General features: G+C 39.4%; 45 protein-coding genes and 1 pseudogene (1 of these 46 running past the window's edge). 29 read left to right on the top strand and 17 right to left on the bottom strand.

What is annotated here, in order from left to right:
• The first annotated feature begins 757 nt into the window (after positions 1–757).
• From HT728_RS08420 to HT728_RS08405, 4 genes are all read left to right on the top strand, one after another.
• A complete protein-coding gene (locus HT728_RS08420) occupies positions 758–1,015 on the top strand; it encodes a hypothetical protein (protein ID WP_065427688.1) in 258 nt (85 codons plus the stop codon).
• A 347-nt stretch (positions 1,016–1,362) separates the two neighbouring features.
• Positions 1,363–2,292, top strand: a complete 930-nt coding sequence (locus tag HT728_RS08415) for a sugar ABC transporter permease (RefSeq protein WP_007284784.1) — start codon at positions 1,363–1,365, stop codon at positions 2,290–2,292.
• Between the two features lie 12 nt (positions 2,293–2,304).
• Positions 2,305–3,228, top strand: a complete 924-nt coding sequence (locus HT728_RS08410) for a carbohydrate ABC transporter permease (RefSeq protein ID WP_000818350.1) — start codon at positions 2,305–2,307, stop codon at positions 3,226–3,228.
• A 103-nt stretch (positions 3,229–3,331) separates the two neighbouring features.
• On the top strand, positions 3,332–4,810 hold the full coding sequence (locus HT728_RS08405; RefSeq protein ID WP_173234743.1) for an ABC transporter substrate-binding protein: 1,479 nt from the start codon (positions 3,332–3,334) through the stop codon (positions 4,808–4,810).
• A gap of 145 nt (positions 4,811–4,955) precedes the next feature.
• Here the strand turns inward: HT728_RS08405 and HT728_RS10690 are convergent, their stop codons facing one another.
• Positions 4,956–5,342 carry a hypothetical protein gene (locus HT728_RS10690; RefSeq protein WP_240156598.1) on the bottom strand — a complete coding sequence of 129 codons (387 nt, stop codon included), beginning with the start codon at positions 5,340–5,342 and terminating at the stop codon, positions 4,956–4,958.
• Between the two features lie 183 nt (positions 5,343–5,525).
• Between HT728_RS10690 and HT728_RS08395 the strand changes: the two genes are divergently transcribed.
• The 3 genes from HT728_RS08395 to HT728_RS08385 are packed head-to-tail and all read left to right on the top strand — an operon-like array spanning position 5,526 to position 7,957.
• Positions 5,526–5,873 (top strand): LytTR family DNA-binding domain-containing protein, encoded by a 348-nt coding sequence (locus HT728_RS08395; RefSeq protein WP_112444768.1) that lies wholly within the window; start codon positions 5,526–5,528, stop codon positions 5,871–5,873.
• Positions 5,870–6,619: a response regulator transcription factor gene (locus HT728_RS08390; protein ID WP_173234740.1), complete on the top strand. Its 750-nt coding sequence runs from the start codon at positions 5,870–5,872 to the stop codon at positions 6,617–6,619. The genes HT728_RS08395 and HT728_RS08390 overlap by 4 nt, the downstream gene beginning before the upstream one ends.
• Positions 6,620–6,622: 3 nt before the next feature.
• Positions 6,623–7,957 (top strand): GHKL domain-containing protein, encoded by a 1,335-nt coding sequence (locus HT728_RS08385; RefSeq protein ID WP_173234738.1) that lies wholly within the window; start codon positions 6,623–6,625, stop codon positions 7,955–7,957.
• A gap of 106 nt (positions 7,958–8,063) precedes the next feature.
• Here the strand turns inward: HT728_RS08385 and blpC are convergent, their stop codons facing one another.
• The 3 genes from blpC to blpA are packed head-to-tail and all read right to left on the bottom strand — an operon-like array spanning position 8,064 to position 11,786.
• Positions 8,064–8,204: a quorum-sensing system pheromone BlpC gene (blpC, locus tag HT728_RS08380; RefSeq protein ID WP_112444774.1), complete on the bottom strand. Its 141-nt coding sequence runs from the start codon at positions 8,202–8,204 to the stop codon at positions 8,064–8,066.
• A gap of 56 nt (positions 8,205–8,260) precedes the next feature.
• Entirely contained in the window at positions 8,261–9,622 is a 1,362-nt protein-coding gene (locus HT728_RS08375; protein WP_173234736.1) for a bacteriocin secretion accessory protein, read from the bottom strand.
• 10 nt (positions 9,623–9,632) lie between these two features.
• Complete coding sequence (gene blpA / locus HT728_RS08370; protein ID WP_173234734.1) at positions 9,633–11,786, bottom strand: peptide cleavage/export ABC transporter BlpA; 2,154 nt, start codon at positions 11,784–11,786, stop codon at positions 9,633–9,635.
• A 309-nt stretch (positions 11,787–12,095) separates the two neighbouring features.
• On the opposite strand from blpA, the gene HT728_RS08365 reads away from it, so the two are divergent.
• From HT728_RS08365 to HT728_RS08335, 7 genes are all read left to right on the top strand, one after another.
• A complete protein-coding gene (locus HT728_RS08365) occupies positions 12,096–12,323 on the top strand; it encodes a Blp family class II bacteriocin (RefSeq protein WP_173220077.1) in 228 nt (75 codons plus the stop codon).
• A gap of 51 nt (positions 12,324–12,374) precedes the next feature.
• On the top strand, positions 12,375–12,749 hold the full coding sequence (locus tag HT728_RS08360) for an immunity protein (RefSeq protein ID WP_173220074.1): 375 nt from the start codon (positions 12,375–12,377) through the stop codon (positions 12,747–12,749).
• A 5-nt stretch (positions 12,750–12,754) separates the two neighbouring features.
• Entirely contained in the window at positions 12,755–12,973 is a 219-nt protein-coding gene (locus tag HT728_RS08355; RefSeq protein WP_173213201.1) for a hypothetical protein, read from the top strand.
• A gap of 79 nt (positions 12,974–13,052) precedes the next feature.
• Positions 13,053–13,301 carry an immunity protein BlpZ gene (gene blpZ, locus HT728_RS08350; RefSeq protein ID WP_173220071.1) on the top strand — a complete coding sequence of 83 codons (249 nt, stop codon included), beginning with the start codon at positions 13,053–13,055 and terminating at the stop codon, positions 13,299–13,301.
• A 538-nt stretch (positions 13,302–13,839) separates the two neighbouring features.
• Positions 13,840–15,033 carry an OFA family MFS transporter gene (locus HT728_RS08345; protein WP_173220068.1) on the top strand — a complete coding sequence of 398 codons (1,194 nt, stop codon included), beginning with the start codon at positions 13,840–13,842 and terminating at the stop codon, positions 15,031–15,033.
• A 195-nt stretch (positions 15,034–15,228) separates the two neighbouring features.
• Positions 15,229–16,215: a rhodanese-related sulfurtransferase gene (locus HT728_RS08340; protein ID WP_173220065.1), complete on the top strand. Its 987-nt coding sequence runs from the start codon at positions 15,229–15,231 to the stop codon at positions 16,213–16,215.
• A gap of 121 nt (positions 16,216–16,336) precedes the next feature.
• Entirely contained in the window at positions 16,337–17,197 is an 861-nt protein-coding gene (locus HT728_RS08335) for a DUF4299 family protein (RefSeq protein WP_173220062.1), read from the top strand.
• Between the two features lie 165 nt (positions 17,198–17,362).
• Here the strand turns inward: HT728_RS08335 and HT728_RS08330 are convergent, their stop codons facing one another.
• From HT728_RS08330 to HT728_RS08310, 5 genes are all read right to left on the bottom strand, one after another.
• On the bottom strand, positions 17,363–18,427 hold the full coding sequence (locus HT728_RS08330; RefSeq protein WP_173219416.1) for a DUF6574 domain-containing protein: 1,065 nt from the start codon (positions 18,425–18,427) through the stop codon (positions 17,363–17,365).
• A gap of 62 nt (positions 18,428–18,489) precedes the next feature.
• Positions 18,490–19,401, bottom strand: a complete 912-nt coding sequence (locus tag HT728_RS08325) for a DUF4097 domain-containing protein (protein WP_173219419.1) — start codon at positions 19,399–19,401, stop codon at positions 18,490–18,492.
• Entirely contained in the window at positions 19,394–19,987 is a 594-nt protein-coding gene (locus HT728_RS08320; RefSeq protein WP_023941404.1) for a DUF1700 domain-containing protein, read from the bottom strand. Before HT728_RS08320 ends, HT728_RS08325 begins: the two co-directional genes overlap by 8 nt.
• A complete protein-coding gene (locus HT728_RS08315; protein WP_000273855.1) occupies positions 19,974–20,300 on the bottom strand; it encodes a PadR family transcriptional regulator in 327 nt (108 codons plus the stop codon). The genes HT728_RS08320 and HT728_RS08315 overlap by 14 nt, the downstream gene beginning before the upstream one ends.
• 139 nt (positions 20,301–20,439) lie before the next feature.
• Positions 20,440–21,606 carry an MFS transporter gene (locus HT728_RS08310; RefSeq protein WP_173219422.1) on the bottom strand — a complete coding sequence of 389 codons (1,167 nt, stop codon included), beginning with the start codon at positions 21,604–21,606 and terminating at the stop codon, positions 20,440–20,442.
• Positions 21,607–21,663: 57 nt separating this feature from the next.
• On the opposite strand from HT728_RS08310, the pseudogene HT728_RS10790 reads away from it, so the two are divergent.
• The 3 genes and pseudogenes from HT728_RS10790 to HT728_RS08300 all read left to right on the top strand — a co-directional run.
• Positions 21,664–21,811 (top strand): annotated as a pseudogene (locus HT728_RS10790) (glycosyltransferase family 2 protein); the annotation flags it as partial.
• On the top strand, positions 21,791–22,591 hold the full coding sequence (locus tag HT728_RS08305) for a glycosyltransferase (RefSeq protein WP_188109850.1): 801 nt from the start codon (positions 21,791–21,793) through the stop codon (positions 22,589–22,591). The pseudogene HT728_RS10790 and the gene HT728_RS08305, both read left to right, overlap by 21 nt.
• Before the next feature lie 85 nt (positions 22,592–22,676).
• The gene (locus HT728_RS08300; protein WP_173219427.1) at positions 22,677–24,527 is read left to right on the top strand and encodes a nucleoside-diphosphate sugar epimerase/dehydratase; all 1,851 of its coding nucleotides are present in this window, start codon (positions 22,677–22,679) and stop codon (positions 24,525–24,527) included.
• Between the two features lie 113 nt (positions 24,528–24,640).
• Here HT728_RS08300 and HT728_RS08295 read toward each other — a convergent pair whose 3' ends face one another.
• The 3 genes from HT728_RS08295 to sdaAB are packed head-to-tail and all read right to left on the bottom strand — an operon-like array spanning position 24,641 to position 26,847.
• Positions 24,641–25,273, bottom strand: coding sequence for an HAD family hydrolase (locus HT728_RS08295; RefSeq protein ID WP_112444490.1), 633 nt, complete (start codon positions 25,271–25,273; stop codon positions 24,641–24,643).
• Positions 25,274–25,294: 21 nt separating this feature from the next.
• Positions 25,295–26,167, bottom strand: coding sequence for an L-serine ammonia-lyase, iron-sulfur-dependent, subunit alpha (sdaAA, locus tag HT728_RS08290; protein ID WP_112444492.1), 873 nt, complete (start codon positions 26,165–26,167; stop codon positions 25,295–25,297).
• Positions 26,168–26,175: 8 nt separating this feature from the next.
• Positions 26,176–26,847: an L-serine ammonia-lyase, iron-sulfur-dependent subunit beta gene (sdaAB, locus tag HT728_RS08285; RefSeq protein WP_000838912.1), complete on the bottom strand. Its 672-nt coding sequence runs from the start codon at positions 26,845–26,847 to the stop codon at positions 26,176–26,178.
• Between the two features lie 241 nt (positions 26,848–27,088).
• On the opposite strand from sdaAB, the gene HT728_RS08280 reads away from it, so the two are divergent.
• A complete protein-coding gene (locus HT728_RS08280) occupies positions 27,089–27,709 on the top strand; it encodes a LysM domain-containing protein (RefSeq protein ID WP_173219430.1) in 621 nt (206 codons plus the stop codon).
• A gap of 36 nt (positions 27,710–27,745) precedes the next feature.
• Here HT728_RS08280 and HT728_RS08275 read toward each other — a convergent pair whose 3' ends face one another.
• Positions 27,746–28,597, bottom strand: a complete 852-nt coding sequence (locus tag HT728_RS08275; RefSeq protein ID WP_173219433.1) for a helix-turn-helix transcriptional regulator — start codon at positions 28,595–28,597, stop codon at positions 27,746–27,748.
• A gap of 926 nt (positions 28,598–29,523) precedes the next feature.
• Here HT728_RS08275 and HT728_RS08270 point away from each other — a divergent pair.
• The 9 genes from HT728_RS08270 (at position 29,524) to mnmG (ending at position 40,589) form a co-directional block, all read left to right on the top strand.
• Positions 29,524–30,111, top strand: a complete 588-nt coding sequence (locus tag HT728_RS08270) for a hypothetical protein (RefSeq protein WP_112444496.1) — start codon at positions 29,524–29,526, stop codon at positions 30,109–30,111.
• Between the two features lie 285 nt (positions 30,112–30,396).
• Positions 30,397–32,505 carry a bacteriocin-associated integral membrane family protein gene (locus HT728_RS08265; RefSeq protein WP_173219436.1) on the top strand — a complete coding sequence of 703 codons (2,109 nt, stop codon included), beginning with the start codon at positions 30,397–30,399 and terminating at the stop codon, positions 32,503–32,505.
• A complete protein-coding gene (locus HT728_RS08260) occupies positions 32,502–33,143 on the top strand; it encodes an ABC transporter ATP-binding protein (RefSeq protein WP_173219439.1) in 642 nt (213 codons plus the stop codon). The genes HT728_RS08265 and HT728_RS08260 overlap by 4 nt, the downstream gene beginning before the upstream one ends.
• A 206-nt stretch (positions 33,144–33,349) precedes the next feature.
• Positions 33,350–34,156 (top strand): ABC transporter substrate-binding protein, encoded by an 807-nt coding sequence (locus HT728_RS08255; RefSeq protein WP_001038474.1) that lies wholly within the window; start codon positions 33,350–33,352, stop codon positions 34,154–34,156.
• A 16-nt stretch (positions 34,157–34,172) separates the two neighbouring features.
• Entirely contained in the window at positions 34,173–35,369 is a 1,197-nt protein-coding gene (locus tag HT728_RS08250; RefSeq protein WP_173219442.1) for an argininosuccinate synthase, read from the top strand.
• A 28-nt stretch (positions 35,370–35,397) separates the two neighbouring features.
• Complete coding sequence (gene argH / locus HT728_RS08245; RefSeq protein WP_173219445.1) at positions 35,398–36,792, top strand: argininosuccinate lyase; 1,395 nt, start codon at positions 35,398–35,400, stop codon at positions 36,790–36,792.
• Between the two features lie 155 nt (positions 36,793–36,947).
• Positions 36,948–38,069 (top strand): tRNA 2-thiouridine(34) synthase MnmA, encoded by a 1,122-nt coding sequence (gene mnmA, locus HT728_RS08240; protein WP_164226297.1) that lies wholly within the window; start codon positions 36,948–36,950, stop codon positions 38,067–38,069.
• Positions 38,070–38,210: 141 nt separating this feature from the next.
• Positions 38,211–38,666, top strand: a complete 456-nt coding sequence (locus HT728_RS08235) for an NUDIX hydrolase (protein ID WP_112444506.1) — start codon at positions 38,211–38,213, stop codon at positions 38,664–38,666.
• Positions 38,667–38,675: 9 nt separating this feature from the next.
• A complete protein-coding gene (gene mnmG, locus HT728_RS08230; protein ID WP_173219451.1) occupies positions 38,676–40,589 on the top strand; it encodes a tRNA uridine-5-carboxymethylaminomethyl(34) synthesis enzyme MnmG in 1,914 nt (637 codons plus the stop codon).
• 201 nt (positions 40,590–40,790) lie between these two features.
• On the opposite strand, the gene HT728_RS08225 is transcribed toward mnmG, so the two are convergent.
• Both HT728_RS08225 and HT728_RS08220 read right to left on the bottom strand, forming a co-directional pair.
• Entirely contained in the window at positions 40,791–42,470 is a 1,680-nt protein-coding gene (locus HT728_RS08225; protein ID WP_050205233.1) for a ribonuclease J, read from the bottom strand.
• Between the two features lies 1 nt (position 42,471).
• Positions 42,472–42,705: a DNA-dependent RNA polymerase subunit epsilon gene (locus HT728_RS08220; RefSeq protein WP_000639572.1), complete on the bottom strand. Its 234-nt coding sequence runs from the start codon at positions 42,703–42,705 to the stop codon at positions 42,472–42,474.
• Between the two features lie 280 nt (positions 42,706–42,985).
• On the opposite strand from HT728_RS08220, the gene HT728_RS08215 reads away from it, so the two are divergent.
• Positions 42,986–43,201 carry a hypothetical protein gene (locus HT728_RS08215; RefSeq protein WP_173219454.1) on the top strand — a complete coding sequence of 72 codons (216 nt, stop codon included), beginning with the start codon at positions 42,986–42,988 and terminating at the stop codon, positions 43,199–43,201.
• A gap of 323 nt (positions 43,202–43,524) precedes the next feature.
• Here the strand turns inward: HT728_RS08215 and cibB are convergent, their stop codons facing one another.
• Positions 43,525–43,677: a fratricide two-peptide bacteriocin subunit CibB gene (cibB, locus tag HT728_RS08210; RefSeq protein WP_000974044.1), complete on the bottom strand. Its 153-nt coding sequence runs from the start codon at positions 43,675–43,677 to the stop codon at positions 43,525–43,527.
• A gap of 1 nt (position 43,678) precedes the next feature.
• Positions 43,679–43,864 (bottom strand): fratricide two-peptide bacteriocin subunit CibA, encoded by a 186-nt coding sequence (cibA, locus tag HT728_RS08205; protein ID WP_173219457.1) that lies wholly within the window; start codon positions 43,862–43,864, stop codon positions 43,679–43,681.
• Positions 43,865–44,041: 177 nt separating this feature from the next.
• Here cibA and tsaB point away from each other — a divergent pair, with 177 nt between their 5' ends.
• On the top strand, positions 44,042–44,653 hold the 5' portion of the coding sequence (tsaB, locus tag HT728_RS08200; protein ID WP_173219460.1) for a tRNA (adenosine(37)-N6)-threonylcarbamoyltransferase complex dimerization subunit type 1 TsaB. Its footprint extends 72 nt past the window's final position; 612 of the gene's 684 nt are visible here — the first part of the coding sequence; the start codon lies at positions 44,042–44,044; its stop codon lies off the right edge, out of view.

Below are 44,653 nucleotides of genomic sequence, written 5' to 3'. Positions count from 1 at the left end.
AAGTCAAGGTGAAAAAGACGCAGCTAAGGAAGACGCGAAAGCGAAAGCCAAAGCGCAGACAGATGCCATCGATAAACAGCCAGCCAATGCGAATACACCAGATGAAGCAGAGGCAGCTCAAAATGCGGTTAATGCTGCTCTAGCGAGAGCAATTGATGAAATCAATCGTATCAATCCTATTCCATCTCCTCGTCACCTCCTAACGTCTAGTGCTAAAGATGGAAATTCTGACAATGTGAACACTACAGAACCGACAAGTCCATCAGATAGTGGACAAGCAAATTCTGTAGCAGATGCCCCAGATTCTGACAGTGGCTCAACAACCACAGCTCGTTCGTCTGTAGCTCCAGTGACAACTACGGAACCTAGTGTAAATAATGTGAACAGAGAAAATGGTACTGTTTGTTCAGCAACTCAGGGTCAAGGAACTTTAGATAAGTCAGAACTAAGTAAGCAGACTCAAACCTTAGAAAATCTTTTGAGAACATTGACAGGTGTATCAAGTCCTATTACAGATTCAGCACGTCTGGTTCTGGCAGAAGCTCAGAAAGCTCTTGCAGATGACAGTTTGACAGAGCAAGGTTTACGCCATATCTTGCAAACAGTCAAAGATGCCATTGCTTCCCTAGAGTCCATTAAGGAAAGCCAGTCAGCAACGAAGGCTGGGGAACAAAAAGTTTCTGAGTCAGCACCAGAAGCAGATAAGCCTGCAGCCCAAACTCAAGTCCCAGTAGGGATTATTGCAGCAAGTATCCTAGTGCTTTTAGGTCTCCTCTTCTTCCTCCTAGCTCGTCGCAACAAAGAATCAGAACTCGAGAAATTAGCCAAGGAATTAAGTAAACTTCTTAAAGACTCAAACCTTGAAACAGTAGATAAGGATGTCCTTGAAAACTCTCAAGAAGAACTTCAAAAAGCAGTTTCCTTCTTGGCAGATGAAAAAGGCTCTGAGCATACTGAAGCAGAGTTGATTGATAATCTTAAAGAGGTTATTGCTAAGTTGAAAGCAAACGCCTAATAACATATTAAAAATCTCCAGATTAGGAACTATCCGTGAGTTCTCTAGTCTGGAGATTTTTCAATATACTTCGTTATTGGACGGTTACAAATTTAGTTTGAGAGACTAGCACAGGGTAACAGAGTGACGCTATCACTAGCCTAATAGAGATAAAATAAACAATTGATTTAGGACATTTGTTTGATAGTGGTGATAAAGTTTTAAATCTGCTACATAATTTGTAGAGTTTTTTCTATAATTAGGAGTTTAACCTAATCTGTAAATAGGAGTATACTAATAATGTAATCGTTATCAAAAGTCTAAAAAGGAATTTTTAGATGGATATTAAAATAAAAAGGGAGGAAATTATGAATAAGTTTTCAAAAACCTTGAGAGACAACTGGATCTTTCTCTTGATGGTTTTGCCAGGGGCACTCTGGTTGATTCTATTCTTTTACATTCCAGTATTTGGAAACGTGGTTGCCTTCAAAGACTACCACATGACCAGTAATGGTTTCATAGATAGTATCATAAATAGTAAATGGGTCGGACTCGATAATTTCAGATTCTTATTTAGTTCAAGAGACGCCTTTATTATCACACGAAATACGGTCCTCTACAATCTTGGTTTTATCTTTCTAGGTTTAGTTGTATCTGTAGGGATTGCCATTATCCTCAGTGAACTCCGTTCTAAGAGAATGGTGAAGATTTTCCAAACTTCTATGTTGTTCCCTTACTTCTTGTCTTGGGTTATCATCAGTTTCTTTACAGATGCCTTCCTAAATATTGATAAAGGGGTGTTCAATCATTTATTGGAAAGTCTTGGTCTAAAAGAAGTCAACTTCTACGCTGATTTGGGAATTTGGCCTTATCTCCTACTTTTCCTAGGTATTTGGAAAGGTTTTGGATATAGCAGTGTCATGTACTATGCGACGATTATGGGAATTGATCCAACCTACTATGAAGCAGCGACAGTGGACGGAGCCAGCAAATGGCAGCGCATTCGCAATGTAACCATTCCGCAGTTGACACCATTGGTAACTGTATTGACCATCCTTGCAGTCGGAAATATCTTCCGTGCAGACTTCGGTCTTTTCTACCAAATCCCTCACAATGCTGGTCAGCTTTATAACGTAACCAACGTCTTGGACGTATATGTATATAATGGATTGACCCAGACAGCAGATATCGGGATGGCTTCAGCAGCAGGTCTCTACCAATCAGTAGTCGGCTTGATTCTGGTGGTTCTATCAAACTTACTGGCAAGACGAGTTGATCCAAACTCAGCCTTGTTCTAAAAGGAGGAGAATATGGCAGAAAAGAAAATTAAAAAAGAAAAAATTGATAATGTCGGCATTCACTCCTTCAGTAAGAAAGCAGATATCTTCTTCAGTACCATTTCGGGTTTGATTGCCCTCTCTTGTATCCTACCCTTCGTATTCGTTATCATTATTTCAGTGACGGACGAGAAAAGCCTCCTCCAATACGGCTACAGCTTCTTCCCATCCCAATTTGGATTAGACGGTTTTGAGTTTTTGGCACAGTTTAAGGATAAAATCTTACAGGCCCTCTTCATTTCTGTCTTTGTAACCGTAGTTGGGACATTTACAAATGTCTTTATCACAACAACCTATGCCTACGCTATTTCACGGACAACCTTTAAGTATCGTAGATTCTTTACCATCTTCGTTCTGCTCAGTATGTTGTTCAACGCTGGTTTGGTACCAGGTTATATCATGGTGACTCGTGTGCTTCAGCTTGGGGATACTGTTTGGGCCTTGATTGTGCCAATGCTTCTCTCACCCTTTAACATCATCTTGATGCGTTCCTTCTTCAAGAAGACCATTCCAGAAGCCATTCTCGAATCGGCTCGTATCGATGGTGCCAGTGAGGCTCGGATTTTCTTCCAAATCTGTTTGCCATTGTCACTACCAGGTATCGCAACCATCACGCTTTTGACAGCTCTTGGTTTCTGGAATGACTGGTTCAACGCCCTTCTTTACATCAAGAGTGACAACTTGTATCCATTACAATATTTGCTGATGCAAATCCAACAAAATATGGACTACATCGCCAAAGCGGTCGGCTTGACTGGTCAACTGGGAGTTGCTCTACCGAAAGAAACAGGTCGTATGGCCATGGTTGTGGTTGCAACCCTTCCAATCGCGATTTTGTATCCATTCTTCCAACGCTACTTTGTAAAAGGTTTGACTATCGGTGGTGTGAAAGAATAGTGCTTATTGAGAAAAAACATTTCTCGTTTCCAAACTTCCCTTGAGTGAAGTTAAGATCATTACATTGTTTATAAGTTTAAAAATAAAAAAAGGAGTTTTTATCATGAAAAACTGGAAAAAATATGCTTTTGCATCTGCTAGTGTAGTCGCTTTGGCTGCAGGTCTTGCTGCTTGTGGAAATTTGACAGGTAACAGCAAAAAAGCTGCTGATTCAGGTGACAAACCTGTTATCAAAATGTACCAAATCGGTGACAAACCAGACAACTTGGATGAATTGTTAGCAAATGCCAACAAAATCATCGAAGAAAAAGTTGGTGCCAAATTGGATATCCAATACCTTGGCTGGGGTGACTATGGTAAGAAAATGTCAGTTATCACATCATCTGGTGAAAACTATGACATCGCCTTTGCAGATAACTATATTGTAAATGCTCAAAAAGGTGCTTATGCTGACTTGACAGAATTGTACAAAAAAGAAGGTAAAGACCTTTACAAGGCACTTGACCCAGCCTACATCAAGGGTAATACTGTAAATGGTAAAATTTACGCTGTTCCAGTTGCGGCCAACGTTGCATCATCTCAAAACTTTGCCTTCAACGGAACTCTCCTTGCCAAATATGGTATCGATATTTCAGGTGTTACTTCTTACGAAACTCTTGAGCCAGTCTTGAAACAAATCAAAGAAAAAGCTCCAGACGTAGTACCATTTGCAGCTACTAAGAACTTCATCCCTTCTGAGAACTTTGACTATCCAGTAGCAAACGGGCTTCCATTCGTTATTGACCTTGAAGGTGATACTACTAAAGTTGTAAACCGTTACGAAGTGCCTCGTTTCAAAGAACACTTAAAGACTCTTCACAAATTCTATGAAGCTGGCTACATTCCAAAAGACGTCGCAACAAGTGACACTACATTTGACCTTCAACAAGATACTTGGTTCGTTCGTGAAGAGACAGTAGGACCAGCTGACTACGGTAACAGCTTGCTCTCACGCGTTGCTAACAAAGACATCCAAATCAAACCAATCACAAACTTTATTAAGAAAAACCAAACAACACAAGTTGCTAACTTTGTCATCTCAAACAACTCTAAGAACAAAGAAAAATCAATGGAAATCTTGAACCTCTTGAATACGAACCCAGAACTTTTGAACGGCCTTGTTTACGGTCCAGAAGGCAAGAACTGGGAAAAACTTGCAGGTAAAGAAAACCGTGTTAAAGTCCTTGATGGCTACAAAGGAAACACTCACATGGGTGGATGGAACACTGGTAATAACTGGATTCTTTACATCAATGAAAACGTTACAGACCAACAAATTGAAGATTCTAAGAAACAATTGGCTGAAGCTAAAGAATCTCCAGCACTTGGATTCATCTTTAACACTGACAATGTGAAATCTGAAATCTCAGCAATCTCTAACACAATGCAACAATTCGATACAGCTATCAACACTGGTACTGTAGACCCAGATAAAGCGATTCCAGAATTGATGGAAAAATTGAAATCTGAAGGTGCCTACGAAAAAGTATTGAACGAAATGCAAAAACAATACGACGAATTCTTGAAAAATAAAAAATCATAAGATCAATTGATTTCGTGTATTCATTCCTAACTCCTAAACTAAAAATCACTGTTTTCCTCAGGCTTATCTGGGGGAGGCAGTGATTTTTTGAAAGTTTTTGAAGCCATGTATGCTGAGGAAATGTATAAAGACTACCAAACCTAATTTATTTCAGGTTGTTATAAATATCATCTAAATATGAGTGAATTTCTTGTCGTATAGATTGTAAAGAATGATTTCTAGCTGTATCAATGACACCGAATATTCTGTAATGACTACGGAAAAGTTTATCATAATCAATGTAACTTCCTATGATGATAATGTTGGCAAATTCAGAACGGAGTCGTATATCTTCTATATAAGAATACATTGTATCTGAAGATAAAAACATTGATTTTATGATAAAATAGGTAGTAGTGTTATAGGAATAGATGATACGCCTAGAAACTATAATTCTCGTTTTTGTTGATAAGTTTTCTTTAATATAAGAATTGATGTCACTTGTGATGATATATCCTAATAATGAAAAATGTAGAATTTGAATTGTATCCATATTTCTCCTCTGGCTCTATCATATCAAAAACATCCGATAGAAGATGTCGAAATCTTAGATTGTATAACTGTTAGCATGAAATGTTGAAAAATAACCATTTATGATAACTCAGATACCTTTTAAGATTTTTTCCATCATAGGATACTAGTTTTGATATGATATAGGAGAGTAAGGAGGAAAAATATGCAAGAATATATTTTAAGCCAAGGCAGAGCAGTTGTTAAAGTGCCTCATTCTAAGGTTTACTATGTGACAACACATCCTACGAAGGCACATGCTGTTATTTTTATTACAGCTGATGGAGTATTTGAGAAGTATATGAGCCTAGCTAGAGTTGAGGAAATGAGTCTGGGGAAATTGTTCAGGTGTCATAGAAAGTTTCTTGTTAACTTATCCAAAGTAATAGGATTGAAGTATGAAACGAAGACCATTTTATTTATGGATGAAAGAGTATCGGATATTATCTGCTCTAGAAGATATTTTAAAACTGTAAAAGAAAGATGGTTAAATACTAAAGGAGACGAGAAATGAATATCTTTATATTAGAGGATGATTTTATACAGCAGACTAGGATGGAAAATCTGGTGTATGATATTTTAGAGAAGAATTGTTGGGAAGTAAAGCACTGTGGTGTTTATGGTAAACCGAATCAATTGTTAGAAGATATGATGGAACGTGGAGGTCATCAACTTTTCTTTTTGGATATTGAAATTAAAAACGATGTTAGAAAAGGGTTAGATATTGCTTTGGAAATCAGAGATAGAGATCCAAATGCAGTCATTGTTTTTGTAACAACTCATTCAGAATTTATGCCTGTTAGTTTTCAATATCAAGTATCAGCTTTAGATTTTATTGATAAGGAATTGCCTGAAAGCTCTTTTAGGGAATGTGTGGAAAAGGCAATCGCTTATGTTCACAAGAATAAACATCAACTAATGACTGAAGATTCTTTTGTGTTTACAAATTCTAAAGCACTCGTTCAGGTTCCATTTTCGGATTTGCTTTATATAGAAACGTCAATGATTCCTCATAAGCTAGTTCTTTATTCTATGAGAGAAAGAATAGAATTTTACGGTAAAATTTCTGATATATTGAAGCAAGAACCCAGATTGGTTCAGTGTCATCGTTCTTTTATTGTGAATCCTTATAATATCTCTTCAATAGATAAGGAAGAAAAACTAGTCTATTTGAAGAACGGGTCAAGTTGCCTAGTATCTAGGTTAAAAATGAGGGCATTGCTGAATATAGTTAAAGATTTACATGATAGTAAGGAGTAGTAAATGTCATTTGTGTTAGTATCTTTGAATTTTTACATATTTTTATTTCTTCATGCAAAAATTTATGGCTATCAATTGACTATAAAGAGATCTTTAGAGTTATTGTTTTTCTATTTTTTATTAGAGTTTTTACTTTTAACCTTGATTAAGATGTTCTATATCCCTGTTGTTATTACAGTACTAGATTATCCCATCTTTTTTATTATCTATACATTGTTGTTGGATAAAAAGAAATACAGTCTGATATCGACACTTTTTTATGCTCTGTTTCCTATCACATTTTGGTCGATCATCTATGATTTTTTTGTTGATTTTATTATTCCTAATTTTGCTAGTTTAACAGACATATATGTTTATTACGATGCCACCATTTTCTCGATTTTAGCAAGTCTCCTATCTTTGCTTATAATAAAAGTTTTTCAGTATGATTTTAGCTATTTAAGAAGTAAAGTGTTGGATAAACATCTGGATCAAATAATGAGGATTGCTAATGCTGCAATGTTGGGTTATTTTATCCTTATTCCTTTTATTGGTTACATTAAAAACAGCCTGAATTTATCTGTAAATCATTATCAAGGAGCTATAACTGCAATCTATTTCTTTTTATTTATCTATTTTGTCAATATACTGGACAGAAATGTACGTGAGGAATTGCAAAAAGATTTAGTACTTCAAAAAGAGATTCAACTTCAAAATCTTAAGAGCTATAGTAAACAAGTAGAAGGACTTTATCAAGAGGTTAGAAGCTTTAGGCATGATTATGCAAATATCTTAACAAGTTTAAAGATAGGGATAGACCGAAAAGATATTGATTTAGTTGCTCAAATTTATGACAGTGTCTTGAAAGACTCAGGGAAAAATTTAAAAGATACAAAATTTGATGTAGTGAGATTGAGAAATATAGAGGATTTATCCTTGAAGAGTTTATTAATCTCAAAATTATCCGAGGCTCAGAGTTTACTAGTGCCAGTTTCTTTGGAAATAGAAAAACCAATCGTTATCAAAAAGATTGAGGAAATTGATTTTTTAACAGTTGTTTCTATATTGTTAGATAACGCGATAGAGGCCGCTGCAAGCGCCACTGTCGAGGAACCTCTAAGTGTTTGTTTTTTTGAAGATATTAGAAGTAATAAGCAAGTTTTAATTATCCAAAATCCGACCCTAGATAGAGAGATTGATGTTACAAAAATATTTGAGAGAGGAATGTCGTCTAAAGGGCAGAATAGAGGAGTTGGTTTGTCTAATGTTAATAGTATTTTGACAAAATACCCAAATATCATTCTAAAAACTACAAGTTCTAATTTTAGATTTAAACAAGTCTTAGAGATAGAAGTATAGGTGGGGATGGGTGACTTGTATCTTCTATAATCTTTTCATGATAAAACGCATAGTATCAGTCATTTTGAAATCTGATATTATGCGTTTTTATAATTCTATAGATTTTTTATGGTTTGAAAGTAGTCCGTAATTTTAATGGTGTTGTTATGGTTTCATATAGCTCTTCCCATAATCCTCCACCTGTAATCTGGTTGAGTTCGGTAGTTGTTAGTTTTTGAAATGAAGTTAGGTTTTGTTTCTTATCCATGTTATGATTCTCCTTTTTGATAAGATAATAAATAGTTATAGAGTGTTATCTGAAAATTAATCAGAATGGGTTAAAATTTTATCTTTGAAATAATCAAAATATGTTTTCTTTGCAGTTACACTAGTGACGCGACCTTGTAAGCCATATTGGATGAGTTTACTATCCTCATTAGATAGTTTTGCAAGAGCGGTTAATTTAAAGAGATTACCTTGCTCTGTTCTGGTAGGAGTTTGATCAATTGTCTGAAGTTGGCCGATGATGGTAATGCCGTGATTTCCAATCTTCTCCAGTTTTAATCTTACAGTTTGTCCTTTATCTAGTAGAGGTAGATAGTCAGAAGATACGTAGTAAGTGATTAGTATTTCTCTTGTATCTGTGATGACAGGGAATATTTGAGCAATTTCTGTACCAGTTGGAATTCTATTTTTACCTTCAAATTCACTGTTTAAGTGAATGATACCTTTACTTGGGGCGGTTAAGGTATTGTTTTCTAAGCGCTGCGTTGCTTGATCTAGTTGTACTTTTAATTCTGTTAATTGATTCTCCACGGTTAGTTGTTGCTGTGAGGCTGTTTGTAAAAATTGAGTACGGAGTACTTCAATTTTGGTTGCTAAACTATTGTCATAAGTTGCTACACTTCCGATACCAGCTTGCTGAATTTTGAGGTTTGCGATAGATGATTCAAGACCTGCAATACTTTGATTAATTTGAGATAAAAATGGCTCCTCTGCAGTTCCTTGTGTTTGTCCTTGTGAGGCTACAAGATAACGATTCAAAATTGACTGGTGCGGATTGCCAGTTGGTAAGCGAGCCCTTTTATTTATGATAGTATCTCTCAATTCTCGATATTCTCCAATTTGTTGTTGAACTTTTGTAATTTCTTGTTCGATGGCTGATGAACTGCTATTGGAAAGATTAGCTTGATTTGAAACTTCGGTGTTAGTCTTTGTGATGCCTAGTTCAATATCATGGGATTGTTTAGTAAAATTCATAAAGGTATTATGGTAGCCAAACTCATCCTCGCCAGAAAAAAGATCAGTCGCTTTTTCTAAGCTTTGTCTCAAAATTCCAAGTTCTTCTTTTTGCTTCTCAAGTCTCTGTAATTGTGTTTCTAAGGCAGTTTTCTGACTTTCTTCCATTGTTTCAGAGTATTTGATGAGTAAGTCACCTTTTTCCACTACTTGATTTGCCACTAAATGATTAGCAAGGATAGGATTATCACTGGTTGACTGAATAGATGCAATGACACTTGTAGGGGCGATTTCTCCTTGGGAAGTAACAGTAATTTCTTTTGTGGCAACAAGGGAGAAAATCAAGATGAAAGTAAACAGTAATGAAAGAGGTATGATTAACACTGTCGCATAGTTATGGTAACGTCTCTGATAAAACTCGACGCTTCTAAAAAGATTAGGATTCATGACATTCTCCTTATTTATTGAATAGATGATGGTAGAAGCCTTGCGCCTGCATTAACTCTTGGTGACTACCAACTTCAATGATTTTCCCCTGGTCGAGAACAATGACACGGTTAGTTCGTTCGGCTATACTGAGACGATGGGCTACAAAGAGAATGGTTTTATCAGTTAGGGACATAAGATTATCTATAACTTTTTTCTCAGTCAAGACATCAAGACCGCTAGTAGCTTCATCTAGTATTAGAACAGGAGCTTTAGTTAAAAGAGCACGAACGAGAGCGATTCGTTGCTTTTGTCCTCCTGATAGACCAGCTCCATCAGAGAGCTGAGTTTGATAGCCCATAGGCATTCTTTCAATGTCTTGACGGATTTCAGCTAATTCACAAGCTCTTAGAATATCTTCTTGGCTAATCATATGATTACCGCCCAAGGTTAAATTTTCCAAGATAGAGCCATTAAAGATATAGGCTTGTTGAGGTAGGTAATTAATATGATGGCGCAAAACTTTTTTATCAATGTTTTTAATATCCTGATGATTGATGGAAATATGTCCTTTGTAGGGTTCAAAGAAATTGACAATCATTTTGGCTAAAGTTGTTTTACCAGAACCACTAACTCCAACTAGGCTAACCTTATCTCCTTGTTTAATCGTGAGATTAATATCTGTTAAGGTATCTCGTCCAAAACCATACTTATAAGAAAGGTCATCAAATTCAATATCGCCCATCAAAAAATGTGAATGAACAGGATTTTCTTGAACTTGAAATTCAGATTCGACTAGATAGACTTCGTTCAAACGGTTATTAGCAACCTTCGCAGATTGGAGTTTGGTTTGGAGGTTGATAATATTTTCCATAGGAGTTGTAAAGTAAGAAAGAAGTGTGTTAAAGGTAATCAGCTGACCGATAGAAATTTTACTCGACATGACTAATTGAGCGCCAAACCATAGGATAAGGATATTCAGAACTAATTTTGTTCCCTGCTTTAAACTCGTTTGTAAAATAGAATATTTACTGAGTTTAAAGGATTTTTCCAAATACTCTACAAATTCGCTGTCTATATTTTGATAGCGATTTTCTTCACTCGTGAGCGACTTTATAGTTTCAATCCCGTTGATATCTTCGATAATGGCAGAGCTAACCATAGAATTACTTTGCATGACATCATGGTTCATTTTTTCGAAAGGCTTCATAAAAGAAAAGATGATGAACATGTATATAGGAATGGAAATAAGAGAAAGAAGGAAGAGATTAGGGTTTTGTGCCAGTAAGACGCCCCCTACAAGAATCAGAATAGAAACATCCAGAAAAAGAGAAAGAATGGTAGAAGCCAAGGCATCTATAATAGAGTTAGCATCTGTGAACCGTGAAATGATTTCTCCTGTACGACGTGTCGCAAAGAAAGACATAGGAAGTTCAAAAATATGGCGAATATAGGATAAAATCACATCAATGCTTAATCTCTGACTCAGAACAGTTAGGAGATAATCTCTGGAGAAGCCCATGACTTGTTGGAGGATATAGGTGATAACCAGACCAACTGAGATGATTCCTAAAGTTGATTTCATCTGATTTGGGATGTATTCATCCAAGATTCCTTGAAGATAATAAGAACCACCGATATTGATAATCGTGACCAATAAGCTTGAGAGAACAATGTAAGCAATGAGAGATTTTTGTTTGAAAATCAAAGGAAGGAAGCTTAGTAGACCATTCTTTTTATCTTTATGGGGTTGATAGCTGGGTTTGGGAGCTAGAAAAATAGCTACTCCAGTCCATTCAGAGAAAAAGCGTTCTTTTGACATTTTAGTGATTTTTACAGAAGGGTCAGGATCACCAATAATCAGATAGTCTTTCTTTGTTTGATAGACAACATAGTAATGTTGGAGTTTTCCTTCTTTGTTAACGTGAACGATAAATGGATAGGGGACATCACTCATGTCAAAGAGCGTTTTATCTGCTTGAACAGGTCTTGTTTCAAAGCCCATTTCATCAGCGGCTTTTACAATGCCAAGAGCAGTCGTTCCTTCTTTATTGGTCTCTGCAAGTTCTCTCAAGTGAGCTAGAGAAAAATCTGAACCATAGAATTTAGCAATCGAGGCTAAGGCAGCAACACCACAGTCTCTAGCATCTATTTGAGGAACAAATGTACGTTTATAAGAAGTCATTGGCAATCCCTTTCATATAGTAGATAGATATATTATGCCAAACTTTACTAAAAAACTTCCTGCTAAATCGTAAACGGTATTTATATTGTCATGAACAGTAATTTTTATTAAGTAAGATGAACCATTGATTTTTATAGTTGACGATAGTATATATTAGTTTTGGTCTTTGATAAAATTTATGAAAAACATTTCGTGATGAAAAAAAGACATTTTATGATTTTAAAGAAATGATATCAGTTGATTATGATATATTGATGTTGTCAAGGTTGCAACAAAACAAAAATTAAAAATAAAAAGGAGGTATTCATCATGAATACAAAAACAATGTCACAATTTTCTGTTATGGATAATGAAATGCTTGCTTGTGTTGAAGGTGGAGATAAAGTAGGGGCTGGAGAAGTTGTTCAAGCATTAGGAATTTGTACAATAGGAGGTGCAGCTCTGGGGAGTGTTATCCCAGTTGTGGGAACTCTTGCCGGCGGGGTTTTAGGAGCACAGTTTTGTACAGCGGCTTGGGGAGCTTTTAGAGCAAGTTAAACTTTTAGCGATATAGTAGATTGGAAATAGTAGTAAAAGGAGGTGATTTATATGAAATACAGATTATTTTTTGTTATTTTATTGAGTAGTATGTTGGATATTCTTTTAGGTACATTTTTGAAAATCTCGAATGTATCGATTGGGTGGATTGTTCTCTACAGTGGCTTATTTGAAGCAGGAGTTTTCCTTCTTGCTAATAAAGGTTTGGCGGTAAAAATCAAGGAAGCAGACATTCAAAAACGCTTTAAATTTATTTTTGGAAAAACGTTATGGTTTCAAATTCTTTTGCTCATCTTTTTGGCGGTAAAACTTTATCTTGGTTTGGATGAGAGACTGATTTTACTTTATGGAAATATTTTCATTGTCTTTAATGCCTTAGTTTATCTTTTGTCTACTAGCCAAATTAATTTAACAAAGAAAGCGTGAAAAGAATGGAACAATCAGTAAATAATTTTATCATTTTATCCGATGAAAAATTAACAATGATAACAGCTGGTGATAAACAACTTGCAGACAGATTTTTAAGTGGAGTAGGTGGTGCAGTTGAGGGGCTTTCGCTTTGTGCACAGACAATCCCTTTCCCAACTCCGCAGATTTATTTAATTTGTGCAGCTGGTGGGGCGGCAGCTTCAGTTTTATGGCCACATTAGAGGATTTAGTTAGGATATAGAATTATTAATCTGGGTATCTCTTTGCGCTTATACTCTCTATACTGTATAGGAACGTATCATGTATAAACACTTATTTTTTCCATATTCAAAAATCTTAGACTGGTTGACACCCTATATTCTAGTCTTGGTTTCTGACACCATTGCATTTAATGTTTTTGTGCTAACCTTTGTATCTGTAGTGGTTTTTTCTTTCCTGAATCCCATGCTAGCTTTTATAGCTATATTCTTAGGGGCTGGCTATGTTGTCGGATTTTGGTTATTAAAATGGTTTGTTTTAGAGAGATTGGAGGTAAAGGATGACTTGTAGGAAGGTGTACTTAGTGTTTAAGTGGTTATCTTTATGGTCGTTTTCAATAAAGATTATACCTTGTTTTTGATTTTTAGTATAGTAACGTCAAATGTAGCTCCTTACATTCATTCCTAACTCCTAAAATAAGAATCACTGTTTTCCTCAGGTTGGTCTGGGGAGGGCAGTGGTTTTTTACCTTATTTAGATAATTATCCGAATTAGATGATATAAACAATATTAAAATGATAACAGATGATTAAAATATTAAAATTTCTTATATCTTTATTAATTTTTCTTAAGTAGATTTTTAGAATAAAGTAGCTTATAATAAGAGTACAATGAAAGCGCTTAACATTGTGAAAATTCATCTTGTTCTGATTTAAGAGATCTATAGATACAAATTTTTAAGCAGTCGTATATAGATGTATATCATTTACATAGTTCTATATACTTAAAAATTTATACAATGATCAATTTAAACGAGATAGGTGAAAAAATGATAAAAGTTGTTCTCTATTCTTTTTAGGAACAAGAAATTTTACATGAGGTTATTCAAATGAAAAAAACACCCAATCGATGGTTAATTTTGGCAGCAGCCATTTTAACGAATCTATCTCTAGGTGCTGGTTACGCCTGGTCAGTTTTTCAAAAGGCGCTGCTAGAAACCAATTCTAGTCAAGGATGGGTTCAATCCCAAACTTCTTTGGCCTTTAGTATTTCTTTTGCAATGGTACCTGTTGGTATGATTATTTTCGGTCCTAAGGTTGATTCAGCAGGACCTAAGAAATTTGTATTCCTAGGTGGTATTCTCTTCGGTGCTGGTATGTTTGCTACTGGATTTGCTACTTCTCTTCCAGTCCTTTACCTCACTTACGGGGTTGTCCTAGGACTTGGTATTGGTTCAGCTTATGGAGCATCTACTTCAGTTGCCACTAAGTGGTTCCCAGATAAAAAAGGTTTAGCTGGTGGTTTGACAGCAGCAGGTTTCGGGTTAGGCCCGCTCATTATCGGTCCAGTTGCCAAAGCTTTGATTGCTTCTATGGGTGTTTACTCAACATTCAAAGTATTGGGTATCATTCTTCTAATTGTTATTTGCACTTCTTCATTGGTAATGGAGAAAGCTCCTGCAGCAGCGCCGGCATCTGGAACAGCTCAACCAGAAGGTAAAACTTACAAAGAAATGCTTCGTGATGGAAATTACTGGCTTCTATGGTTGATTTACGTTCTTGGTGCTACTGGTGGAATGATGATTATCGGTACTGCAGCATCAATTTCTGACCAGTATAAACTTGTAGGAGAAGCTACACTCTTTGTTATGCTGGTATCTATCGCTAATACATTTGGTCGTATCTTCTGGGGTACGGTATCTGATAAGATTGGTCGCTATCCTACTGTTATTGCCATGTTTGGAGCGGTTGCTACTGGTTTGTTGCTCACAGCCTTATTCAAAGGTCCTGGAAGCATCTTGGCCATCCTTGGAATTATGATGGTTGCCTTGTCATTTGGAGGCTTCCTAGGTTCATTCCCAGGAATTACTGCTGAAAACTGGGGAGTTACATACGTAGGGACAAACTATGGATGGATGTTTACTGCTTATGGCGTAGCTGCTATTGCTGGTCCTCAGTTAGGAGCACGTCTTGCACAGGCAAACCAAGGAGATTATACAATGGCCTTCTTTATCGTTATCGGCATGGCTATCCTTGGTATTTTACTCCAACTGTTCTATATGGCTAAAGCTAAAAAAGTTTAAAAATGAATCCTTGGAAAATCCAAGGATTTTTTAAAATATGATTGATACTAAGTGTAGTGTACAAGAAATTTTTTTCTAAATTGAAATATAGCAATTTCCAGTCAAATAAATTGCATTCGTTTTCTCAAGCAGGTATACTAGTATGGATAAATAAAAAATTTAGAAAATTTAAGAATAGAAAAGAGAACAAATCTTATGGCAAAAGATATTCGTGTCTTACTTTACTACCTTTATACTCCAATTGAAAATGCAGAGCAATTTGCTGCAGACCACTTGGATTTCTGTAAATCGATCGGCCTTAAAGGCCGTATCCTAGTCGCTGACGAGGGAATTAACGGAACAGTTTCAGGTGATTATGAAACAACTCAAAAATACATGGACTACGTTCACAGCCTCCCAGGTATGGAAGACCTCTGGTTCAAGATTGACGAAGAAAATGAACAAGCCTTCAAGAAGATGTTCGTTCGCTACAAGAAAGAGATTGTCCACCTTGGTTTGGAAGACAACGACTTTGACAATGACATCAACCCACTTGAAACAACAGGTGCTTACTTGTCTCCAAAAGAGTTCAAAGAAGCGCTTCTTGATAAAGATACCGTTGTCCTTGACACACGTAACGATTATGAGTACGACCTAGGACATTTCCGTGGGGCTATCCGCCCAGACATCCGCAACTTCCGTGAGTTGCCACAGTGGGTTCGTGATAACAAGGAAAAATTCATGGACAAGCGTGTCGTGGTTTACTGTACAGGTGGCGTTCGCTGTGAGAAATTCTCAGGCTGGATGGTCCGTGAAGGTTACAAAGATGTCGGCCAATTGCACGGAGGAATCGCAACTTACGGTAAAGACCCAGAAGTTCAAGGTGAGCTTTGGGATGGAAAAATGTATGTCTTTGACGAGCGTATCGCCGTTGATGTCAACCATGTCAACCCAACTATCGTAGGGAAAGACTGGTTTGATGGAACACCATGTGAACGTTATGTCAACTGTGGAAATCCATTCTGTAACCGTCGTATCTTGACATCAGAAGAAAATGAAGACAAGTACCTTCGTGGATGCTCACACGAGTGCCGTGTTCACCCACGTAACCGCTATGTTTCAGAACATGAATTGACACAAGCTGAAGTGATTGAGCGCCTAGCCGCTATCGGTGAAAGCTTGGATCAAGCAGCTACTGTATAAGATCAAACAGTCCTCAGGGGCTGTTTTTCTATGCTTTGTACTCAAAAATCTAAAGTTTGTTTCTGTATCTTTCAGGAAAATAAGGTTTACTGTATGTAAACGATTTCAAAGGAGTCCAGTTATGGCGAAAACATTTTTTATTCCAAATAAACAGAGCATTTTAGGAGAACAGGAGATTTTGACTGCCAAGTCTATCTTGGCCTTGGTAGATGGCTTGGAGTCACATAGCTATGATGCAGTCTATCTCCGTCAGCCTCTTAACCGTCTTGAGTATATCGAGTGTGCGATAGTGGGGCAATCACAATTTCTTTTTAAGGTCAGTTATGCTGATGGTCAAAAGGCTTACCGTGTCGATCTTCCTGACCTACTAACGCAGATAGACTGGGAGATCATCAAGTCATTTTTAGATGCTTTGCTTGCTTATACAGGAACTGAGATTGAGGGACTCGATGATTTTGACTTTGAAGATTATTTTCAAGCAAGTATTCAAGCCTATCTGGCAGACACTGCAGCCCGCTTTACGATTTGCCAAGGAATTTTTAACCCTGTTTTCTTTAGTCATGAGGACTTGGAAAGCTTTTTAGAGGAAGATGGTTTGGCTCAGTTTGAAGCGTGTGTGCGTGCGGTTCAAGAGACAGATGCTTACTTTGCAAGAGTTTCCTTCTATCAGGATGGAGAAGCCCAAGTGCACGGTGTTTACCATCTGGCTCAAGGGGTCAAGACTGTTTTACCGAGAGAACCATTTGTACCTGCTGCCTATATTGAGCAATTGGTGGATAAGGAAGTCCAGTGGGAGATTGACTTGGTTCAAATCACAGGAGACGGCTCTAAACCAGAAGACTATGAAGCCATTGCCCGATTGGACTATGCAAAATTCCTAGAGTCACTACCATCAGCATCTTACCACCAACTAGACGCCAATCAATTAGAAGTACAACCCATCTTAGACAAATATTTTAAAGCATTAGCACAAGAAAAGTAAAGCAGAAGCAGGTCAATCGACTTGCTTTTTTGGCATAGAAAAATCCTGCCATGAAAGACAGGATTGCTACTCAATGAAAATCAAANNACTGACAAAGTCAGGAACATATATCTACGGTAAGGCGAAGCTGACGTGGTTTGAAGAGATTTTCGAAGAGTATGAAGTTTAAAGAAGGGCCAAGATACGAAGATAATCTCCAATCAGTGCGACTTCAGCTACAAAGAAGAGGAGGATAATAACTCCGTTCACAAGGACAGACAAGAATAATTGATAGAAGGAGTCGGCTTCACTTGCTTGACTTGGTCTGGTAATGATATGGAGACTAGCAAGCAGAATGATTCCAATGCTAATCACACATAAAAGGGCTGAAAATCGTAGGCTATCAAAGAAGGCAAAGAAACTAGCAATAGCAGTGAGGAAGATTGGAATTGCCAAGAGTTGACTATATTGTTGGAGAACCTTTTCTAGCGTCCAGTCCTTTTCTTGGTAGATAAATCGTCTCACGACGAAACTACCCAAGAGGAATGAAAAGAAGAAGAGTGTTGTCGCTACTAGGATAGAGATGATCGAAAAGAGATTTAATGAAGCAAATTGTTCAGGGAAGTGATTATGCATAGTTGCTATATGTCCATAGTAAGCATGTTTGATATGGTAGATACTAAAGAAAAAGGAAGATGCAGAAAACAGAATGAGCAAGAGAAAGGCTGTGTAGCTGTGTGTGCTACTTGTTTCAAGCTTGCTTGTAGGAGATTTGAGAGCCTCCACTAGCCAAGACCAAAAATCAAGTACTTGCTCTTTCCATCTATCCGTAGATTTTGGAGCTTGGTCGGGGATATAGGGACTTTCTAAGGATTTACTGAGAAGAAGAGGCTCTTTCAAGATTGTTTTTTGCTGAGGAAGTGCTTCTTGGCTTTCTTCAGCTTTAGTGACTTTTTCTGTTTCCTCAGAAAGATCTTGCTCTTCTTCAGTAGAATTAGATGCCTTCTTTTCTTCTATTTCTGTTCTCGCTTCACCGCCTTCAGGAGTTTCAATTTTCTCTTCTTGCTGGCTTTCCAGTTCGACTTCAGCTTGAGAGACTTCCTCCTCTACTTGAGTATTTTTTTCAATTGGTGTATCGAGATCGGCTATCGTTTCTTCAGCCTTGTCTGCAACCTCTTGAGCTTGCTCTTCAGGCTTGTTCTTGCTTGTTGTTTTTACAAAATCATTACTTTCAAACCATTCTTGTTTCATGGTAGAACCTCCTTTTTAGTTAGATAAATATGCTTCTATAGTAGCAGATGTAAGCGTTTTTGTCAACGTCTGCTTGGTGTGGATATTAGTTCAATATCATCATCAGATCTCGCAATGAGTTGATCCTTGACATCGGTTTTTTCAGTTTTGTAAGGGTTGCTTAATTCCGTACCTCTTGATTCAGGCTCTTCTCTTGTGAATTGGAAGATAGAACCATAGTTGCTTGAGATGTCCCAGTTAATTCGTTGGCTTTCTTTCTGGTCTAGGATGATTCGGAGATAATCTTTGGCAGTCAGTTCAACCTTACCATGGACTTGGATATTTTCAGCGTGGAAGTGATGTTCTGTTGACTCTAGCTGACTATCTGTCAGATTTGTATCAAAGATATTAACGATATTGGGCGTTGTGAGTTTACTGTTTTTGATACGACTTCCTTCAATTCGGAGGATATAGCCGTTTGTATTGAGGGTCGTATTTTCAAGGCTAGCATTTATGATGGTGGTTTGTCCGCGATTGGCTGAGATGTTGATCCCTTTTAGAGTTCTCCCTTTCGGTAGTCCGATGATGACATCATTAAAACGATTAGATGAACTACTTACAATATGGAGAATCCCATCAATTCCAGAAGAGATAAATGGACTTTCAGATAGTTTCTTATCAGTGAGACTCAGAGTTCTATCGTTCTGATTTGTGATAAGATCATGGTGAGCAGAAAGTGATGGATGATAAGAAATGTGGATTTGATCATCGAAAGAGTCTGTGATGGTCAGCGCGTGTTGGTGGAGAGTAATTTCTAGGTTTTCGACTTCCTTGCCAAAGGTTAGCTCTTCCGTACGGCTATCATAGACAGGTTCTTTGGACATGGAAAGTAGGCTCTTGATTCCGTCAGATTGGATGCCTACAAAGAGCAGGATAAAGCCGATAACGGTAGTCACCACACCAAAAATGAGAAATCCTTTTGTCAATTTACGCATGCTGGTCACCTCTCTTTCCTTTTTTAAGAACAAATTGCACCAAGCGAACAATGAGTAGACCGAAGAAACGAGCTACATAGGAAATGCCTAGTAAAACTAGTGAAGAAGCACCGATAGCCAGTAAACCAGAACCGAAAATCAAGATAAAGGCTGGTTTGGCTTGGGCTAAGACAGTGAAACTTTCAACTAAAAATAGGAATCCGCCAATGATACCAAGTATGGAAATCGCAAAGAAAGCCAGAATGACAGTCAAAGCGGCCACAAGGATTGCGAACAGGGTCACGAGGATGGCGATTCCCAGAGGAATGCCGATAGGTGCTGCAAGGAGAGCTAACAAGGCGATATGTAAAATTTGTCGGTTATTTTTTTGAGCGGGTGCCTCATTGATTTTTTTATCGAGAAGATTGGATAGAACTTCGTGGGCTGCTTCTTTGGGAGTTCCCAAACTGGCAATGAGTTCTTCTTCTCCTTCGACTCCAGCATCGTCAAAGAGTTCCCTGAAATAGTCCATGGCTTCAATTTGGTCAGCCTGAGGCAGTTTTTTGAGATAAAGTTCTAGCTGAGTCAGGTATTCAGTTCTTGTCATGGCGGATACTCCCTTCTATGATGCCATTGATGGTGTCTGTATAGAGTGTCCATTCATCTTTTAGGGTCAAGAGCTGCTCTATACCACCATTTGTCAAGGAGTAGTATTTGCGCATGCGACCTTGGAACTCTCTAGAATAGGTTGTCAGAAAGCTATTGCCTTCCAATTTTTTGAGAATGGGATAGAGTGTGGATTCTTTGATATTAGCGATCAGCTTAATGGTCTGGCTAATCTCATAACCATAAGAATCCCCTTTTTCCAGTACGGCCAAGATGAGAAATTCAATCAAGGCAGAGGATGTTGGAAAGTACATGGGAAACCTCCTTTTCTGATGTGTAGGATTTTTATATATAATTTTTCTATACATACATTGTACATCTAAAAGAAAGCCCTGTCAAGAGAAATGTGTAAAATTTTTATATATAAAAAAACTTCTAGGAAAAACTAGAAGTTTAGAGGATTTTATCAGCTCTGTCTACTATAAAGAGTGAGATAGTCATCAGGATATCGACGAGTAAGAGGGCAGCTACAGCTGGTACCCAAGAGTGGAAAAAGTCAAAACTGTAACCAAAGAGGGTTGGCCCAAAGGCTGCTAGGATATAGCCTCCTGTTTGAGATAGACCTGACAATTGGGCTGTCTTTTCAGGAGCGCTTGTCTTGAGTGAAAAATTGACCATGAGATAAGGGAAGAGGGCGCTGGTTGCGGTTCCGATGAGGAGATGGATGGCAAGCCAGTAAAAGAAATTACCGACTGGGAAAAAGAGCATGGAAATGCCGATAACACCAGCTAGTGAAACCAGAGTGAGCATGAGCTGACGGTTGCGAGTAGATAAGCTGGTTGTCAGGCTTGGGATGGTCATTGAAAAAGGAATGCTAATCAGAGAGAAGATAGAGGTCAGCAAGCCAGCTTCGTGACTGGATAGGCCTGCATGGATAGCCATGGTAGGTAGCCAGGTCATAGCGGTGTAAAAGAGCAAGGATTGAAAACCGGCAAAGACAATCACTGCCCAGACCTGTTTATTATGCATGACCTTTGCTTTGCTTTTTTGTTTTGTTTGTGGAGCCAGTCTGTGATTATAGCAGTGATTAGGCAGCCAGACCAAAAAAGTTGCTAGGCAGAGCAGGGTGAGGAGGATGATAAGTCCTTTCCAAGAACTAGCTTGTGTAATAGGCACGGCTAGATAGGAAGCCAGAGCCGTTGCAATCCCCATAGAGGTTACATATAAGGTGGTCAGAAAACCAATCTTCTTTGGTTGATTGGCTTGGATAAGACTAGGAAGCAGCACATTGATGACTGCGATACTTGCCCCAACCATCAAGGTTCCTAGATAGAGCAGGTGCAGATTGATTAGTCGAATGAGAGAACCGATGGTCAAGAAGAAGAGGCTGTAGGTGAAGAGATGCTCCAAGCCGATTTTCTGAGCCAGTCGGGTAGAAAATGGTGAAAAGAGGGTAAACATAAGGAGAGGAAGGCTGGTCAAGACACCAAGCGAACTAACTTCTACTCCCAGCCCTTGCGAAATATCTCCCAATATAATGGGTAAAACAGTAAAAGGAGTCCGCAAGGAAACACCAATTAGTATAATACCTGGAACAAAAAAGAGTGATTGCTTTTTCATAAAATACCTCTTCTAGCTGATTTTAATAACAGCTTATTTTAAGGCTTTTTCCCTATAATGTCAAGTAAGGTTTCTGGCTTTCAAGATAAAAATGGGAAAGTCTTGAAAATTATGATAAAATAGTGGAAGGAAATCTATACATTGGAGAAAAACTGTGTCTGAAAAGCAAAAAATCAGCGTATTGATGTCGGTCTATATCAAGGAAAATCCGACATTTTTAAAGGATGCTATTGAGAGTGTTCAAAATCAGACCCTGAAACCGAGCGAATTGGTTCTGGTTGAGGATGGGCCTTTGACACCTGAGCTCTATCAGGTATTAGACCAGCTTGAAGCTGAGTCTGATATTCCAGTGAAACGCTATCCTCTTGAGCAGAATCAAGGTTTGGGTCTGGCTCTTCGACAGGGTGTTTTGCGGTGTCAGTATGATATTATTGCCCGTATGGATACGGATGATATAGCTGTTCCAGACCGTTTTGAGAAACAGGTTCAGTTAATGGAGAAGGACAATCTTGACCTATTAGGTGGCCATATTGCAGAATTTATTGATAATCCTGATGAGATTGTTTCTTACCGTCGTGTTCCAACCCAACATGCAGATATTGTAGCTTATCAAAGGATGAGAAGTGCCTTTAACCACATGACTGTTATGTTCAAGAAGGACATGGTTCTCAAGGCAGGCAACTATGAGGATGGCCTTTATATGGAGGATGACCTCCTCTGGCTCAATATGATTGCTGCAGGAGCCAAGACTGGAAATCTGGATCAAATCTTGTGTCAGGTTCGTGTCGGAGCAGGGATGTTTGAGCGTCGTGGGGGACTGCGTTACCTCAAGCTCTATCGTCAGGCTCGTCAACGGATGCTGAAGCGAGGACAAATTTCTTACATGGAGTATGCCAAGAGTGTTGCGATTCAGATGGTTGTTGCTCTTTGTCCAGGATTTGTCCGACAGTTTATTTTTATGAAACTGTTACGAAAAAGCAAGTAAAAGATTGTAGCAAATCGTAAACTGGATAAAAAGTGTTATAATAACAATATAAATATCCAGCTCTTTTAAGGAGGAGTAAATTTCTATGAATAAAAAACTCACAGATTATGTGATTGATCTGGTGGAAATTTTAAATAAACAACAAAAACAGGTTTTCTGGGGAATATTTGATATTTTCAGTATGGTGGTTTCCATCATTGTATCTTATATCTTATTCTACGGCTTGATTAATCCAGCACCTGTTGACTACATTATCTATACGAGTTTGGCCTTCCTGTTCTATCAATTGATGATTGGATTTTGGGGCTTGAATGCTAGTATTAGTCGTTACAGCAAGATCACAGATTTTATGAAAATCTTTTTTGGTGTGACTGCGAGCAGCGTCTTGTCATATAGTATCTGCTATGCCTTCTTGCCACTCTTTTCAATCCGTTTCATCATTCTCTTTATCTTGTTGAGTACCTTCTTGATTTTATTGCCACGGATTACTTGGCAGTTAATCTACTCTAGACGCAAAAAAGGAAGTGGCGATGGAGAACACCGTCGAACCTTCTTGATTGGTGCTGGTGATGGTGGGGCCCTCTTTATGGATAGTTACCAACATCCAACCAGTGATTTGGAACTTGTTGGTATTTTGGACAAGGATGCTAAGAAAAAGGGCCAAAAACTTGGTGGAATTCCTGTTTTGGGTTCATATGATGATCTGCCTGAATTAGCCAAACGTCATCAAATAGAGCGTGTTATCGTTGCGATTCCGTCGCTTGACCCGTCAGAATATGAACGTATCTTGCAGATGTGTAACAAACTGGGTGTCAAATGTTACAAGATGCCTAAGGTTGAAACTGTTGTTCAAGGCCTTCACCAAGCAGCTACTGGGTTCCAAAAAATTGATATTACGGACCTTTTGGGACGTCAAGAAATTCGTCTTGATGAATCGCGTCTGGGCGCAGAACTTACAGGTAAGACGATCTTGGTTACAGGTGCTGGTGGCTCAATCGGTTCTGAAATCTGTCGCCAAGTTAGTCGCTTCAATCCTGAACGCATCGTCTTGCTCGGGCATGGGGAAAACTCAATTTACCTTGTGTATCATGAATTGATTCGCAAGTTCCAAGGGATTGATTATGTGCCAGTTATCGCAGATATTCAAGACTACGACCGTCTCTTGCAAGTCTTTAAGCAGTACAAGCCAGCTATTGTTTATCATGCAGCTGCCCACAAGCACGTTCCTATGATGGAGCGCAATCCAAAAGAAGCCTTCAAAAACAATATCCGTGGAACCTACAATGTTGCTAAGGCTGTTGATGAAGCCAAAGTACCTAAGATGGTTATGATTTCGACAGATAAGGCGGTTAATCCACCAAATGTTATGGGAGCAACCAAGCGCGTAGCTGAGTTGATTGTCACTGGCTTTAACCAACGTAGTCAATCAACCTACTGTGCGGTTCGTTTTGGGAATGTACTTGGTAGCCGTGGTAGTGTCATTCCAGTCTTTGAACGCCAGATTGCTGAAGGTGGGCCTGTAACGGTGACAGACTTCCGCATGACCCGTTACTTCATGACCATTCCAGAAGCTAGCCGTCTGGTTATCCATGCTGGTGCTTATGCCAAGGATGGGGAAGTCTTTATCCTTGATATGGGTAAACCAGTCAAGATTTATGACCTGGCCAAGAAAATGGTCCTTCTAAGTGGACACACCGAAAGTGAAATTCCAATCGTTGAAGTTGGAATCCGTCCAGGTGAAAAACTCTACGAAGAACTCTTGGTATCAACAGAACTCGTTGATAACCAAGTTATGGATAAGATTTTCGTTGGTAAGGTCAATGTCATGCCCCTAGAAGTCATCAGTCAAAAGATTGAAGAGTTTCGTACTCTTAGTGGAGATGAGTTGAAGCAAGCTATTATCGCCTTTGCCAATCAAACTACCCACGTTGAATAAAAAAGAAAAACGCATATTATCAGGTCAGTACAGAAGAACCTTGGTAATATGCGTTTTGTTATGTATAGATTTACTTCATTTTATTCTGAAATGGGGTTGTTGCCCAGTCTATGTTATTGAAAATACCCTAAAACTTCTAATGGTTTGTGGGCGATATAATCAGGTTGATAGTCTAGCAAGTCTGCTTGCTCCCCAAATCCCCAAGTGACGGCCAATTTCTGAATGCCTGTTTCTTGAGCTCCCAGCATATCAAACTTGGTATCTCCGATGATGATGGCTTGTTCCGGTGCTAGTTGATGTATCTGTAAGGCCTGGCGAATGACATCTGCCTTATGAGGTGTTTCAGGGCTGGAACCATAAATGCCATCAAAGAAATGATAGATTCCCAAGTTTTTAGTCATGTCTTGAGCGGTTGGAGTATTCTTTGTAGTGGTGATATAAAGAGGATATTTGCTCGATAGCTTCTCAAGCAAGTCTACAATCTGAGGAAATAGTTGAGCTTCATAGATACCTTTTTCCTTGTAGTAAGAACGGTATATCTGCACGGCTTCAGAAATTTGTTCTTTAGGCAGGCAGGTCGCAAAACTACTTTCGAGAGGTGGTCCCATAAAACCACGAATCGTTTTGGCATCAGGGCTAGGTATCCCCAGCTCCTTAAAGGTATGGGTAAAGGCATTGTGAATCCCGATAGAACTGTCAACGAGGGTTCCATCCAGATCGAAAAAGATAGCTGAGATAGAGGTCATGATTTCTCCTATTTGATAAGCTTATTCTCCGAAAATTTCTTTTTGGAGGTGACGACCAGTAGGGGTGGCAGCAAGTCCACCTTCAGCTGTTTCGCGAAAGGCAGTTGGCATGCTTGAACCCACTTGGTACATGGCATCGATCACTTCATCAACAGGGATTTTAGATTCGATACCTGCCAAGGCCATGTCTGCTGCGATAAATGCAAAGCTAGCTCCCATGGCATTGCGTTTGACACAGGGAACTTCGACCAAACCGGCCACAGGGTCACAGATGAGGCCCAGCATGTTTTTAATGACAAAGGCAATAGCTTGACTGGCTTGATAGGGTGTCCCGCCTGCAGCCAGAGTCAAGGCGGCAGCGCTCATAGCAGAGGCAGAGCCGACTTCGGCCTGACAGCCACCCTCAGCACCTGAGATAGAGGCATTGTTTGCGATGACTAGTCCAAAGGCACCGGCAGCAAAGAGGAAATCCAGCTGTTGCTCGTGGCTGAGGTCTAATTTTTCAATAGCAGCAGTGAGAACGGAAGGCAGACAGCCAGCACTTCCAGCGGTCGGAGTGGCACAGACCAAGCCCATTTTAGCATTGTGTTCATTGACTGCGATAGCATTTCGGGCAGCAGAGAGAATTGTGTAATCTGACAGAGTTTTTCCGTTTTTGATGTAGTGATCCAGTTTGGCAGCATCTCCACCTGTCAGGCCACTACGAGATTTATTTTCATTGAGGCCAAGTTGGACAGAGGCTTTCATGACTTCCAGATTGCGTTCCATGAGAAGGAAGACTTCTTCACGTTCGCGACCGGTCAATTCAAACTCTGTTGTAATCATGAGTTCTGCGACATTTCCTTGAAAGTCCAGATCAGCTTGCTCGACCAATTCTTTGATAGAATAAAACATGCTTCCTCCTATTTAAAGAAATTGACATTGTGGAGATGAGGGATTTTTCGAATTTCTTCGATAGCCTCATCACAGTTGCGACTGTCAACTTCGATAATCATAATAGCTTTTTCACCAGCTTTTTCACGAGTGACATTCATCTGGGCGATATTGATACCATAGCGTGAAAGGGCTTCTGTTACGAGGGCAATCATACCTGGAATATCTTGATGAACAATGATGATAGTCGGTGTATTCATATTGAGAGAGACGGCAAAGCCATTGAGTTCGGTTACCTGAATATTTCCTCCACCGATAGAAATACCAGTCACACTGATGGTCTTGTGGGCATTTTTAACGGTAATTTTAGTGGTGTTTGGATGAGGAGCATTGCTGTCTTTCTGAATGGTCCAGACAATCTTGATGCCACGCTTGTGGGCAATCTCCAGACTATTTGGGATTTCAGGATCATCTGTATCCATGCCTAAAATACCTGCAACAAGGGCTAGGTCTGTTCCGTGACCACGATAGGTCTTGGCAAATGAGTTAAAAAGTTGGAATTCGACTTCTGTCGGAGTATCATCAAAAATGGAAGAGACAATCTTCCCAATACGAACAGCACCAGCTGTATGGCTACTAGATGGGCCAATCATAACTGGTCCGATGATATCAAAGACAGATTGAAAACGAAGTGATTTCATCAGTTTCCCCTTATAAAAATTCTTATCTCTATTATATCAAAGAATGAGGGTCTTGGCTTTAATTGCGGATGAAAACCTTTCTAATACCTCAAATAGCATAAAAATAGTATCTTTTATGACAAAAAACACCTTATTTAGGGAAATAAAAAATAATTTTGTAATATTTCTACATAAAAGTGTCAAGAAACAGTAATATTTAAAGGGTATGATAGAAGTATAGAAAGAAGGAGAATTTTCAAATATGAAATCAACAACTAAAAAGATTAAAACAACTCTTGCAGGAGTAGCTGCCTTGTTTGCAGTATTTGCTCCATCATTTGTATCTGCTCAAGAATCATCAACTTACACTGTTAAAGAAGGTGATACACTTTCAGAAATCGCTGAAACTCACAACACAACTGTTGAGAAATTGGCAGAAAACAACCACATTGACAACATTCATTTGATTTATGTTGGTCAAGAGTTGGTTATCGATGGCCCTGTAGCGCCAGCAGCACCAGCTTCAACGACTTATGAAGCTCCAGCTGCTCAAGATGAGGCTGTTTCAGCTCCAGTGGCAGAAACTACAGAGGTAGAGGAAGAAACTCCAGTAGTAAGTGAAACAGTAGCAGAAGAAACAGTTGCTTCAACTGTAAGCGGATCTGAAGCAGAAGCTAAAGAATGGATCGCTCAAAAAGAATCAGGCGGTAGCTACACAGCTACAAACGGACGTTACATCGGACGTTACCAATTGACAGATTCATACTTGAATGGTGACTACTCAGCTGAAAACCAAGAACGTGTAGCAGATGCCTACGTTGCAGGACGTTACGGTTCATGGACAGCCGCTAAAAACTTCTGGCTTAACAATGGCTGGTATTAAGAAAATATAGAAAAGGAAGTCTCAATGGCTTTCTTTTTAGTTTACAAAGATGTTAACTTCACGCTCTAGCTCTGTTAGTAAGTGTTCATCTTCTACTAGTTTAGCTAAGGAGAGTCCATTCTCTATTAACTGAGCATCATTAGCACAAATGCCGATACGAATATAGGCAAACGCAAGTGTATCATACTGTTTGCTTGCTTTTGCCTCCTCTAAGAGAGTGTAGCAAAGCTGTTTGCAAAGCAACTTATCACCATTGTAAAGATAAAGAGTTGAGAGATTCAGAAGTAACATCATACGAAGCTGAAAGATAGAACTATAGTGTTTATAAACCTCTAGTCGTTCGAGAATTTTTTCGGTAATCTGATGAATATACTCTATAGGAAAAGCAAAGAGAATGGTATTAAGGACTTTGAGGTCGCTCTCATACCAAGTATCTTGTTTCTCAATCTTATCCCATAATCTATTTACAATGTTGTCAACCTTACTTGACAATTTTTCTATCCCATTTTCACGGATGTAGATAACGATTTCGAGCATATCTTGTAACTGCTGGATGGGGAAATCATGATGTGTTTTTAGATAATGTTGACATTTTTTGAGTAATTTACTTAAGTCGCTCGTACCACTAATAGAAGCCATTTTTAGAAAAGTCTGCATGATAGTTGATCGTTCACTTGGGTGGTAGAGATGGCAAATATAGTCAAACTCTTCAAAACTCATATTGATTTGCCGGAGAAGAAACTCCATATTTTCATATTTGGGAGTTGCCTTGCCACTTTCAATTTTTGATAAGCTGGTTCTTGAGAGAACCTCCCCACAGACCTCTTCTTGGGTCAATCCTTTTGACTCACGTATTTCTTTATAGACTTTTCCGAAATCATAACGCATGGGCTTTCTCCTTTTCGTGAAAAAAGTTAACAAATAATAAAATCCAATTAAAAATATTGTATCATAGTAACAGGAATAGTAAAAAAGAAAACTAAAATAATGTGTGAAAAAAGTTTTTCGCTTTTTAGTTCTTCTTGCTTTCTTATTTAGCATTGCTACGGTTTTCCCATGGAGATGGCCGATGTGATGAGTTTGTTTTTAATAAAGAAGGAAAGTGAGTCCAATGGGGAATCCTAAATAATATATAATAGGGCGGCTAAAATTATATTTTGAAATTGGTCTTATAGAGATTGAATAGAATAACCGATAGACTGGAGGTAGAAAGATATTTAAAACAATAAAATATACAGTAACGGTTTGTACTGTTTTAGCCTACATTATTTGGTTTTGGATGAGGATAAAATTAACTGATTTAATTGGACTTGTTATTGTAACACTGATGATTGAAAATTTTATTTTTTATTTTTTCAATGATAAAAAGAAAAAATAAGAATTTTTCTTGTTTACTAAAGTTAATAATCTAAATTTACCTCATCTCAATTAGCTAAATTTAATGTAGCTGTTGTTGTAGCAGGAGTAGCATTAAATGCTATCTCTTGTTAGGGGACTTAGTTCGCATATAGTAGGAAAAGTATTTTATAGTAGATTGAATTAGGAAGAGACAACGTAATTAAGATATTTGAGTCTGGGACAAAAGTCTAACCTTAAATATAAAAAGCGAACAAAAACAAGTTATATGGCACTCATAATTCTATTTTGTTCGTTTTTTTGTCTAATCTATCGATTTTAAAAACTTATAATAAAGAATTCGTAAAATCAAAATCTTTTTGTCCCAGACTCGTCTTGTTCTAACCTCAATATACTATAATATAAGTCGTCTCTACCCTATGTTGATTAGATTAAGTCGTGAATCAGGAGGTTAAGTAATGAACTACAATTTAAAATATCTTTTATCAGGAATATTTGTCCTAGTCTTTATAGGTTTCCTAGTCTGGATGCGTTATTTTAATCAGAAGAAGGAAGAAGCGCATTCGGATGTGTCTTTTGAAGCGAGGTTAGATAGTGAGGTCAAGGCCTTATATAAACAACTAGGATTGGGTGAGGAGCCTCATTATTTCTTAGCCTATCGCTACCTACATCCCTGGTTTAATTTGGCGATTTTACCACCAACAGTTGAAATTTTCTTAACTAAAATAGCGCTGGTGATGGTGACTCCAGATGAACTACTGATAAGAAATCTTGGGAATGGGATGACTTTCACAAGTGAGCACCATCGTGATTTGCGACAAGGACTTATCCGCATTCCAAAATCAGAGATGAAAGAATTTGAGATTCGCAACTGGAAAAGAGTTTTTATATTTGGCGATTTTTTGACAATTAAAACAAGCCAACATAGCTATTATTTGCAGGTTAGAGATGATGGACTTCAAAAAGGAAGTCTTTCTACCAAACATTTCTCCGACTTGAAACGACAAGATTTTCTAGGATTATTGACAGATAAAAGAACATTCTGATTGACAATTGCCCTAGTTGTTTATTGTAAACTTTACAAATGAGCTGTAAACACTAGAATCCATTCAGAAAGGCAATTCCTATGAAAAATAAAATTTTAATCATTGTCTATCTTTTAGCCTCGCTAATCATCAGTTTTATAATCTTTTCACTTTTGCATATTGATTTTAAATGGTGGACAACTCTGGCTATAAGTGCAGGATTTATTTACACCTACTTAAAATTTAGTAAAAAATAAAAAGTACCTGCACCTATCTCGCTTTCGTCTCTTCACAGGAGGTATCTCTATGAAAAAAATCAGTCATCTCTGTATGCTCCTGCTCTTGCTGTGTACTACGTTTTTTGTCCTGAATGTAAATGTTACACGAGAAATAGTGCGGATTCAGGAGATGGGCAAGACAACTTATTCATTTGACTTGTACTTGAAAGATGTCACTAAACCGACAGAAACGATTCTCCAGTTTTTTGAAGAGGTTGCAAGTCAAGACAAGGTCTCTATTATCAAAGTAGATAATGGCGATGAGGCCGTCAAGGCTGGTGTTTTTAATAAGGAAACCTTCCCCTATCAGGAGTTCGGTCTGACTTCTCTTGATTTTTCAAAGAATGAGAAGGGAGTCTACAGCAACCAGGACCTTCCCAATAATCTAGGAACCATTCCCACCTTTTTAAAGGTGAAACTCATTCGACTCCAGACCTTCCAATCCTATATTGAGGATAAATCCCATACTGTAAATGGACGTTACATGATTACCTCCAGCAAAGAGATAGATCGTGATACCATTCTACAAAAGTGGAGTGATTTTTTCCAGATAGATAAGACGATTTTGTTAGAACCCACTTACCGAAGTCAGGTTGGAGTGCTAAATCAAGAGTTGTTACTATCTATCATTATCTTTATCTTGGCAATCTTGCTTGTGATTTTAATGACAGTTTATCAGCCGATGATGGAGATGAAACGAGTGGGGGTTCAAAAGTTACTTGGTTTCCAAAGTAGAGCGATTTTAGCTGGTTTTGTAAAGACTAATTTTTATCTTCTCTTGGGTGGAAGTCTTATCATTGACTTGGGACTATTTTTAGTGCTGGACTACAGACCAAAACTTCTGTTCCCAAGTTTACTCTTATCCCAATTTCTGCTTTTACAGTTGTATTTGTTCATCAGTTGGCTGACCTACCTGATGATTCAGAAAATGACAGTCAGCTCCATGTTGAAGGGTTTTTCATCTGTCAAACTTGGTCTCATCTTCAATTATGTGATGAAAATAGGGACAACTATTTTACTGACGGCCTTACTGATTGGGGTGGGCAGAAGTTTAGAACAAGAAAACAAAGAATTGGCTTATCAGCAACAGTGGGTAAGTCAAGGTAATTACCTGACCTTAGAAACCTTCAAACTCAATGATAATCTGTGGCAAGAAGAGCTAGCAGGGTCAGGGAAATCTACAGATTATTTCTATCGATTTTATCAGGATTTGGTAGAAAAAACGCAGGCGGGCTATGTGCAGAGTAGCAGTCTTCCTGTAAAAAATTTTGTCCAATCAGAACAGATTCAGCAATATCAGTTAACAGATACGGTGGATGTTTACTATGCCAATCGCAATTTTCTAAAGAGCAAGGGATTCAAGCTACCAGATACCGGTATTAAAAAAGTTATTTTGATGCCAGCAAGTACGAAAGGTGAAGAAGATAAAAATCAGCTCTTGGGGAAGTTAATTGCCTTTCATTCGATGAAGTATGAAGAGCAGCAAAAACGAACGATAGAGGAGATGGATGTCGAGATTGCCTATTATGAAGGAGATTGGTCATTTTTCCCATATAGTGATAAGCGAAAGGAAAATCTCTCCAATCCAATTATTAGCTTGGTCAATGATTCTGATATGATGTGGGATGAGAAAGCCTCCCTGTCAACAACTGGCTTAAATAATCCGATTAAAATTGAAAATACGGTTCAACATCAAAAAGAGATTACAGAGTTAGTTGAGAAATTGTCAGATGGAAATTATTTAAAATTTTCATCTATTCAAGCCATTCAAGAGGGGATAGTTGATACCTATCGGGATTCTGTTCGTAATTTTAACGTTCTTTTTGCCTTATTTGCTCTTCTCAGTATGATTGTCTCCTACTTTTTACTCGTTACTACTTTCTTGTTGAAGCGCAGGGATATTATCACCAAGAAGTTTATGGGGTGGAAACTGGTCGATCGCTACCGTCCTCTCCTCGTTCTGCTCTTGCTGGGCTATAGTCTGCCTCTTCTAGTCTTGATTTTCTTTGCCCATGCGTTCTTGCCATTTCTGCTGTTTGCAGGCTTTACATGTCTGGATATACTATTTGTGCTAGGCTTGGCTTCTAGGATGGAGAAAAGAAGTCTAGTAGAGTTATTGAAAGGGGGCATCTTATGATTGAGTTGAAAAATATTACCAAAACCATTGGGGGAAAAGTGATTTTGGATCACTTATCTCTCAGGATTGATCAGGGAGATTTGGTTGCCATCGTTGGAAAAAGTGGTAGTGGTAAGTCAACCTTGTTAAATTTATTAGGTTTGATAGATGGTGATTATAGCGGACGGTATGAGATTTTTGGTCAGACAAATCTAGCGGTCAATTCTGCCAAGTCACAAACAATAATCCGTGAACATATCTCTTATCTATTTCAAAATTTTGCCCTGATTGATGATGAAACGGTCGAGTACAATCTCATGCTGGCGCTGAAATATGTGAAATTGTCTAAGAAAGACAAACTCAAAAAGGTGGAAGAGATTTTAGAGAGAGTAGGTTTGTCAGCTACTTTGCACCAAAAGGTCTCCGAGTTGTCTGGTGGCGAACAACAACGAATTGCAGTTGCTAGAGCCATCTTAAAACCCAGCCAGCTGATTTTAGCCGATGAACCAACAGGTTCTCTGGATCCTGAAAATAGAGATTTGGTCTTGAAGTTTCTCTTAGAGATGAATCGAGAAGGGAAAACAGTTATTATTGTGACCCACGATGCTTATGTAGCCCAACAATGTCATCGAATCATTGAATTGGGCGAAGGGAAATGAGTTCATTCAGCTCATTTTGACTGGCTGAATACTCATGTTTCCCAGAGAGAAATAGCATAAATACACCTAGAAATGACATTTTTATGTAGTATTTCTAGGTTTTTTTGTTTCAAATTGAAAATTTTTTCAATTTAGGCTTGACAAAGGATGAGTATAGGAGTATTATTTATACAACAAAAAAGAATAAACATAAAGGAGGCTTTGTTATGAATAAGATGAAGAAGGTGTTGATGACGATGTTTGGTTTAGTGATGCTCCCCCTACTATTTGCTTGTAGTAACAATCAATCGGCTGGAATTGAAGCCATCAAGTCCAAAGGAAAATTGGTTGTAGCCCTTAATCCAGATTTTGCTCCATTTGAATACCAAAAAGTGGTTGATGGGAAAAATCAGATTGTGGGTTCAGATATCGAATTAGCCAAGGCTATCGCAACAGAACTAGGTGTCGAATTGGAACTATCTCCCATGAGTTTTGACAATGTACTGGCTAGTGTTCAATCAGGAAAAGCCGATCTTGCCATATCTGGTGTTTCTAAGACAGATGAACGGAGCAAGGTGTTCGATTTTTCAACTCCCTACTATACTGCAAAAAATAAGCTCATTGTCAAAAAATCTGACTTGGCCACTTATCAGTCTGTAAATGACTTGGCGCAGAAAAAGGTTGGAGCGCAGAAAGGTTCGATTCAAGAAACGATGGCGAAAGATTTGCTACAAAATTCATCCCTCGTATCTCTGCCTAAAAATGGGAATTTAATTACAGATTTAAAATCAGGACAAGTGGATGCCGTTATCTTTGAAGAACCAGTTGCCAAGGGATTTGTGGAAAATAATCCTGATTTAGCAATCGCAGACCTCAATTTTGAAAAAGAGCAAGATGATTCCTACGCGGTCGCCATGAAAAAAGATAGCAAGGAATTAAAAGAGGCAGTCGATAAAACCATTCAAAAGTTGAAGGAGTCTGGAGAATTAGACAAACTCATTGAGGATGCCTTTAAAGCGTCCATTGAAAAATAGAAAGAAGGAAAAGAACATGAGTAAAGAAAAAGTAATTTTGGCCTATTCTGGCGGTTTGGACACATCAGTTGCTATTACCTGGCTGAAGAAAGACTATGATGTTGTTGCAGTTTGTATGGATGTGGGTGAAGGGAAAGACTTAGATTTCATCCATGATAAGGCTCTTAAGGTTGGGGCAGTCGAATCTTATGTCATTGATGTCAAGGACGAATTTGCTACAGATTATGTGCTAGTAGCTCTCCAGTCACATGCCTATTATGAACAAAAGTACCCCTTGGTATCTGCCTTGAGCCGCCCTCTTATTTCTAAAAAATTGGTTGAAATAGCGCATCAGACAGGAGCGACTACAATTGCCCATGGTTGTACAGGTAAGGGGAATGACCAAGTACGTTTTGAAGTATCGATTGCAGCCTTGGATCCCAATTTAAAAGTGATTGCGCCAGTTCGTGAATGGAAATGGTCTCGGGAGGAAGAAATTCATTATGCCAAGGAAAATGGGGTGCCTGTTCCTGCTGACCTTGACAATCCCTACTCTGTCGATCAAAATCTTTGGGGACGTGCCAATGAGTGTGGTATTTTGGAAAATCCATGGAATCAGGCTCCAGAAGAAGCCTTTGGCATCACAACTTCTCCAGAGCAAGCTCCAGATACGCCAGAATACATTGATATTGAGTTTAGTGAAGGTGTCCCTGTTTCCCTTAATGGAGAAGGGTTAAAATTGGCAGATTTGATTCAAAAACTCAATGAAATAGCTGGAAAACATGGGGTTGGACGGATTGACCACGTGGAAAATCGTTTGGTTGGGATTAAATCAAGAGAAATCTATGAGTGTCCAGGTGCAGTGACCCTGCTGACAGCTCATAAGGAAATTGAGGACTTGACGCTTGTGAGAGAAGTGGCTCATTTTAAACCAATCATAGAAAATGAATTATCAAATCTCATTTATAATGCTTTGTGGTTTAGTCCGGCTACACAAGCCTTGATTGCTTATATTAAAGAGACTCAAAAAGTTGTCAATGGGACTGCAAAAGTTAAACTGTATAAGGGAAGTGCTCAGGTCGTGGCTCGGAAATCACCAAATTCACTTTACGATGAAAATTTGGCGACGTATACTAGTGCAGATACCTTTGACCAAGATGCAGCTGTTGGCTTTATTAAGTTGTGGGGACTTCCAACTAAGGTTCATTCTGAGGTTCAAAAAAGCGCCAAATAGGGCGATTGACTAGAGAGGTGGATGTGATATGGCTAAGAATACAAAATTATGGGGTGGTCGCTTTGAAGGTACTGTCGAAGACTGGGTAGAGCGCTTTGGTGCGAGTATATCTTTTGACCAGAAATTAGCTAAATTTGATGTGATTGGTTCCTTAGCCCACGTTCAGATGTTGGGTCAGACGGGCATTTTGAGTTTGAAGGAGTCAAAAAAGATTCAAGCAGGTTTGAAAGAGCTCCTAGAAGAGCTAGAGTCAGGCCAACTTGACTTTGATATTGCAAACGAAGATATTCATATGAATATGGAAGTGTTGCTGACAGAAAAAATCGGTCCCCTTGCAGGGAAGTTACATACAGCTCGTTCTCGAAATGACCAAGTTGCGACAGATATGCACTTGTATCTCAAGGAGCAACTAGGCCATGTCCTAGATAAACTGGCTCATCTCAAGGGTGTTTTATTAGACTTGGCGGAAAATCATGTAGAGACGATCATGCCGGGCTATACACATCTGCAACATGCCCAGCCTATTAGTTTTGCCCACCACCTGATGGCTTACTACAATATGTTTCAGAGAGACAGTGAACGTTTTGAATTTAACCAGCAGCATACAGACCTATGCCCTCTAGGTGCGGCAGCTTTGGCAGGAACGACTTTCCCCATTGATCGTCAATTTTCTAGCGATTTGTTAGAGTTTAAGCAACCTTATACAAATTCTTTGGATGCTGTTAGTGACCGCGATTTTATCTTAGAATTTCTATCAAATGCCAGCATACTCATGATGCATATGAGCCGTTTTTGTGAAGAAATGATCAATTGGTGTAGCTTTGAGTACCAATTCATTACCTTGTCAGATACGTTTACAACAGGTTCCTCTATTATGCCCCAAAAGAAAAATCCAGATATGGCTGAGTTGATTCGAGGAAAGACTGGTAGAGTTTATGGGAATCTGTTTGGACTATTGACAGTCATGAAGTCCTTGCCTTTAGCTTATAATAAGGATTTGCAAGAGGATAAGGAAGGAATGTTTGACACGGTCGAAACGATTTTAAATTCTCTGGATGTGTTGGCCGGTATGTTATCTAGTTTGCAGGTAAACAAGGAAAAAATGCAAGAATCGACAGAGAAGGACTTTTCAAATGCGACTGAGTTGGCAGATTATTTGGCAGGGAAAGGCTTGCCATTTAGAGAAGCTCATGAGGTTGTAGGAAGATTAGTGCTAGACTCTATCAAGTCTGCTAAAAATATTCAAGATTGGACTTTGGAGGAATTACAAACCTATCATTCCCTCATTGCCGAGGATATTTATGTCTACTTGCAACCTAAAACTGCTGTTCAAAGACGAAATTCCTTGGGAGGTACAGGATTTGACCAAGTGAAATACCAGATTGCAGTCGCTAAGAAAGCGAATGAAGCTAAAAAGTGCTAGATTGATAGGTTCAGAATAAGAGGTTGGTCGATTGACAGCCTCTTCCTTGTCTTCTCCAACCAAGCGTGTTATAATGAATACTGCTCAAGCGACCTTCAATCGTGAAGCACACACGACCTTCAATCGTGAATAAACGAATAGATGGGAGACTTACCATGAGTGATAACTCTAAAACACGTGTTGTTGTGGGGATGAGTGGTGGTGTTGATTCGTCGGTGACGGCTCTTCTTCTCAAGGAGCAGGGCTACGATGTGATCGGTATCTTCATGAAGAACTGGGATGACACAGATGAAAACGGCGTTTGTACGGCGACCGAAGATTACAAGGATGTGGCTGCGGTGGCAGACCAGATCGGCATTCCCTACTACTCTGTCAATTTTGAAAAAGAGTACTGGGACCGCGTTTTTGAGTATTTCCTAGCGGAATACCGTGCAGGACGTACGCCAAATCCAGATGTTATGTGCAACAAGGAAATCAAGTTCAAGGCCTTTTTGGACTATGCCATGACTTTAGGGGCAGACTATGTAGCGACTGGCCATTATGCCCGTGTAGCGCGTGATGAAGATGGTACTGTTCATATGCTTCGTGGCGTGGACAATGGCAAGGATCAGACCTATTTCCTCAGCCAACTGTCGCAAGAACAACTTCAAAAAACCATGTTCCCACTAGGACATTTGGAAAAGCCTGAAGTACGCAGACTAGCAGAAGAAGCAGGTCTTGCGACTGCCAAGAAGAAAGACTCGACAGGGATTTGTTTTATCGGAGAAAAGAACTTTAAAAACTTTCTCAGCAACTACCTGCCAGCTCAGCCTGGTCGCATGATTACTGTGGATGGTCGCGATATGGGCGAGCATGCAGGTCTTATGTACTATACGATTGGTCAGCGTGGCGGTCTGGGTATCGGTGGGCAACACGGCGGTGACAATGCCCCTTGGTTCGTTGTCGGAAAAGACCTAAGCAAGAATATCCTCTATGTCGGCCAAGGTTTCTACCATGATTCGCTCATGTCAACCAGCCTAGAGGCTAGCCAAGTCCACTTTACTCGTGACATGCCAGAAGAGTTTACGCTCGAATGCACAGCAAAATTCCGCTACCGTCAGCCTGATTCTAAGGTGACCGTCCATGTCAAAGGAGATAAGGCAGAAGTTATCTTTGCAGAACCGCAACGCGCGATTACACCAGGACAGGCAGTTGTCTTTTATGATGGCGATGAGTGTCTAGGTGGCGGTTTGATTGACAATGCTTACCGCGATGGACAAGTTTGTCAGTACATTTAGATTGACAAATTTTCTCAATTTGCTACAATAATAAAAGCAATAGAAATGATGGTCAAAGCTCATGGATGTTGCAGGCTTTTTTGTCCTGCACTTCTTTGGAGTTTTGACTGTTTTTGTGTCGTTTAGAGGAAAGGAAAAAAGATGACTCAACGAGACTTTCGGACAAAAATAGAAAATACGGTTTTTGGTGTTCGGGCGACAGCTTTGATTGTCCAAAATCGCAAGCTCCTAGTTACCAAAGATAAGGGCAAGTATTACACAATTGGAGGTGCGATTCAAGTCAATGAAAGTACGGAAGACGCGGTAGTCCGTGAAGTAAGAGAAGAACTGGGAGTCAAAGCTCAAGCTGGACAGCTAGCTTTCGTAGTTGAAAATCGTTTTGAACAGGACGGTGTTTCTTATCACAATATCGAGTTTCATTATCTGGTGGACTTGCTTGAAGATGCTCCATTGACCATGCAGGAAGACGAAAAAACGAAGCCCTGTGAGTGGATTGACTTAGACAAGCTTAAGGGTATCAATCTAGTTCCAGCCTTTCTAAAAACAGCCCTGCCAGATTGGGACGACCAACTAAGACACATTCATCTTGAGGAATAGGAGAGAAACATGACTTATAATTTTACTGAAGAATACGATATTATTGTAATCGGTGCGGGACATGCTGGGGTCGAGGCTTCCTTGGCCGCTAGCCGTATGGGTTGTAGGGTCTTACTTGCGACTATCAACATTGAAATGCTGGCTTTCATGCCTTGTAACCCCTCTATCGGTGGTTCTGCCAAGGGGATTGTCGTGCGTGAAGTTGATGCCCTCGGTGGCGAGATGGCCAAAACCATTGACAAGACTTACATCCAGATGAAGATGCTTAATACAGGGAAGGGGCCAGCTGTCCGTGCCCTTCGTGCGCAGGCTGACAAGGAGCTTTACTCTAAGGAAATGCGCAAGACGGTTGAAAATCAAGAAAATCTGACCCTTCGTCAGACCATGATTGATGAGATTTTGGTTGAAGATGGTAAGGTTGTCGGTGTCCGTACAGCTACTCACCAAGAGTATGCTGCCAAGGCTGTTATTGTGACGACAGGGACTGCTCTCCGTGGGGAAATCATCATCGGAGACCTCAAGTATTCGTCAGGTCCTAACCATAGCCTAGCTTCTATTAACCTAGCTGACAATCTCAAGGAATTGGGACTTGAAATTGGTCGTTTCAAGACAGGAACCCCTCCACGTGTCAAGGCTTCTTCTATCAACTACGATGTGACAGAGATTCAGCCAGGAGACGAAGCGCCTAATCACTTCTCATACACTTCACGTGATGAGGATTATGTCAAAGATCAAGTGCCATGCTGGTTGACCTATACCAATGGTACCAGTCATGAGATTATCCAAAATAACCTCCACCGTGCGCCTATGTTTACAGGTGTGGTCAAGGGAGTGGGGCCTCGTTACTGTCCGTCGATTGAAGACAAGATTGTGCGCTTTGCGGACAAGGAACGTCACCAACTATTCCTTGAGCCAGAAGGGCGCAATACTGAGGAAGTCTATGTTCAAGGACTTTCAACCAGTCTGCCTGAGGATGTCCAGCGTGACTTGGTTCATTCTATCAAAGGTTTGGAAAATGCAGAGATGATGCGGACAGGTTATGCCATTGAGTATGATATGGTCTTGCCTCACCAGTTGCGTGCGACTTTGGAAACCAAGAAAATCTCTGGACTTTTCACTGCTGGTCAGACAAATGGGACGTCAGGTTACGAAGAAGCTGCTGGTCAAGGGATTATCGCAGGTATCAATGCGGCTCTGAAAATCCAAGGCAAGCCTGAGTTGATTTTGAAGCGCAGTGACGGTTATATCGGGGTCATGATTGACGATTTGGTGACCAAGGGAACCATTGAACCCTACCGTCTATTGACCAGTCGTGCTGAATACCGTCTCATTCTCCGCCATGACAATGCCGATATGCGTTTGACTGAGATGGGACGCGAGATTGGCCTTGTGGATGATGAACGCTGGGCTCGCTTTGAAATCAAGAAAAATCAATTTGATAATGAGATGAAACGCTTAGACAGCATCAAACTCAAGCCAGTCAAGGAAACCAATGCCAAGGTTGAGGAGATGGGCTTCAAGCCGTTGACCGATGCAGTGACAGCCAAGGAATTCCTTCGCCGTCCAGAAGTTTCTTACCAAGATGTGGTGGCCTTCATCGGACCAGCTGCAGAGGAATTGGATGACAAGATTATCGAATTGATTGAAACAGAAATCAAGTACGAAGGCTATATTTCAAAAGCCATGGACCAGGTTGCTAAGATGAAACGCATGGAAGAAAAACGCATTCCATCCAATATAGACTGGGATGACATTGATTCTATCGCAACGGAAGCCCGTCAGAAGTTCAAACTCATCAATCCAGAAACCATCGGCCAAGCCAGCCGTATTTCGGGAGTAAACCCAGCAGATATTTCTATTTTGATGGTGTATCTTGAAGGTAAAAATCGTAGTATTTCTAAAACTCTTCAAAAATCAAAATAATACGTCGTCGGCTTCTTACGAATGAGTTCAAAGCTTGGCTTTGATTCATCTACAGCCTCCCATAGTTCCCCGAACTATGGGAGCTAACTCAAGTTATGCTTTCGCCTAGCCTTCTAGTCTGATTTCGATTTTTATTGAGTTTTAATCTCAAAAGAAAGCATAGAGAAAAACAGCTCCGAAAATCGGGGCTGTTTTCTTGCTTTATTCTTCATCTGGTGTGAGAATCATCGGGATGATAATCGGTTCACGTTCGGTATTTTCATAGAGGAAGGGGCGAATAGCGTTGACAATGGCACCATTGACTGATTGCACGCTAGCGTCCTTGTTTTTCAGTGCGATACGAATGGCATTGAAGAGGATACGCTGGCTTTGGCGAATCAAGTCGCCAGACTCTCTCATGTAGACAAAGCCTCGGCTGAGGATGTCTGGACCAGACAGAATCATCTGCGATTTGAAGTCAACAGTTGCGACTGCCAGAACGACACCGTCTTCAGATAGATCGCGACGATCTTTGAGGACAGCAGCGCCGATTTCACCGATACGATTTCCATCGACATAGATATCTTGGGCGTTGAAATGACCTGCTATACGAGCTGAGTCAGCAGTGAGGGCAAGCACATCACCATTGCTCATGATAAAGATATTGTCCTTCTCAACCCCAGTATCTACCGCCAGTCCAGCGTGGACTTTTTGCATGCGGTATTCACCGTGGACAGGCATGAAGTATTTTGGCTTAATCAAGCGGAGCATGAGTTTTTGCTCTTGCTGGCCACCGTGTCCAGATGTATGGATATTGTTCACTTTACCGTGGATAACTTCGACACCAGCTTCTGAAATGATGTTAATCAGCTTGTTGACGCTAGTAGTGTTTCCAGGGATTGGACTTGAAGAGAAGATAACGGTATCACCTGGTTGGAGTTGTACCTGACGGTGAGTTCCGTTGGCGATACGAGAGAGGGCCGCCATAGGCTCACCCTGACTACCTGTACAGAGGATAAGAATCTCGCCTGCAGGGTAATCTTTGATTTCATTTGGCTCGATAAAGGTTCCCTTAGGAGCTTTGATGTAGCCAAGATCGATTCCGTTGACAATGGCCTTTTCCATGGAGCGACCAAAGACCGCAATCTTACGTCCAGTCTTAACAGCAGCTTCTGTTGCTTGCTGGAGACGGAAGATATTTGAGGCAAAGGATGCAAAGATGATACGTCCTTCAATACCTTGGATAATCTTCATGATGGACTGGCCAACGACTTTTTCAGAGTTGGTAAAGGTTGGAATTTCTGCATTTGTCGAGTCAGACAGGAGACAGAGTACACCGTCTTCACCAAGAGCTGCCATACGGTGCAAGTCTGCTGGTTCACCAACTGGTGTTAAGTCAAACTTGAAGTCACCCGTACAGACAATTTTCCCTTGAGGAGTATGAATGACAATCCCCAAAGGTTCTGGAATAGAGTGAGTCGTTCTAAAGAAAGTTGCCTTGAGATTTTTAAAGGTCAACTCAGTATTGTGGTTGATTTCGTAAAGTTTGGCGTTGCGCAAGAGGCCGTGTTCTTCGAGTTTCCCACGGATCAAAGCCAAGGCAAGCGGCCCAGCGTAGATAGGGACATTTGCTTGCTTGAGTAGGAATGGAATCCCACCGATGTGGTCCTCGTGTCCGTGTGTGATTAAGACAGCCTTGACGCGGTCGATATTGTCTACGATGTAAGAGTAGTCAGGAATGACATAGTCGATACCCAGCAAGTCATCTTCTGGGAATTTAATCCCAGCATCGACGATGATAATCTCATCTTGGTATTCAATTCCGTAAGTGTTTTTCCCGATTTCTCCCAGACCACCGATGGCAAAAACGCCGACTTCTTCAGGTTTAAGAGTATAGGCCATATTAGAACTCCGTAATTTCGAAGGCGCCAGTTTCTTTTTCGTAATCTAGCAATTTGTCAGACAAGAGTTCGATATATTCGATATTGTACTCTGGGCGATTTTCTTCGACAAGTTGGCGAGCAGCGATACGGCCCTCAAGTTCTGAGCTGGCATCGATGTCTAGGTAAAGTGCGCGTGTTGTTTCACGACGTGGGCTACGTTCTTTTGTTTCTTGATAAAAAACTTTGTAAATCATATAGTTCCTTTCTATTTTACAGGTCAGCTTATTCCAAACTTTTAGCATAGATTTGCTTGATTTCATTCCATTTTGTGTCTAGATTGACCTTGATTCGTTACAATTATTTCAATTATACCACAAAATGAAAAATTAGTAAAAGACGGAAACGAGAAAGTCATGGGATAATTCCTTTAGTAAGCGCTTGCAAAAACGAAGAAAATGTGTTATATTGATAACAGAAGTGGAATTTATTGTTTGTCATAATTCCATATAGTTTTTAAGTCAAGGAGGTTGCCCTATGTATAACTTATTTGCTATTGCTATCGGAGCTCGCTTGGTAGCTTTTATTGTTTTTGTTGCTTGCGTTTATGGAGGGAATCTTCTATTTGCCAAACTGGAACGACGACAAAGCAAGTTCTTGTGGAAGATTAGTTTTATGACTCTCTACTCGCTTTTTCTCCTCCTCGTAACCTATGTCGTTTGGTTTGTATTTTACTTTGGATTAAATGCTTAGATGCTCTGCTTATGCTGGGGCATTTTTGTTTGGGGATATAGTGATAGTAGATTTACGACACGAAAATTCCACCCCATCTATCAAGATGAGGTGGTCTTTGCATTTTTCTAAAATGACATGACAATCGAATTTTCATAGCTTATTAGTTTTATGTTAATGATTCTTCTGTTCAAAAATAGAGTTGAAGCATAAAAATAAAACAATACAAACAGATAAATCAATTGGTAAAGGGATAGTAGTCATGTTTAAATCATTGAGAATGCTGAGCAAACTGTAAGAGATAAAGATAATAAAATTTATCTTTCTAAAAATGTGTTTTTTATTTAGCATGACTTACCAAATTTTTTACGAAGGTCTTTTCCAATGGTATAACCTGCCATAAATAAAGCGATACCAACACCTACACCAAAACCACCCTTTATTTCTTGCAATTCCTTATTAGAAATTTCACAATAGTTGTTCAAATCTTTCATCATATTAATCTCCTCCTAAAAAATAACCAGCTGCCAAACCAGAACCTATAAGTGCTGTTCCGCCTGCAATAGCTTTCCAAGATACTGCTACTCCAAAGATAATCAAGGGAGCGAGACCGCCATCAATATCTGATAATTCATTTTCAGATAGGGATAAAAATTGATTGTCAAGAACGTCAAAATTTGTCATTGAACTTTCCTCCTTTTTTCTTGTTCACTTTTATATTCGGAAAAGAAAAGGAAAAGCGAACATTTTTTAAATTATTTTTTAGCTAAGTATAGGCATTTTTGTTTGGGGATAAAGAAAATTCCCATGTGCCAGCTTTTGTAGTATAATAGTAAGCAGACAAAAAGATAGGAATGTGTTATGAAAGTATTAGCTTTTGATACGTCTAGCAAGGCTCTTTCTCTCGCTATTTTAGAGGACAAGCAGGTTCTTGCCGAGACGACGATTAATATTAAGAAAAATCACAGTATTACCCTTATGCCTGCCATCGATTTTTTGATGGCAAGTTTGGACTGGACGCCCAAGGATTTGGACCGAATCGTGGTGGCGGAAGGGCCAGGTAGCTACACAGGCTTGCGAATTGCGGTAGCAACTGCCAAAACTTTGGCTCACACTCTGAACATCGAGTTGGTTGGTATGTCTAGCCTCTTGGCTCTGGTGCCCTACCAACAAGAAGGCTTGTTCGTCCCTTTGATGGATGCGCGTCGCAACAATGTTTACGCAGGATTTTATGAAAATGCTAAACCTGTCATGCCAGAAGCTCACCTGCCCTTTGAGCGAGTGATTGAGCTAATCAAGGGTGCTAGTCAGGTAACCTTTGTCGGAGAAGTTGTCCCCTTTGTGGAGCAGATTCAAGAACACTTGCCAAGGACTAATTATAAAGAAACATTGCCTAATGCAGCTAATCTAGCTCTCTGGGCCTGGGACAAGGAAGCAGACTCCTTGCATGATTTTGTGCCGAACTACCTCAAA

The sequence above is a fragment of the Streptococcus sp. 544 genome (assembly GCF_013277385.1).
In the GTDB taxonomy this organism is placed as follows: Bacteria; Bacillota; Bacilli; order Lactobacillales; family Streptococcaceae; genus Streptococcus; species Streptococcus mitis_BA.
Note: the sequence above shows the minus strand (reverse complement) of the source record. Positions and strands in the feature narration are given on the sequence as shown.

Coding starts and splice junctions, on each gene's coding strand:
- HT728_RS08305 (WP_188109850.1), top strand. CDS start 21,791: ATGTCGGTCTATATCAAGGAAAATCCGACATTTTTAAAGGATGCTATT.
- HT728_RS08410 (WP_000818350.1), top strand. CDS start 2,305: ATGGCAGAAAAGAAAATTAAAAAAGAAAAAATTGATAATGTCGGCATT.
- HT728_RS08340 (WP_173220065.1), top strand. CDS start 15,229: ATGGCAAAAGATATTCGTGTCTTACTTTACTACCTTTATACTCCAATT.
- blpC (WP_112444774.1), bottom strand. CDS start 8,204: ATGGATAAGAAACAAAACCTAACTTCATTTCAAAAACTAACAACTACC.
- blpZ (WP_173220071.1), top strand. CDS start 13,053: ATGTATAAACACTTATTTTTTCCATATTCAAAAATCTTAGACTGGTTG.
- HT728_RS08260 (WP_173219439.1), top strand. CDS start 32,502: ATGATTGAGTTGAAAAATATTACCAAAACCATTGGGGGAAAAGTGATT.
- HT728_RS08405 (WP_173234743.1), top strand. CDS start 3,332: ATGAAAAACTGGAAAAAATATGCTTTTGCATCTGCTAGTGTAGTCGCT.
- HT728_RS08220 (WP_000639572.1), bottom strand. CDS start 42,705: ATGATTTACAAAGTTTTTTATCAAGAAACAAAAGAACGTAGCCCACGT.
- HT728_RS08295 (WP_112444490.1), bottom strand. CDS start 25,273: ATGACCTCTATCTCAGCTATCTTTTTCGATCTGGATGGAACCCTCGTT.
- HT728_RS08310 (WP_173219422.1), bottom strand. CDS start 21,606: ATGAAAAAGCAATCACTCTTTTTTGTTCCAGGTATTATACTAATTGGT.
- HT728_RS08375 (WP_173234736.1), bottom strand. CDS start 9,622: ATGAATCCTAATCTTTTTAGAAGCGTCGAGTTTTATCAGAGACGTTAC.
- HT728_RS08355 (WP_173213201.1), top strand. CDS start 12,755: ATGGAACAATCAGTAAATAATTTTATCATTTTATCCGATGAAAAATTA.
- HT728_RS08250 (WP_173219442.1), top strand. CDS start 34,173: ATGAGTAAAGAAAAAGTAATTTTGGCCTATTCTGGCGGTTTGGACACA.
- HT728_RS08365 (WP_173220077.1), top strand. CDS start 12,096: ATGAATACAAAAACAATGTCACAATTTTCTGTTATGGATAATGAAATG.
- HT728_RS08270 (WP_112444496.1), top strand. CDS start 29,524: ATGAACTACAATTTAAAATATCTTTTATCAGGAATATTTGTCCTAGTC.
- HT728_RS08325 (WP_173219419.1), bottom strand. CDS start 19,401: ATGCGTAAATTGACAAAAGGATTTCTCATTTTTGGTGTGGTGACTACC.
- blpA (WP_173234734.1), bottom strand. CDS start 11,786: ATGACTTCTTATAAACGTACATTTGTTCCTCAAATAGATGCTAGAGAC.
- mnmA (WP_164226297.1), top strand. CDS start 36,948: ATGAGTGATAACTCTAAAACACGTGTTGTTGTGGGGATGAGTGGTGGT.
- HT728_RS08265 (WP_173219436.1), top strand. CDS start 30,397: ATGAAAAAAATCAGTCATCTCTGTATGCTCCTGCTCTTGCTGTGTACT.
- HT728_RS08385 (WP_173234738.1), top strand. CDS start 6,623: ATGTCATTTGTGTTAGTATCTTTGAATTTTTACATATTTTTATTTCTT.
- HT728_RS08360 (WP_173220074.1), top strand. CDS start 12,375: ATGAAATACAGATTATTTTTTGTTATTTTATTGAGTAGTATGTTGGAT.
- HT728_RS08315 (WP_000273855.1), bottom strand. CDS start 20,300: ATGTACTTTCCAACATCCTCTGCCTTGATTGAATTTCTCATCTTGGCC.
- HT728_RS08280 (WP_173219430.1), top strand. CDS start 27,089: ATGAAATCAACAACTAAAAAGATTAAAACAACTCTTGCAGGAGTAGCT.
- HT728_RS08215 (WP_173219454.1), top strand. CDS start 42,986: ATGTATAACTTATTTGCTATTGCTATCGGAGCTCGCTTGGTAGCTTTT.
- HT728_RS08390 (WP_173234740.1), top strand. CDS start 5,870: ATGAATATCTTTATATTAGAGGATGATTTTATACAGCAGACTAGGATG.
- HT728_RS08320 (WP_023941404.1), bottom strand. CDS start 19,987: ATGACAAGAACTGAATACCTGACTCAGCTAGAACTTTATCTCAAAAAA.
- HT728_RS08415 (WP_007284784.1), top strand. CDS start 1,363: ATGAATAAGTTTTCAAAAACCTTGAGAGACAACTGGATCTTTCTCTTG.
- mnmG (WP_173219451.1), top strand. CDS start 38,676: ATGACTTATAATTTTACTGAAGAATACGATATTATTGTAATCGGTGCG.
- HT728_RS10690 (WP_240156598.1), bottom strand. CDS start 5,342: ATGGATACAATTCAAATTCTACATTTTTCATTATTAGGATATATCATC.
- HT728_RS08300 (WP_173219427.1), top strand. CDS start 22,677: ATGAATAAAAAACTCACAGATTATGTGATTGATCTGGTGGAAATTTTA.
- HT728_RS08255 (WP_001038474.1), top strand. CDS start 33,350: ATGAATAAGATGAAGAAGGTGTTGATGACGATGTTTGGTTTAGTGATG.
- HT728_RS08330 (WP_173219416.1), bottom strand. CDS start 18,427: ATGAAACAAGAATGGTTTGAAAGTAATGATTTTGTAAAAACAACAAGC.
- HT728_RS08345 (WP_173220068.1), top strand. CDS start 13,840: ATGAAAAAAACACCCAATCGATGGTTAATTTTGGCAGCAGCCATTTTA.
- sdaAB (WP_000838912.1), bottom strand. CDS start 26,847: ATGAAATCACTTCGTTTTCAATCTGTCTTTGATATCATCGGACCAGTT.
- cibA (WP_173219457.1), bottom strand. CDS start 43,864: ATGACAAATTTTGACGTTCTTGACAATCAATTTTTATCCCTATCTGAA.
- argH (WP_173219445.1), top strand. CDS start 35,398: ATGGCTAAGAATACAAAATTATGGGGTGGTCGCTTTGAAGGTACTGTC.
- HT728_RS08275 (WP_173219433.1), bottom strand. CDS start 28,597: ATGCGTTATGATTTCGGAAAAGTCTATAAAGAAATACGTGAGTCAAAA.
- HT728_RS08335 (WP_173220062.1), top strand. CDS start 16,337: ATGGCGAAAACATTTTTTATTCCAAATAAACAGAGCATTTTAGGAGAA.
- sdaAA (WP_112444492.1), bottom strand. CDS start 26,167: ATGTTTTATTCTATCAAAGAATTGGTCGAGCAAGCTGATCTGGACTTT.
- cibB (WP_000974044.1), bottom strand. CDS start 43,677: ATGATGAAAGATTTGAACAACTATTGTGAAATTTCTAATAAGGAATTG.
- HT728_RS08395 (WP_112444768.1), top strand. CDS start 5,526: ATGCAAGAATATATTTTAAGCCAAGGCAGAGCAGTTGTTAAAGTGCCT.
- HT728_RS08235 (WP_112444506.1), top strand. CDS start 38,211: ATGACTCAACGAGACTTTCGGACAAAAATAGAAAATACGGTTTTTGGT.
- HT728_RS08225 (WP_050205233.1), bottom strand. CDS start 42,470: ATGGCCTATACTCTTAAACCTGAAGAAGTCGGCGTTTTTGCCATCGGT.